General features: G+C 70.5%; 57 protein-coding genes, 1 tRNA gene and 1 pseudogene (1 of these 59 only partly in view). 25 read left to right on the forward strand and 34 right to left on the reverse strand.

The features are described from left to right. Window positions 1-68: 68 nt before the first annotated feature. A complete protein-coding gene (locus BOSE127_RS12185) occupies window positions 69-1,010 on the reverse strand; it encodes an EamA family transporter (RefSeq protein ID WP_159557380.1) in 942 nt (313 codons plus the stop codon). Between the two features lie 36 nt (window positions 1,011-1,046). On the opposite strand from BOSE127_RS12185, the gene BOSE127_RS12190 reads away from it, so the two are divergent. The 6 genes from BOSE127_RS12190 to BOSE127_RS12215 all read left to right on the forward strand — a co-directional run bounded on the left by BOSE127_RS12190 (window position 1,047) and on the right by BOSE127_RS12215 (window position 7,241). Continuing rightward, window positions 1,047-2,195, forward strand: coding sequence for a CPBP family intramembrane glutamic endopeptidase (locus BOSE127_RS12190; protein ID WP_159557382.1), 1,149 nt, complete (start codon window positions 1,047-1,049; stop codon window positions 2,193-2,195). A gap of 9 nt (window positions 2,196-2,204) precedes the next feature. Then, window positions 2,205-4,073, forward strand: coding sequence for a DNA helicase RecQ (recQ, locus tag BOSE127_RS12195; protein ID WP_159557384.1), 1,869 nt, complete (start codon window positions 2,205-2,207; stop codon window positions 4,071-4,073). Between the two features lie 87 nt (window positions 4,074-4,160). After that, entirely contained in the window at window positions 4,161-4,907 is a 747-nt protein-coding gene (locus BOSE127_RS12200; RefSeq protein WP_017886202.1) for a lysophospholipid acyltransferase family protein, read from the forward strand. Window positions 4,908-5,040: 133 nt separating this feature from the next. Further along, on the forward strand, window positions 5,041-5,385 hold the full coding sequence (locus BOSE127_RS12205) for a hypothetical protein (protein WP_159557386.1): 345 nt from the start codon (window positions 5,041-5,043) through the stop codon (window positions 5,383-5,385). 286 nt (window positions 5,386-5,671) lie between these two features. After that, the gene (locus BOSE127_RS12210) at window positions 5,672-6,331 is read left to right on the forward strand and encodes a M23 family metallopeptidase (RefSeq protein ID WP_052481682.1); all 660 of its coding nucleotides are present in this window, start codon (window positions 5,672-5,674) and stop codon (window positions 6,329-6,331) included. Between the two features lie 73 nt (window positions 6,332-6,404). Next, window positions 6,405-7,241, forward strand: a complete 837-nt coding sequence (locus BOSE127_RS12215; protein ID WP_056069767.1) for an NAD(P)-dependent oxidoreductase — start codon at window positions 6,405-6,407, stop codon at window positions 7,239-7,241. A gap of 48 nt (window positions 7,242-7,289) precedes the next feature. Here BOSE127_RS12215 and BOSE127_RS12220 read toward each other — a convergent pair whose 3' ends face one another. Further along, a complete protein-coding gene (locus tag BOSE127_RS12220; protein WP_159557388.1) occupies window positions 7,290-7,493 on the reverse strand; it encodes a hypothetical protein in 204 nt (67 codons plus the stop codon). Between the two features lie 10 nt (window positions 7,494-7,503). Further along, window positions 7,504-8,022 carry a MarR family winged helix-turn-helix transcriptional regulator gene (locus tag BOSE127_RS12225; RefSeq protein ID WP_159557390.1) on the reverse strand — a complete coding sequence of 173 codons (519 nt, stop codon included), beginning with the start codon at window positions 8,020-8,022 and terminating at the stop codon, window positions 7,504-7,506. 131 nt (window positions 8,023-8,153) lie between these two features. Between BOSE127_RS12225 and BOSE127_RS12230 the strand changes: the two genes are divergently transcribed. Beyond that, entirely contained in the window at window positions 8,154-9,047 is an 894-nt protein-coding gene (locus tag BOSE127_RS12230) for an alpha-E domain-containing protein (protein ID WP_052481681.1), read from the forward strand. 176 nt (window positions 9,048-9,223) lie between these two features. On the opposite strand, the gene BOSE127_RS12235 is transcribed toward BOSE127_RS12230, so the two are convergent. The 5 genes from BOSE127_RS12235 to BOSE127_RS12255 all read right to left on the reverse strand — a co-directional run bounded on the left by BOSE127_RS12235 (window position 9,224) and on the right by BOSE127_RS12255 (window position 13,558). Then, entirely contained in the window at window positions 9,224-10,561 is a 1,338-nt protein-coding gene (locus BOSE127_RS12235) for an MFS transporter (protein ID WP_017886195.1), read from the reverse strand. Further along, on the reverse strand, window positions 10,558-10,968 hold the full coding sequence (locus BOSE127_RS12240) for a MarR family winged helix-turn-helix transcriptional regulator (RefSeq protein WP_159557392.1): 411 nt from the start codon (window positions 10,966-10,968) through the stop codon (window positions 10,558-10,560). Before BOSE127_RS12240 ends, BOSE127_RS12235 begins: the two co-directional genes overlap by 4 nt. Before the next feature lie 60 nt (window positions 10,969-11,028). Further along, window positions 11,029-11,970, reverse strand: a complete 942-nt coding sequence (locus BOSE127_RS12245) for an acetamidase/formamidase family protein (protein WP_159557394.1) — start codon at window positions 11,968-11,970, stop codon at window positions 11,029-11,031. A 146-nt stretch (window positions 11,971-12,116) separates the two neighbouring features. Then, the gene (locus BOSE127_RS12250; protein WP_017886192.1) at window positions 12,117-12,386 is read right to left on the reverse strand and encodes a hypothetical protein; all 270 of its coding nucleotides are present in this window, start codon (window positions 12,384-12,386) and stop codon (window positions 12,117-12,119) included. A gap of 11 nt (window positions 12,387-12,397) precedes the next feature. Next, a complete protein-coding gene (locus BOSE127_RS12255; RefSeq protein ID WP_056069266.1) occupies window positions 12,398-13,558 on the reverse strand; it encodes an inorganic phosphate transporter in 1,161 nt (386 codons plus the stop codon). A gap of 106 nt (window positions 13,559-13,664) precedes the next feature. Between BOSE127_RS12255 and BOSE127_RS12260 the strand changes: the two genes are divergently transcribed. Both BOSE127_RS12260 and BOSE127_RS12265 read left to right on the forward strand, forming a co-directional pair. Next, window positions 13,665-14,534, forward strand: a complete 870-nt coding sequence (locus BOSE127_RS12260; protein WP_159557396.1) for an alpha/beta hydrolase — start codon at window positions 13,665-13,667, stop codon at window positions 14,532-14,534. A gap of 131 nt (window positions 14,535-14,665) precedes the next feature. Then, on the forward strand, window positions 14,666-15,715 hold the full coding sequence (locus BOSE127_RS12265) for a lipoate--protein ligase family protein (RefSeq protein ID WP_159557398.1): 1,050 nt from the start codon (window positions 14,666-14,668) through the stop codon (window positions 15,713-15,715). Window positions 15,716-15,718: 3 nt separating this feature from the next. On the opposite strand, the gene BOSE127_RS12270 is transcribed toward BOSE127_RS12265, so the two are convergent. Then, on the reverse strand, window positions 15,719-17,314 hold the full coding sequence (locus BOSE127_RS12270) for an AAA family ATPase (RefSeq protein ID WP_017886187.1): 1,596 nt from the start codon (window positions 17,312-17,314) through the stop codon (window positions 15,719-15,721). A gap of 176 nt (window positions 17,315-17,490) precedes the next feature. On the opposite strand from BOSE127_RS12270, the gene BOSE127_RS12275 reads away from it, so the two are divergent. Further along, window positions 17,491-17,820: a hypothetical protein gene (locus tag BOSE127_RS12275; protein ID WP_017886186.1), complete on the forward strand. Its 330-nt coding sequence runs from the start codon at window positions 17,491-17,493 to the stop codon at window positions 17,818-17,820. Window positions 17,821-17,844: 24 nt separating this feature from the next. Here BOSE127_RS12275 and BOSE127_RS12280 read toward each other — a convergent pair whose 3' ends face one another. Next, window positions 17,845-18,135: a GNAT family N-acetyltransferase gene (locus tag BOSE127_RS12280; RefSeq protein WP_017886185.1), complete on the reverse strand. Its 291-nt coding sequence runs from the start codon at window positions 18,133-18,135 to the stop codon at window positions 17,845-17,847. Between the two features lie 93 nt (window positions 18,136-18,228). Between BOSE127_RS12280 and BOSE127_RS12285 the strand changes: the two genes are divergently transcribed. Beyond that, window positions 18,229-19,119 carry a DNA-methyltransferase gene (locus BOSE127_RS12285; protein ID WP_031259284.1) on the forward strand — a complete coding sequence of 297 codons (891 nt, stop codon included), beginning with the start codon at window positions 18,229-18,231 and terminating at the stop codon, window positions 19,117-19,119. Between the two features lie 115 nt (window positions 19,120-19,234). On the opposite strand, the gene BOSE127_RS12290 is transcribed toward BOSE127_RS12285, so the two are convergent. From BOSE127_RS12290 to BOSE127_RS12340, 11 genes are all read right to left on the reverse strand, one after another. Beyond that, window positions 19,235-21,646 carry an MDR family MFS transporter gene (locus BOSE127_RS12290; RefSeq protein ID WP_159557400.1) on the reverse strand — a complete coding sequence of 804 codons (2,412 nt, stop codon included), beginning with the start codon at window positions 21,644-21,646 and terminating at the stop codon, window positions 19,235-19,237. A 222-nt stretch (window positions 21,647-21,868) separates the two neighbouring features. Then, window positions 21,869-23,488, reverse strand: a complete 1,620-nt coding sequence (gene pgm / locus BOSE127_RS12295) for a phosphoglucomutase (alpha-D-glucose-1,6-bisphosphate-dependent) (RefSeq protein ID WP_159557402.1) — start codon at window positions 23,486-23,488, stop codon at window positions 21,869-21,871. Between the two features lie 146 nt (window positions 23,489-23,634). Beyond that, window positions 23,635-23,880, reverse strand: a complete 246-nt coding sequence (locus BOSE127_RS12300) for a hypothetical protein (protein WP_071251544.1) — start codon at window positions 23,878-23,880, stop codon at window positions 23,635-23,637. A 122-nt stretch (window positions 23,881-24,002) separates the two neighbouring features. Further along, the gene (locus BOSE127_RS12305) at window positions 24,003-24,599 is read right to left on the reverse strand and encodes a response regulator transcription factor (RefSeq protein ID WP_071251545.1); all 597 of its coding nucleotides are present in this window, start codon (window positions 24,597-24,599) and stop codon (window positions 24,003-24,005) included. After that, window positions 24,596-25,777 carry a sensor histidine kinase gene (locus BOSE127_RS12310; RefSeq protein ID WP_159557404.1) on the reverse strand — a complete coding sequence of 394 codons (1,182 nt, stop codon included), beginning with the start codon at window positions 25,775-25,777 and terminating at the stop codon, window positions 24,596-24,598. Before BOSE127_RS12310 ends, BOSE127_RS12305 begins: the two co-directional genes overlap by 4 nt. Further along, complete coding sequence (locus BOSE127_RS12315) at window positions 25,774-26,760, reverse strand: alpha/beta hydrolase (protein WP_159557406.1); 987 nt, start codon at window positions 26,758-26,760, stop codon at window positions 25,774-25,776. The genes BOSE127_RS12310 and BOSE127_RS12315 overlap by 4 nt, the downstream gene beginning before the upstream one ends. A 101-nt stretch (window positions 26,761-26,861) precedes the next feature. Further along, entirely contained in the window at window positions 26,862-27,524 is a 663-nt protein-coding gene (locus BOSE127_RS12320) for a class I SAM-dependent methyltransferase (protein WP_159557408.1), read from the reverse strand. Continuing rightward, complete coding sequence (locus tag BOSE127_RS12325; RefSeq protein WP_159557410.1) at window positions 27,521-28,186, reverse strand: TIGR04282 family arsenosugar biosynthesis glycosyltransferase; 666 nt, start codon at window positions 28,184-28,186, stop codon at window positions 27,521-27,523. Before BOSE127_RS12325 ends, BOSE127_RS12320 begins: the two co-directional genes overlap by 4 nt. Then, the gene (locus BOSE127_RS12330; protein WP_017886175.1) at window positions 28,183-28,932 is read right to left on the reverse strand and encodes a glycosyltransferase family 2 protein; all 750 of its coding nucleotides are present in this window, start codon (window positions 28,930-28,932) and stop codon (window positions 28,183-28,185) included. The genes BOSE127_RS12325 and BOSE127_RS12330 overlap by 4 nt, the downstream gene beginning before the upstream one ends. A 384-nt stretch (window positions 28,933-29,316) precedes the next feature. Continuing rightward, the gene (locus BOSE127_RS12335; protein ID WP_017886174.1) at window positions 29,317-30,387 is read right to left on the reverse strand and encodes an NAD-dependent epimerase/dehydratase family protein; all 1,071 of its coding nucleotides are present in this window, start codon (window positions 30,385-30,387) and stop codon (window positions 29,317-29,319) included. After that, window positions 30,384-31,343 (reverse strand): MTAP family purine nucleoside phosphorylase, encoded by a 960-nt coding sequence (locus BOSE127_RS12340; protein WP_159557412.1) that lies wholly within the window; start codon window positions 31,341-31,343, stop codon window positions 30,384-30,386. Before BOSE127_RS12340 ends, BOSE127_RS12335 begins: the two co-directional genes overlap by 4 nt. A gap of 106 nt (window positions 31,344-31,449) precedes the next feature. Between BOSE127_RS12340 and BOSE127_RS12345 the strand changes: the two genes are divergently transcribed. From BOSE127_RS12345 to BOSE127_RS12375, 8 genes and pseudogenes are all read left to right on the forward strand, one after another. After that, window positions 31,450-32,718, forward strand: coding sequence for a molybdopterin molybdotransferase MoeA (locus BOSE127_RS12345; RefSeq protein WP_236559542.1), 1,269 nt, complete (start codon window positions 31,450-31,452; stop codon window positions 32,716-32,718). After that, a complete protein-coding gene (gene moaC, locus BOSE127_RS12350) occupies window positions 32,715-33,242 on the forward strand; it encodes a cyclic pyranopterin monophosphate synthase MoaC (protein ID WP_194590307.1) in 528 nt (175 codons plus the stop codon). Before BOSE127_RS12345 ends, moaC begins: the two co-directional genes overlap by 4 nt. Next, entirely contained in the window at window positions 33,239-33,751 is a 513-nt protein-coding gene (locus BOSE127_RS12355) for a MogA/MoaB family molybdenum cofactor biosynthesis protein (protein WP_159557416.1), read from the forward strand. The genes moaC and BOSE127_RS12355 overlap by 4 nt, the downstream gene beginning before the upstream one ends. Beyond that, entirely contained in the window at window positions 33,748-34,188 is a 441-nt protein-coding gene (locus BOSE127_RS12360; RefSeq protein ID WP_017886169.1) for a molybdenum cofactor biosynthesis protein MoaE, read from the forward strand. The genes BOSE127_RS12355 and BOSE127_RS12360 overlap by 4 nt, the downstream gene beginning before the upstream one ends. Window positions 34,189-34,223: 35 nt before the next feature. After that, window positions 34,224-34,862 (forward strand): hypothetical protein, encoded by a 639-nt coding sequence (locus BOSE127_RS12365; RefSeq protein ID WP_159557418.1) that lies wholly within the window; start codon window positions 34,224-34,226, stop codon window positions 34,860-34,862. Then, complete coding sequence (locus BOSE127_RS12370) at window positions 34,859-35,257, forward strand: PLDc N-terminal domain-containing protein (RefSeq protein ID WP_017886167.1); 399 nt, start codon at window positions 34,859-34,861, stop codon at window positions 35,255-35,257. Before BOSE127_RS12365 ends, BOSE127_RS12370 begins: the two co-directional genes overlap by 4 nt. A 212-nt stretch (window positions 35,258-35,469) precedes the next feature. After that, a pseudogene (locus BOSE127_RS17500) lies at window positions 35,470-35,938 on the forward strand (ATP-binding cassette domain-containing protein); the annotation flags it as partial. After that, window positions 35,926-37,317 carry an ABC-F family ATP-binding cassette domain-containing protein gene (locus BOSE127_RS12375; protein ID WP_439099527.1) on the forward strand — a complete coding sequence of 464 codons (1,392 nt, stop codon included), beginning with the start codon at window positions 35,926-35,928 and terminating at the stop codon, window positions 37,315-37,317. The pseudogene BOSE127_RS17500 and the gene BOSE127_RS12375, both read left to right, overlap by 13 nt. Window positions 37,318-37,323: 6 nt before the next feature. Here the strand turns inward: BOSE127_RS12375 and BOSE127_RS12380 are convergent, their stop codons facing one another. Together BOSE127_RS12380 and BOSE127_RS12385 are read right to left on the reverse strand one after the other, a co-directional pair. Then, the gene (locus BOSE127_RS12380) at window positions 37,324-37,800 is read right to left on the reverse strand and encodes a VOC family protein (RefSeq protein ID WP_156463782.1); all 477 of its coding nucleotides are present in this window, start codon (window positions 37,798-37,800) and stop codon (window positions 37,324-37,326) included. Between the two features lie 47 nt (window positions 37,801-37,847). Beyond that, entirely contained in the window at window positions 37,848-38,342 is a 495-nt protein-coding gene (locus BOSE127_RS12385; protein WP_017886164.1) for a MarR family winged helix-turn-helix transcriptional regulator, read from the reverse strand. Window positions 38,343-38,421: 79 nt separating this feature from the next. Between BOSE127_RS12385 and BOSE127_RS12390 the strand changes: the two genes are divergently transcribed. Then, window positions 38,422-38,493 (forward strand) — tRNA-Gln (locus BOSE127_RS12390). A 605-nt stretch (window positions 38,494-39,098) separates the two neighbouring features. On the opposite strand, the gene BOSE127_RS12395 is transcribed toward BOSE127_RS12390, so the two are convergent. After that, window positions 39,099-40,097 (reverse strand): restriction endonuclease, encoded by a 999-nt coding sequence (locus tag BOSE127_RS12395; protein ID WP_268892437.1) that lies wholly within the window; start codon window positions 40,095-40,097, stop codon window positions 39,099-39,101. Between the two features lie 478 nt (window positions 40,098-40,575). Here BOSE127_RS12395 and BOSE127_RS12400 point away from each other — a divergent pair, with 478 nt between their 5' ends. After that, a complete protein-coding gene (locus BOSE127_RS12400) occupies window positions 40,576-41,493 on the forward strand; it encodes a hypothetical protein (RefSeq protein WP_159557422.1) in 918 nt (305 codons plus the stop codon). 404 nt (window positions 41,494-41,897) lie between these two features. On the opposite strand, the gene BOSE127_RS12405 is transcribed toward BOSE127_RS12400, so the two are convergent. Continuing rightward, on the reverse strand, window positions 41,898-43,055 hold the full coding sequence (locus tag BOSE127_RS12405; RefSeq protein ID WP_159557424.1) for a UvrD-helicase domain-containing protein: 1,158 nt from the start codon (window positions 43,053-43,055) through the stop codon (window positions 41,898-41,900). Further along, window positions 43,045-44,637 (reverse strand): ATP-dependent nuclease, encoded by a 1,593-nt coding sequence (locus BOSE127_RS12410; RefSeq protein WP_201300450.1) that lies wholly within the window; start codon window positions 44,635-44,637, stop codon window positions 43,045-43,047. The genes BOSE127_RS12405 and BOSE127_RS12410 overlap by 11 nt, the downstream gene beginning before the upstream one ends. A 782-nt stretch (window positions 44,638-45,419) precedes the next feature. Here BOSE127_RS12410 and BOSE127_RS12415 point away from each other — a divergent pair. Continuing rightward, complete coding sequence (locus BOSE127_RS12415; protein WP_159557428.1) at window positions 45,420-46,409, forward strand: hypothetical protein; 990 nt, start codon at window positions 45,420-45,422, stop codon at window positions 46,407-46,409. 316 nt (window positions 46,410-46,725) lie between these two features. Here BOSE127_RS12415 and BOSE127_RS12420 read toward each other — a convergent pair whose 3' ends face one another. The 4 genes from BOSE127_RS12420 to BOSE127_RS12435 form a co-directional block, all read right to left on the reverse strand. Then, window positions 46,726-48,192, reverse strand: a complete 1,467-nt coding sequence (locus BOSE127_RS12420; RefSeq protein ID WP_017886157.1) for an SDR family oxidoreductase — start codon at window positions 48,190-48,192, stop codon at window positions 46,726-46,728. Window positions 48,193-48,222: 30 nt separating this feature from the next. Next, complete coding sequence (locus BOSE127_RS12425; RefSeq protein ID WP_236559543.1) at window positions 48,223-48,678, reverse strand: GNAT family N-acetyltransferase; 456 nt, start codon at window positions 48,676-48,678, stop codon at window positions 48,223-48,225. A gap of 62 nt (window positions 48,679-48,740) precedes the next feature. Beyond that, window positions 48,741-49,718: an SDR family NAD(P)-dependent oxidoreductase gene (locus BOSE127_RS12430; RefSeq protein ID WP_159557432.1), complete on the reverse strand. Its 978-nt coding sequence runs from the start codon at window positions 49,716-49,718 to the stop codon at window positions 48,741-48,743. Next, complete coding sequence (locus BOSE127_RS12435; protein WP_236559544.1) at window positions 49,715-50,641, reverse strand: alpha/beta hydrolase family protein; 927 nt, start codon at window positions 50,639-50,641, stop codon at window positions 49,715-49,717. Before BOSE127_RS12435 ends, BOSE127_RS12430 begins: the two co-directional genes overlap by 4 nt. Window positions 50,642-50,795: 154 nt before the next feature. On the opposite strand from BOSE127_RS12435, the gene BOSE127_RS12440 reads away from it, so the two are divergent. Next, window positions 50,796-51,398 (forward strand): TetR/AcrR family transcriptional regulator, encoded by a 603-nt coding sequence (locus BOSE127_RS12440; protein WP_159557434.1) that lies wholly within the window; start codon window positions 50,796-50,798, stop codon window positions 51,396-51,398. Between the two features lie 121 nt (window positions 51,399-51,519). Here the strand turns inward: BOSE127_RS12440 and BOSE127_RS12445 are convergent, their stop codons facing one another. The 4 genes from BOSE127_RS12445 to BOSE127_RS12460 form a co-directional block, all read right to left on the reverse strand. After that, window positions 51,520-51,711 carry a hypothetical protein gene (locus BOSE127_RS12445; RefSeq protein WP_017886152.1) on the reverse strand — a complete coding sequence of 64 codons (192 nt, stop codon included), beginning with the start codon at window positions 51,709-51,711 and terminating at the stop codon, window positions 51,520-51,522. Next, entirely contained in the window at window positions 51,708-52,730 is a 1,023-nt protein-coding gene (locus BOSE127_RS12450; protein WP_159557436.1) for an arsenic resistance protein, read from the reverse strand. Before BOSE127_RS12450 ends, BOSE127_RS12445 begins: the two co-directional genes overlap by 4 nt. Beyond that, window positions 52,730-53,857, reverse strand: a complete 1,128-nt coding sequence (locus BOSE127_RS12455; protein WP_236559545.1) for an NAD(P)/FAD-dependent oxidoreductase — start codon at window positions 53,855-53,857, stop codon at window positions 52,730-52,732. The genes BOSE127_RS12450 and BOSE127_RS12455 overlap by 1 nt, the downstream gene beginning before the upstream one ends. 107 nt (window positions 53,858-53,964) lie before the next feature. Beyond that, entirely contained in the window at window positions 53,965-54,297 is a 333-nt protein-coding gene (locus BOSE127_RS12460; protein WP_056069193.1) for a hypothetical protein, read from the reverse strand. Between the two features lie 65 nt (window positions 54,298-54,362). Here BOSE127_RS12460 and BOSE127_RS12465 point away from each other — a divergent pair, with 65 nt between their 5' ends. After that, the gene (locus tag BOSE127_RS12465) at window positions 54,363-55,301 is read left to right on the forward strand and encodes a serine hydrolase domain-containing protein (protein ID WP_159557438.1); all 939 of its coding nucleotides are present in this window, start codon (window positions 54,363-54,365) and stop codon (window positions 55,299-55,301) included. 57 nt (window positions 55,302-55,358) lie between these two features. After that, window positions 55,359-55,683: the start of a 5'-methylthioadenosine/S-adenosylhomocysteine nucleosidase gene (gene mtnN, locus BOSE127_RS12470; RefSeq protein ID WP_082509451.1), read on the forward strand. 383 nt of this gene lie beyond the right edge of the window; 325 of the gene's 708 nt are visible here — the first part of the coding sequence; its start codon is at window positions 55,359-55,361; its stop codon lies beyond the right edge, outside the window.

The raw sequence follows: 55,683 nt of genomic DNA on the forward strand, positions 1-55,683 counted from the left end.
GTGCTGGCGTTCGTCGCGTCGGTGGCGCTGGCGCTGGCGTAGCGCCCGGCCCCGCCGCGACCCGCGCGCTACGCCAGCGCCAGCGCCACCGACGCGACGAACGCCAGCACGATGCCGATCCACTGCTGCGCGGTCAACCGCTCCCGCAGTACGACCCCGGCCAGCACCACCGTGCCGATCGGGTAGAGCGCGTTCAGCACGCTCACGACGGGCAGGGTCGCCGGGTCGTCGCTGCTGTGCAGCCCGGCTTGGATGAACACGTTCGCCATCGCGTCGAAGACGCCGCAGGCGGCCACGGTGACGAGCAGCCGTGGACCCCATGCGCGACCCGGTCTACGCCCGGGGGCCGCGGCAGCCCCGTCGGGGCGGGCCGACGTCGGAGCGGGCACCGGGCCTCCCGGCGGCGGCACGACGACCGTCCGGAGCACGACGATGATCGCCGCCGCACCCAGCAGCACTGCCTGCAGCACCCGCGCGACCACGAGGGGTGCGACGCCCGAGTCGGACGGCGTCATGTCGTAGGCCAGCACGATCCCGCCGAAGCCGCACCCGGCGACGGCGGCGGCGACCACCCCGCGGGCGGTCAGCCGCGCGCCCGAGGCGTCCCGCACCACCGCGACCAGGACCACCGCGACGACCGCGACCACGAGCGCGCCGGTGGCCACGGGCGCCAGCACCGTGCCGCGCAGCACCGCGACGAGCACCGGCACGACGGCCGCGAAGACGGCGGTGACGGGGGAGAGCACGCTCATCGGCCCGATCGCGAGTGCCGCGTACAGCAGGAGCACGCCGACGCCGCCGGAGAGCCCCGCGACCGCACCCCAGGCCACGGCCGGCCACGAGAACACGCCTCCGACGACGACCAGCCCGACGAGCAGCGGGAGGATCCCGATCGCGGCGGCCACCGCCGTGACGACGACCGGGCGGACCCGGCGCGAGGCGAGTCCGCCCAGGAAGTCGGCGAACCCGTAGACGACCGCGCCGGACAGGCCGAACAGGACAGTGAGCACGGTTCCCATCCTGCCTGGCCCGGTAGCCTGCGGGACGTGAGTGTTCCCTACCAGCGCCTGCCCCGGATCGACGGACGGTGGAGGTGGTGGCGGCCACTCGTCGCCCTCGCGTTCCTGGTGGGGTGGTACGTCGTGTCGCAGATCGTCATCGCGGTCGCGTACTTCGTCCCGATCGGCGCGACGCAGGGGCCGCAGGCCCTGATCGACCTGCAGGACGACCTGGCCGGTGGCGCGCTCGACCCCACCGACCCGCTGATCCTGTCCCTGTCGCTCGTCTCGCTCGTGGTCCTGCTGCCGGGCATCCTGCTCGCGGTGAAGATCGCGCGGATCGGACCGGCCGGCATCCTGTCGTCGACCCGGTTCCGGGTCCGGTGGGCCTGGACGGCGTGGTGCCTGCTGCCGACGCTCGTCATCGCCGCGGCGATGTTCGTCCTGCAGACCGGTCTGTTCTGGGACGGCGGGATGATCACGACCGACGGCGGCTTCGCCTGGAACCACGACGCCATCGGGCAGTCGACGGTCTCGCTCGGCACCCTCACCCTGACGATCGTGCTCGTCGTCCTGCTCGTCCCGTTCCAGGGCGCCGCCGAGGAGTACATCTTCCGCGGCTTCCTCATGCAGACGATCGCGTCGTGGATCCCGCGTCGTGTCGGCACGGTCATCGCCGTGGCGGTCTCGACAGCCGTGTTCGCGCTGCTGCACATCCCGAACGGCTACAACGTCTGGGGCATCCTCGACGTCGGCTCGTTCGGCCTGATCGCGGCGATCATCGTCCTGCGGACCGGCGGGCTCGAGGCCACGGTCCTGCAGCACGCCTGCAACAACATCATGATCTTCGTGCTGCAGGCGCCAGGCTGGTCGGGGATCGACCTGACCTCGTCCGACGCGAACGGCACCTGGCAGGGCACGCTCACCACGCTCGTCACGTCGCTCGCGTTCTGGGCCATGGTCGAGTTCCTGGCGTGGTGGCGTGGACTGGACCGCCGGTTCGCCGGGCGGCAGGCGCCCCGGTTCCGCGGTGTGGCCCCGGCCTGGGCGGGCGGCGTCCGCTGGACCCGGCCTGGAGGCACGGGCTGGGCGACCACGCCGGCCCGCGCCGACGACGTGGCCGGTACCGACCACCGTGGCGAGTCCGGCACGGACGGTGCTGTGGACAGTGCGGTGGCTGTCGCCGGTCGCCCGTAGGCTCGTGGCATGAGCACCACGCCCGCGCCCGCTGCCGTGCCTGCTCCCGCTGCCGGTTCCGCACCCCGTGCCGCCGCGCTCGACGTGCTGCACCGTGTGTGGGGCTACGACGACTTCCGCGGCGAGCAGGCCGCCATCATCGACCAGGTGGTGACCGGTGGTGACGCCCTGGTGCTCATGCCGACCGGTGGTGGCAAGTCCCTCTGCTACCAGGTGCCATCGCTCGTCCGCGACGGCGTCGGGGTCGTGGTGTCGCCGCTGATCGCCCTGATGCAGGACCAGGTCGACGCCCTGGCGGCCAACGGCGTCCGGGCCGCGTTCCTCAACTCCACGCAGGGCCCCGACGAACGGTCCCGGGTCGAGCGTGCCGTGGTGCAGGGCGAGGTCGACATGCTCTATCTGGCGCCCGAGCGGCTCCGGCTCGAGTCCACCCGTGCGCTCCTCGACCGCGCGCGCGTCTCGCTGTTCGCCATCGACGAAGCACACTGCGTCGCCCAGTGGGGGCACGACTTCCGCCCGGACTACCTCGAGCTGAGCGTCCTGCACGAGCGGTGGCCGACGGTGCCGCGCATCGCCCTGACCGCCACCGCGACGCCGCAGACCCACCGCGAGATCTCCGCACGGCTCGGCCTCGACGACGCGGCACACTTCGTCGCCGACTTCGACCGGCCGAACATCCAGTACCGCATCGAACCGAAGACCGGCGCGCTGCAGCAGCTGCTCACCTTCATCCGCACGGAGCACAGCGGCGACGCCGGCATCGTGTACTGCCTGTCCCGCAACTCGGTGGAGCGCACCGCGACCGCCCTGGCCGAGCAGGGTATCAACGCCCTGCCCTACCACGCGGGCCTCGACGCCCGGGTGCGCGCCCGCAACCAGTCGACGTTCCTGCGCGAGGACGGCGTCGTCATGGTGGCGACGATCGCGTTCGGCATGGGCATCGACAAGCCCGACGTCCGGTTCGTGGCGCACCTCGACCTGCCGAAGTCGGTCGAGGGCTACTACCAGGAGACCGGCCGTGCGGGTCGTGACGGGCTGCCGGCCACCGCGTGGCTCGCGTACGGCCTGAACGACGTCGTGCAGCAGCGGCGGATGATCGACCAGTCCGAGGGCGACGCCGCACACCGCCGGCAGCTCAGCGCCCACCTCGACGCCATGCTCAGCCTGTGCGAGACGATCGAGTGCCGCCGGGTGCGGCTGCTCGCGTACTTCGGGCAGGAGAGCACGGCGTGCGGCAACTGCGACACGTGCATCGCGCCGCCGGAGTCGTGGGACGGCACCGTCCCCGCGCAGAAGCTGCTGTCCACCGTGGTGCGGCTCGAGCGTGAGCGCCGCCAGCGGTACGGCGTCTCGCACCTCGTCGACATCCTGATCGGCAAGCGGTCGCCCCGCGTGCAGGAACTCCAACACGACACGCTGGCGACCTTCGGCATCGGTGCCGACCTGTCCGAGGGCGAGTGGCGTGCCGTCGCACGGCAGGTGCTGGCCCAGGGCTACGCCGCGGTGTCGGGCGACGGCTTCGGCACGGTCGTCCTCAGCCCCACCAGCGCCGACGTCCTGACCGGCAAGGTGCAGGTGCGCATGCGTCGCGACCCGGTCAAGGCGCCGCGGGCCGGCCGCAGCAGCCGACGGACGGTCGTCACCGACATGCCGCAGGAAGCCGTCGGCCTGTTCGAGGCCCTGCGTGCCTGGCGCGCAGCCCAGGCCCGCGAGCAGGGCGTCCCAGCGTACGTGGTGTTCAACGACGCGACGCTCCGGGGCATCTCCGCCGTTCGTCCGGCCGACATCGATCAGCTCGGCGAGATCTCCGGGGTCGGTGCGGCGAAGCTCGAACGGTACGGGCGCGCGGTCCTCGACGTCGTCGCCGCGGCCGACTGAGCCCCTTCCGCCACTGCATGCCGTTCCGGGCATGTGCCTGCCGTGCGCCTCATTACACTCGGTAGCTCGTCACCACGAGGAGGTCCGGTGTCCGGTTCGACGAAGTTCGCCACCGTGCTCAGCCGTGCGGTCGTGACCCCGCTCGCCCGGATGCTGTGGCGCCCGAAGATCATCGGTCGTCGGAACGTCCCGAAGCGCGGTGCGGTGATCCTGGCGAGCAACCACCGCTCCTTCATCGATTCGCCGGCGATCACGTTGATGGCGCCGCGCAAGGTGTCGTTCCTGGCGAAGCAGGAGTACTTCACGGGGACCGGCCTCAAGGGAGCGGTGTCCCGGGCGTTCTTCGGCGGCATCGGCGCCATCGGGGTGGAGCGCGGTGCGGGCGCGGCGGCCCAGCAGGCTCTCGACCTCGGCCTCGCACGGCTGCAGGAGGGCGAGGCGTTCGCGATCTACCCCGAGGGCACGCGGTCGCTCGACGGCCGGATCTACAAGGGCCGCACGGGGGTCGCGTGGCTGGCGTTGACGAGCGGTGCCCCTGTGGTGCCGGTCGCGCTGCGTGGCACCGAGGACGTGCAGCCGGTCGGGTCACGGTTGCCGAAGCTCGCCCGGGTGACGATCGAGTTCGGCCGACCGATCGACCTGTCGTCCTTCGGCGAGGCATCGTCCGGTCGTGCCCGGCGTCATGCGACCGATGCGGTGATGGCGGCGATCCAGGAGCTCAGTGGCCAGGAACCGGCGAACGCCTACAACAACCCGCCCGCGACGATCGTCGAGCGGGTCCGACGAGCACTCCAGCCCGACGACCCGACCGCGGCCGCCGTCGATCCCGACTGAGCGCTTCGACTGTCCGGTCACTATTGCACATCTGAAATATCGATGGTTGAATGGGGGCGTGCCGCTCGGCACGTCCCCATCGCCGGTCGCCCGAGAACGACCAGCCACGAGAACAGATCGGACCGTCCGCAGCATGTCCTCCACCCCGCTCTTCGACTCCATCGCCCAGCGTCGCGATCAGGCCGACGTTCCGCCCACCACTCCTGTACCGGCGCGCGCCGTCGTGACCCCGGTGCCGACCTCGCCGTTGTCCGCGCCCGTCCGTCCGGGTGACTCCACCCTGGTCCCGGCGGCACTCGTCGCCGCGATCGACGAGATCCCGGTGCGGGTGGCGTCGGCCCTGGTGACCGAGGTCACGATCCGCCCTGAGCACCTCGTCCTGGTCGAGACCGTCGCCGACGCGATCACCCGTGCGGTCGTCGACGCCGTCGTGTGCGAGCTGGACCGCATCGCCCGCGACGGCGTCGTCCGCGTCTGACCGGGGCGGCCCCCGCGCGATGACGACCCTCGACGACGGCCTGCCCGGTCGTCCCCGCGGTGCCGAGCGTCGCGCCGCAGCCCGACCGACGGTGTCCCCACGGCGCCGTGCACGACACGGTGCCCACCGGGGCACCCTCCGAGCCGCCGGGGTGGCGGTGTCCCCTCCCGTCACCCCGGCTTCCACCCGAAGAACCCAGAACACCCGAAGAACCCAGAACACCCGAAGAACCCAGAACACCCAGCCCGCCCCGACCGCTGCTCCTGCCCGTCGTCTTCGCAGCCTCGTGTCCATCCGGGTCCGCGCCCGACGGACCCTGCCCGCCGGGGCGGTGACCGCCGTCACGTGCTTGTTCGTGGCGGTCGGCTCGCCGCAGATCGCCGTCGCCGCTCCGGCCCCGTCGGCAGCGACGTCGGCGGTGGTCGGCATGCAGCACTTCGTCGCCGACGGCACCGCTGGTCCGGCGGCCGACCGCGACGACTTCTCGGTCGGCCGTGCTGCCGCGGCGCTCCGGGTGCCGGGTGGACCGGACTCCACCGGCGGTGCCGTCCGTCCCACGATCGGTTCGGTCCCGGACGCGGGCGGCTTCGGCCCCCGCTGGGTCGCCGGTTGCGCGGCCTGCTCGTCGAACCACCAGGGTGTCGACTTCGCCGCGCCCATCGGTACCCCGGTCGTCGCCGCACTGCCCGGCCGGGTCGTCTCCGCGGGGGCCCTCGGCGGCTACGGCAACCAGGTCCTCCTGCAGCACGCCGACGGCACGGCGACACGGTACGGGCACCTGTCGGCGATCGACGTCCGACCCGGCCAGGTCCTCGGCGCGGGGGACCGCCTCGGGGCCGTCGGCAACACGGGTGTCTCGACCGGCGCCCACCTGCACTTCGAGGTCATCGTGGCCGGCATCCCCATCGACCCCGCCGCCTGGCTGCAGGCTCGCGGGCTCCTCTGACGGCGTCGGGCGTAGCGTCGGGACGGTCGCGGCACGGTGTCGCGCCAGGACGGAGACGCGCGTGCGAGTGACGGTGTTGGGGACGGGTGCGATGGGTGCCGGCGTGGCGGGATCGCTGTTGCGCGAGGGTCACGAGGTCACGGTCTGGAACCGGAGCGCCGACAAGGCCGCACCCCTCGGTGCCCACGGCGCGACGGTGGCGACCGACCCGGGCAGTGCCGTCGAGCACGCCGAGGTCGTCCTGCTCACCCTGTTCGACACCGATGCCGTCGTCGACGTCCTCGAGCAGGCCGCCGGCGAGGCCCCGACCGACGCCGTGTGGGTGCAGGCCTCGACGATCGGGGTCGACGGCACCGCGACGGTCGTGCAGCTGGGGGAGAAGTACGGCATCACCCTGGTCGAGGCGATGATGCTCGGCACGAAGGCCCCCGCCGAGCAGGGCAAGCTGACGATGCTCGCGGCCGGCCCGGCGGACCTGCTCGACCGTGTCGACCCCGTGCTCGACGCGATCGGTGCGAAGACCGTCCGCGCTGGCGACCACGTGGGCGACGGCACCGCGCTCAAGCTCGCCGCGAACGCCTGGATCGCCTCGATCACCGCGGCGACCGGGCAGTCCCTGGCCCTGGCGGCTGCCCTGGGCCTCGACCCTGCGCTCTTCCTGCAGGCCATCGAGGGCAGCGCGAGCGACTCCGCCTACGCCCACACCAAGGGCGCCGCGATGATCGCTCGGGAGTTCCCCGCGCAGTTCGCTCTCGACGGGCTGCGGAAGGACATCGGACTCATCACCGACGCCGCCCGGACCGCAGGGGTGTCGACGACGCTGCTCGAGGCGCTCGGGCGCGTGTACGCCGACGCCAGTGCGGCCGGGCACGGGGGTGACGACATCGCCGCGGTCGGCACCGCGTTCTGAGGCACAGACGCGCGCAGGTGGAACGACCGATCGGTCAGCCGGCGAGGATCAACCCCGCCGGAACAACTGCCGCACACGTTTCGTGATCCGCCCCACGGCCTCGTCGTTCATGGTGTTGGCGAGGTCGAAGGCTTCGCGTGCCGGATCGGAGCCGGCCTGGATCCGCCGGAGTGCGGCGTCGGCACGGGCGCGCGAGTCGAGCTCGGCGAACGGCATGTCGTCCTCGGGGTGGTGCTCGCCACGAGGGTCCATGCGGTCCAGGCTACGCGCGACGGGAGTGGTCGGGCGTGACGTCGAGCTCGTCCACGACGCGGACCATCTCGTCGAGGAAGTCCACGACGACGGCCATCTCGTTGCTCGGCAGGTGCTCGGTGACCTCGAGCGCGCGGGCGTCGAGCTCCTCGATGACGCGCAGCGCGTGCCGCATCGAGCTGCCGGTGGCGGTGAGGATCACGCCGCGGCGGTCGTTCGGGTCGGCGTGCCGTTCGACGTGACCGCTGCGGACGAGCCGGTCGACGAGCGCTGACGTCGACGCCGCGGTGATCTCGAGCCGCTCGGCGAGGTCCTTCGCGTTGACCGTGCGGCCGTCGTGCTCGGCGTCGATCAGGAACCGGATCGCCAGCAGCGCGTTCTCGCCGATCCCGAGTGCTTCACGCGCACGGCGCTGCGCTGCGCTCTCGGACGTCCGGTACCGCCGCAGGGCGTTGAGGACGTCCACGGCGGAGACCGCGGAGTCCTCGTACCAGTACCCCGCGGTGCTGGTCATCACCTCGGACGTCATGCACCAATGCTAGACGCTCTAGTTAGATTGTCTAGCGAGCGCGGAGAGGGGACACCTGCAACACCCGTGACGCGGTTCCGTAACACCCCGGCAACGCCGGCTCGTTAGGTTCTCGACATGCAGGAGCAGCCGTGCTGAGCCGCCTCGCGGGGAACGTCTTCCACGTGGGGAGCGCGGTGGAGCGCACCGACGTCGTCGCACGGTTGCTCGACGTCTACGTCGCCCGCCGGGAACCAGGCACCCTCGACGACGACCGGCTCGTGTCCACCGAGCTCCGCAGCATCATCGGCACCACGGGCCCCGCGAACGACCCGGACCGCGCCGCCACCGTCGACGCCCTGGCACTCGACCGGCACGAACCCGCGTCCATCGCCGCCGCCGTCGCCGTCGCCCGCGACCACGCACGCCGTGCCCGCGAGGTCGTCTCGAGCGAGCTCTGGGACTGCCTCGACGTCACGCGGTCGCGGATGCCCCGGAAGATCGCCCCCGACCGCGCGCACGAGTTCCTGGGCTGGGTGCGGGAGCGCAGTGCCCTGGCCATCGGGGTCGTCGAGGGGGATGCCAGCCGGGATGAGGTGTGGGAGTTCTTCACCCTCGGTCGGTCACTGACCCGCTGCGCCTCCACGGCACGGCTCCTGGCGTCCCGGCTGCTCGAACCGGACTCAGTCACCTCGTGGACGGCGGCGCTCCGGGCGTGCGGTGCGGGCGAAGCGTTCCTGCGCGGCCGTGACCACGCGCCGGTGCCGTCCGACGCCGCAGCCTTCCTGCTCCTCGACGTGCACAGCCCGCGGTCGTTGCGCTTCACGGTGCACCGCGCGGCCGAGTGCCTGGCCGACGTCGCCCCGTCCTGCGTCGCGGACGAGGTCGCCGCGTTCGACGAGGTCCGCGCGCTGCTCGACGCGATCCCCGAGGAGTCCGCGCTCGCCGTGGCGGGGGACGTCGGGGAACGCCTGGCGGCGGCGGCCGACCGCGTCGCCGCGGCACTCGACGAGCGCGTGTTCGCGTCGTCCGCGCCCGTGCTCTGACCCGACCGGGCGCGCGCGACGGAACGGGGCCGGTCAGTGCGTCGCGACCGCGACCGCGGCCGTGGACGTGGGACGCGTCGGACGGGAGGCCCGTGGCGGCGCCGGCACGGGCCTCCCGTCCGACGGTCGGTGGCGTCGCGGACCGCTGGCCGACGCGCAGGTCGTCAGCCGGTCCGTCAGACGGCGCTGGAGCGGTCGGCGAGCGTCTCGTCGCGTTCCAGCTCGCGGCGGAGCGCGGCACGCGAGCCGACCACCGGCACGGCGTGCGTGATCGCCAGGTGCAGCCGCGAGTCGGCGTCGTAGCGCAACCGGACCCGCTGGTACCGGACGAGCCACACGAGTGCGATCGCGAGCGCCACGAAGCCCGATGCCGCGCCCACCACGATCGCCCAGCGGGGCCCGAAGGCGTCGGCGACGGCACCGACGAGCGGGGCGCCGATGGGGGTGCCGCCCGCGAAGATCGCCATGTACAGGGCCATCACGCGGCCGCGCATCGCGGGCTTCGTCGTGGTCTGCACCAGGGCGTTCGCGGTCGTCATGAAGGTCAGCGACGCGAGCCCGACGAACATCAGCACGATCGCGAAGGTCCAGTACGTCGGTGCGAGGGCGGCACCGGTGCACGCGAGCCCGAACCCGCCGGCGGCGAGCACGAGGGTGCGCATCCGCGGCTTGTCCCGGCGGGCGGACAGCAGCGCGCCGAGCACCGAGCCGACAGCCATCACCGAGTTGAGCAGCCCGAACTCGCCGGCGCCCTGGTGGAACTCGACCCGCGCCATGGTCGAGGTGAAGATCGGGAAGTTCACGCCGAACGTGCCGACGACGAAGATCATGCAGAGCACCACGACGATGTCCGGCCGGGTGCGGACGTACCGGAAGCCGGCGACGATCTGTCCCTTCCCACGGCCGGCTCGGACCCGTTCGGCGAGCTGTGCGGGATCGACGAAGCGGAGCGCGACGAGGACGGCCAGGAACGACCCGGCGTTGATGACGAACACCCAGCCGGAGCCGATCGCCGCGATGAGCACACCGGCGACCGCGGGGCCGATCAGGCGTGCGGCGTTGAACGACGCGGAGTTCAGGGCGACGGCGTTCGAGACGTCCTCGCCCTGCACGACGTCGGAGACGAAGGCCTGCCGGATCGGGGCGTCGAACGCGGCGACGATGCCGAGGGCCAGTGCGAAGCCGTACAGCGCGAGCAGGGTGGCGGTGTGCGTGAGCACCATGACGCCGAGCCCCAGCCCGAGCAGCCCCATCAGGCCCTGGGTGAGCATGAGCATCTTCCGGCGATCGAACCGGTCGGCGGCGAGGCCGGTGAGGGGCAGGAGCAGCAGCTGCGGGCCGAACTGCAGGGCCATCGTGATGCCCACCGCGACGGCGTTGTTGTCGGAGAGCTGGGTCAGCACGATCCAGTCCTGGGCGGTGCGTTGCATCCAGGTGCCGACGTTCGACACCAGGGCCCCGGCGAACCAGATGCGGTAGTTGCGTCCGGCGAGGGAGCGGAACATGGCGGTCACTGCTGGGCCAGCCTCCTCATGATCTCGGTGGCGTCGGCGAGGGTGGTCCGCTCGTCGGCGGTGAGTGCTGCGAGTCGCGGGGTGAGCCAGCCGTCGCGACGACGTCGGGTCTCCTCGACGAAGGACGCTCCGGCGGGCGTCGCACCGAGCAGCACCTTGCGGCGGTCGTCGCCGTGCCCGTCCTTCGACACCAGCCCCCGGTCGACCAGCACCGCGATGGTCTTGGTCATCGAAGGTGGGGTCACGCCGTCCTGCCGGCTGAGGTCGGCCAGGGTCATAGCGCCGTCGCGGTGCAGGCGGGCGAGGGCGGAGAACTGCGCGTCGGTGACGCTCGAGTCGGCCTTCTGAGCACGGAGCGTGCGGGACAGCCGGTTCACCGCGATGCGGAGGTCGGTGGCGTCGGTCATCGGTCGTTAGCCTAGCTCATTAGTTCAGCGAACGAACTGGTTCTCGGGCGTACCCGGCCTTCAGCGCCGTGCGTCCGTCAGGATCGCGTCGTGCGGGAGCAGCGCGTGCACGCCCCAGGTGCGGTTCGCGACCTGCGTGATGCGCATGCTCACCGCGACGCTCGCCATCGCGAGCGCCTGGGCGCGGCCGATCCCGTGCAGCCCGGCGATCCAGCCGACCATGTGGTCGAGCGCCGTGGCGGTGGCGACGTTCAGGTCGGCGTCGAAGCCGAAGGTGATGCGTCCCGCGGGGGTGTCGGCGTGCACACCCTCGACCGGGGCAACATCGAGGAGCGTCAGGGTCATCGTCGTCGTCATGCCGCACTCGACCGCCGTTCCGGAGACCTCGCCGTCGCCCTGGGCCGCGTGCCCGTCGCCGACCTGGAGCAGAGCGTCCGGCACCGTGACGGGCAGGTACAGGGTCGAGCCGGCGATCAGCTCACGGCAGTCGACGTTGCCGCCGCCGACCGTGCGGGGCGGGATCGTCGAGTGCTCGCCGGTGGCCTCGGGCGGGACCCCGACGACGCCGAGGAACGGTGCCGTCCGAACCCCGAGGCCGAGCTGGTTCACGGCGACGCCAGCGGCGGCATCGATGTCCCAGAGCAGCGGGCCGCGCGACCCCGGGTCGGTCAGGCCGAGCGTGCGGTTGACGGGGGAGTCGACCCCGCCCGAGGCCGTGTACCCCCAGTCGTCGGGGACCAGCTCGTCGAAGCGCACGGCCAGGACCATCCCCGGACGCGCTCCTGCGACGGCGATCGGCCCGACCAGGCAGTGCCCCCGGCGCGGGTCGATCAGGGTCGGGGCGTCGAGGCCCGGGCCCGGCTGACGTTCCGTGTAGCCCGCGGCGCTGAGGGTACGGACGGTCACCGTGTCGCCCGGTTCCACGGTCAGGACCGGCTGGCGTTCGGCGGTGAAGACGTCGACGGCGGAGTCGACCGTGGCGTCGAGGCGGTGGCTGGTCACCGCTCGATCATCCCAGGTGGTGCGGGCGCTGGGCGGGGCGGGCAGTTCCGGGCGTCCCTGGTCGGATCGGGCGTACCTGGTCGGGAGTTCTGACCAGGTACGCCCGGTTCCACCAGTCATCGCGGGTGTTCTGGGAAGGAACGTCCTCAGTGGAACTGGGGGATCGTGAGCCAGATGCCCGCCAGCACGGCGGCGATGCACAGCGCGAAGCACAGCACGGCACCGGCCAGTGCCGCCGGCGGGGTGTGCCCGGAGCGGGGGCTCTCGTCGGAGTACTGCGTGCGCTCGCCGCCGGCGTCGTCCGGCTGCCCGGTGCCGAGCAGCCGCAGGCCGAGCGTGTACACGAGCACCAGGCCCACGGCGGCCACGAAGCCGACGCCGGCGACCGTGCCGATCGCGGTGAAGTCGATGTCCATCGTCGTTCCCCTCAGTTCGCCGCGCCGGTCGGCTGCGGCTCGGGCTGCTCGGTCGGCCCGGCTGCGTCGGCGGTGATGTCCTCGTGCGAGACCGGCTTGCGCTTCGCCAGCACGTAGAAGGTGAGCCCAGCAGCCAGGGCGAGGACCGCGACGAGCACCAGCCCGAACGCCGAGGTCGACGCGAGCCAGGTCGCGAGGGCCCCGACCACCGCGGCGGCGGGCAGCGTGATGACCCAAGCCGCGACGATGCGTCCGACGACCGACCAGTGCACGTCGGCGAGCTTCTTGCCGAGGCCCGACCCGACGACCGCGCCGCTCGTCACGTGGGTCGTCGAGAGCGCGAAGCCCAGGTGCGAGGAGATGAGGATCGTCGCGGCGGAACTCGTCTCGGCGGCGAAGCCCTGCGGCGACTGCACGTCGGAGATCTTCTTGCCGACGGTCTGCATGATGCGCCAGCCGCCCATGTAGGTTCCGAGACCGATCGCGAGTCCGCAGGCCAGGATCACCCAGAGCGCCGGACCGGTGCCCGCGGCCTGGTAGTTCGCGGCGATGAGCGTCAGCGTGATGACGCCCATCGTCTTCTGCGCGTCGTTCGTGCCGTGCGCGAGCGACACCAGCGACGCCGAGATCGTCTGCCCGTGCCGGAAGCCGGTCGCCGCACCGTGGGTCGTCGCGTTCTTCGTGAGCACGTAGGCCAGGTAGGTCGCGACCAGGGCGATCACCGCGGCGATGAGCGGGGAGAGGAGCGCCGGCAGCACGACCTTCGACACCACCGTCGCCCAGCTGATCGAGTTGAGCCCGGCGCCGATGATCGAGGCACCGATGAGGCCGCCGAACAGCGCGTGCGTGGAGGACGACGGCAGCCCGACGTACCAGGTCGCCAGGTTCCAGAGCACCGCGCCGACCAGCCCCGCGAAGATCATCGTGGGGGAGATGTGGATGCCGTCCTGCCCCTCGCGGATGATCCCCTGCGAGACGGTCTTGGCGACCTCGGTGGACAGGAACGCGCCGACCACGTTGAGCACGGCGGAGATGATCACCGCCGTCCGGGGCTTGAGCGCGCCGGTAGCGACCGAGGTGGCCATGGCGTTCGCGGTGTCGTGGAAGCCGTTCGTGAAGTCGAACACGAGGGCCACGACGATCACGAGCGTGACGATGACGATGACGTCCATGCGCAGGACGCTAGGCCACACCTCGAACCCCCTGCGTGAACGCCGGGTGAACAGGTCCGGGACGCAGCGCGTCTGCGAGGATGGCAGTGTCTGAAAGGATGCGAGTGTGCCCACCTTCTCCGCCGCTCGCGGCGACGCCTCGTTCACCGACGCCCACGGCGTCGAGATCGTCTACTCGACCTGGCGTGCGGCGCGGCCGAAGGGGATCGTGCAGATCGCGCACGGGGTCGGGGAGCACGGGCTCCGGTACGAACCGCTCGCGCAGGACCTGGTGCGCGCCGGCTACACCGTGCACGCGAACGACCACCGCGGGCACGGACGCACCGGCCTGACCCAGTGGGACGGCGACCACGCCAAGCTCGGTCGGCTCGGCCCCGGCGGCCTGCGTGCGGCGATCGCCGCAGTGGAGCAGATGAGCGCGGTCGCGCGGGCCGACGAACCCGGGCTGCCGCTCGTGCTGCTCGGGCACTCGTGGGGGTCGCTCATGGCGCAGCGGATCGTGAACACCTCGTCGGACCGCTACGACGGCGTCGTCCTGTCCGCGAGCGCCTACCGGCTGCCCGGCTGGATGAACAGCGGCGACCTCAACGCACGGCACGCGGGGTCGGGACCCACCAAGTACGAGTGGCTCACCCGCGACCGGAAGGTCATCGACGCGATGGCGCTCGACCCCCTGGCGGTCGAGGCCGACGTCATCGGGCTGTTCGGGCTCGCCGACACCCTCCGGCTGCTCGGGGTGCCGCGGCGGGGGATCCCGCACGACCTGCCGATGCTGCTGCAGGTCGGCTCCGACGACACCCTCGGGGGTCCGCGCTCGATCGAGCGCTTGGCGCAGGCCTACCGCCGACGCGGCCGACTGTCCGACGTGACCGTGCAGGTGTACGAGGGCGCACGCCACGAGGTCTACAACGAGACGAACCGCGCAGAGGTCATCGGCGACCTGGTCGCGTGGCTCGACCGGGTGACGGCGCGCTGACGGCGCTCGCCGGGTCCTGCGACGCGACCGGCGACGGACTGGAGGCCCGTGGCGGCGCCGCCACGCGCCTCCAGGCCGTCACCAGGCAGGCCCACTGCCGGGCCGTCGGCCGTCCGGAATAGGGTTGCGGCATGCACGGTGAGTACAAGGTCCCCGGAGGCAAGCTGGTCGTCGTCGACCTCGAGGTCGTCGACGGCACGATCCAGCAGTTCCGCCTGGCGGGTGACTTCTTCCTGGAACCCGACGACGCGCTGCCGCTCATCGACGCGGCCGTGGACGGGCTCCCCGTCACCACCGACGCCGCGGGCATCGCCGCAGCCGTGCGGGCGGCCCTGCCGACCGATGCGGTGCTGCTCGGCTTCACGCCCGAGTCCGTCGGTGTCGCGGTGCGCCGTGCGCTCTCGCGGGCCTCGACCTGGCGCGACCACGACTGGCAGATCGTGCACGAGGGGCCGATCAGCCCGAACGAGCACCTCGCGCTCGACCAGGTGCTCACGGAAGAGGTCGGCGCCGGACGCCGTGGCCCGACCCTGCGCATCTGGGAGTGGGACCAGCCGGCCGTCGTGATCGGCTCGTTCCAGTCGCTGAAGAACGAGGTCGACCCGGCCGGCGCCGAGAAGTACGGCGTGCAGGTGGTCCGACGCATCTCCGGCGGCGGCGCGATGTTCATGGACGCCGGTGCGGTCATCTCGTACTCGCTCTACGTGCCGTCCGACCTGGTGCAGGGCATGACCTTCGCCGACTCGTACGCGTTCCTCGACGAATGGGTGATCGAGGCGCTCAAGTCGCTCGGCATCGAGGCGTACTACCAGCCCCTCAACGACATCACCTCGACCAAGGGCAAGATCGGCGGGGCCGCTCAGAAGCGTCTCGGCACCGGGTCGCTGCTGCACCACGCCACCATGAGCTACGACATGGACGGCGAGAAGATGGTGCAGGTGCTGCGGATCGGGCGCGAGAAGATGAGCGACAAGGGCACCACCAGTGCCGCCAAGCGCGTCGACCCGCTGCGGTCACAGACCGGGCTGTCCCGCGCCGAGATCATCGAACGGTTGATCGGCACCTTCACCCGGCTGTACGGGGCGACCGAGGGACACGTGACCGAGGCCGAGCGCGAGCGGGCGCAGGAGCTGGTGCGGACGAAGTTCGCGACGAAGGAGTGGCTCGAGCGGGTGCCGTGAGCCTCAGCGCTCGTCGTCCTCGTCGTCGGACCGCAGTGTGAGGTCGACTCGGCCGTCGACCGGTCCCGGGCGGAAGCTGTGGCGGGCGAGCGGGGCGTAGGCCACCCATCGGCCGGCGCCGGCGGAGCCTGCGTCGTCGTCGTCGTCCGGATCGCCAGCCTCGTCGTCATCCGCTTCGTCATCCGCCTCGTCGTCGTCCGCGTCGTGGTCGTCCGCTTCGTGGTCGTCCGCTTCGCCTCGGACGCCGAGCAGCTTCCGGGTGAGTGCCGACCGTTCGGTCAGGAGCGAGTCGAGCGCGGCGACCAGGTCGCCGTCCTCCGGTTCGGCTCCGCGCAGGGCCGCGCCGAGGACGCTCCGACGCATGAGCTCCTTCGCGAACGAGCCGGTCGTCCCCTCGGCGCGCTCGGCGGCACCGGCCAGGGCCTCGTCCGAGAACGGCAGCGCGCCGGCGTACCGACGGAACAGCCGCCGGCGCTCGGGCAGACCCGGCAGGGGGATCTCCACGGCGAGGTCGACACGTCCGGGCCGGTCGGCCAGGGCACGTTCGAGGACGGACACGCGGTTGGTGGTCATGACGAAGGCGACGTCGGCATCCCCGTCCAGGCCGTCGAGCGCGTCGAGCACCTCGAACAAGAGCGGTTGCGGCGACGCGTGCCGTTCCATCGCGACCAGGTCGATGTCCTCGAGCACGACGATCGACGGTTGGAAGGTCCGCGCGATCTCCGCCGCCGCCCCGATCGCCGCGATGCTCGAACCGGTGAGCAGGACCGCCGTCACGCCCTCGGTCCGGGTGAGCAGGTGTCGGATCGTCAGGGTCTTGCCGGTACCGGGCGGGCCGTACAGCAGGACACCACGCTTGAGGTGCTGCCCGGCAGCGAGGAGCGCCTCGCGCTGGTCGCCGATCCCGACGACGTGGTCGACCACCTCGTCCAGGACGCCGTCGGCCAGCACGACGTCGTCGGCGGCGATGTCGGGGCGCCGCAGGAACGTCGCGCCGGCGTCGGCGCCGTACTCGGAGCGCACGAACGACAGGACCTGGCCGCGGAGGACACTGCGCTCGATCATGAGTGCGCGGAGGCGCCGCAGGAACGCCGCGGCGGCGTCCTGGTCGGCCGCGATGACCTCGAGGGTCGCACGTGCCCGGCCGTACTCCGGGTTGGCCGCACGCTGGACGACCGCCACGGGTGATCCGTCGAAGACGAGCATGCGGAGGCCCAGGGACACCACTCGGCGCGTGGTGTCCGGGCCGGTGGCGCGGTCGGTGTAGCTGACCGGCCCCGGTGCCCACTGCATGTGCTGGTTCGCGAGGAACTCGCTGACGGAGCTGTGGAACCGGGAGTCGTCGCCCGCGATGCCGATCAGCGCATCCGGGCGCGCGCCGGTGAGGGCTTCGAGCGCGATGTCCGCGTCGACCAGGCGGTGGTCGGGGAGTTCCTCGGTGACCACCGGGATCGACTGCGGATCGACACCCAGGTGGTCGCGGACCCGTTCGCCGATCGGCGTCAGGACCGCACGTTGCTCAGTCCCCGCGAGTTCGTTCGCGTGGTCGATGTAACGGGCGAACGCCCGCATGAGGTCCCGGTCTGCGTCGTCGAGCACGGCGTCATCATGGCACGCCGATGTGTCCGGTGACGCGGCGGCCGGAGCTGAGGGGGGACGTCCCGGCCGCCGCTGCCTCGAGTGTGCGCCTCGATCTCATGAACCAGACGTGTGGATGATGGGAATCCCCCGCGCGGCTGATCCGCTCGTCGCCCGGCCCACGTAGCGTCGCTGCCGTGAACTGGTTGATCTTCATGGGGGCGGTGGCCGCTGTGGCCGTCGTGGTGTGGATCGCCGATCGCTTGGGGTGGATCGACCTGTCGAACAAATCTCAGCGGAGCGGCGGATCCGGAGGCATGGTCGGGATGCTGGACGAGGTGTTCGCACCGACCCGGCACGAGACGCAAGCCGAGTACGAACGGCAGGCGCGCCTGCCGAAACAGGCACCGTCACCGGCGGACGATGACCACGACCTGCTCAGCGGCAACGTGCTCATCCGGGTGCCGACGGTGCGGAGCGCCGGGCGACACGAGGCACGCGCGGGGACGCACGACCGGTCGTACTGAGCTTCTGCGCGTCGTGCTGCTCGCTCAGCGAGTGGTGAGCTCCTGGTAGTCCGGGTGCCGCTCGATCCACGCGTGCACGTAGCTGCACTGCGCGACGACACGTCGCGACGACCCGGAACGCACGTCGTCGAGCGCGTGCTGCACCAGGATCGACGCGTGCCCGCCGCCGCGGTGCTCGGGATCGACCTCGGTGTGCACGAAGCGGATCTCGTCCCCGTCGATCTCGTACGCGGCGAAGCCGATGACCTCGCCGTCCTCGACCAGGGAGTACTGCTGCTTGTCGGTGTCGTTGCGGACCTCGGGTGCTGCTGCCATGCAGTCGACCGTACGCCGCGGCCTGGGCGTGCGCTCTGTGCTGGAGGCCTGCGCCGCGCGCCGCGTGCCTGCTCGGTGCGCGACAATGGGTCCGTGCGCAGGGGAGACGACCGAGGCCCGGACCGCGTCGTCCTCGGCGACGCCCTCGATGTGGTCCCCGCGTACCCGGACGGCTCCTTCACGCTGGTGTACCTCGACCCGCCGTTCAACACCGGCCGGTACCAGCGCCGGCACGCGACGTCCGCCGTGCCGAAGGCCGACGGCCCCGTGATGGGGTTCCACGGCCGGACCTACGAACGGGTGCGCGGCGACCTGATGCGCTTCGACGACCGGTTCGAGGACTACTGGTCGTTCCTCGAACCCCGCCTCATCGAGGCCTGGCGCCTGCTCGCCGCCGACGGCACGCTGTACCTGCACCTCGACTACCGCGAGTCGCACTACGCCAAGGTGCTGCTCGACGCGCTCTTCGGCCGCGAATCGTTCCTGAACGAGATCGTCTGGGCCTACGACTTCGGCGCCAAGTCCAAGACGCGGTGGCCCACGAAGCACGACACGATCCTGGTCTACGTGAAGGACCCGGCACGGTACTGGTTCGACTCCGAGGCCGTCGACCGCGAGCCGTACATGGCACCGGGGCTCGTCACGCCCGAGAAACGCGAGCGCGGCAAGCTCCCCACCGACGTCTGGTGGCACACGATCGTCTCGCCGACGGGCCGTGAGAAGACCGGCTACCCGACGCAGAAGCCCGAGGGGGTGCTGCGGCGGATCGTGCAGGCGTCCTCACGCGAGGGCGACTGGGTCCTCGACTTCTTCGCAGGCAGCGGGACCACGGGTGCGGTGGCACAGGCGCTCGGGCGGCGGTACGTGCTGGTGGACGACAACCCGTCGGCGATCGACGTGATGCGGAAGCGGTTGCCGGGGGCCTCGTTCGAGGTTGCCGGAGCACCGGCGGCAGCGGCGGGGGACGCGGCGCCGGCGGTCTGAGGCGACGGAGTCGCTCTCGCGGCCGCGACGGGTGCATCCGCGCAGATGCGACGAGGTCGCCGTCGTGCGACAGCGACCTCGTCGTTCGGCATCAGCGGGCGGGCGCCCGCGCCGACTACTCGGCCGAGTGCCGCCCGTGTGCGTGCACGTCGTCAGCGTCCGGCCGGGAGGCCCGGCTCGCTTCCGCCGCATCGGCTGCGGCCCCGGGGGCGCCCGGCTCCACGGCCGTCGCCGCGTGCGCAGCCCGGGTCCGGATGGCACCGGTCGTCGTCGGGGGCTCGTCGACCGGCGCAGCCGCCGAGTGGGCACCGTGCGTCGTGGCGTTCGGCAGCGGCGCGCGGGTGTCGTCCGCACCGTCGGGTGCTCCGGCTGCTCCGGGCGCCCGAGCGGACCGGGGCTGCGGTGTCACGTCCGGTGAGGTCGGCACGTCGCGCGAGGACGCACCCGGCACCGTCGGCTCCGGCCCGGCGCCCGGAGCAGCAGCCGCGGCGTCGGCGGTCCGTGCCGCGTCGGCCTGCTCCTGCAACGCCGAGGTCTTGCGGAGCGGCGGCACCCGGAAGAACCACGTCAGCACGAACGCGAGCAGGATCACCGCGAGTCCGACGTAGTACACGCGGACGGCCGAGTCGCTGAACCCGACCAGGAACGGACGGCTGAGACGGGGGTCGGCCCCGTTCAGGAACGACGTGTCGCTCGTCGCCGAGTCGGTGGAGGAGTTCGCGGCCGAGTCGCCGCTCTTGAGCTGCTTGACGAGCGTCGGCGCGACCTGGTCGACGACGTTCTCCCGCTGCGCCCGGTCGGAGTAGTCGATCTGCAGCTTCCCGTCGACGACCGAGGCGTTCGCCTTCGTGGCGGCGGTCTCGAGCGCCTGCTGCTCGGCGGCGGGCTGCGCGTCGTCGACCTGCTGGGCGATGATCGTGTCCGCGGCGGCTGCGGGGACGGTGCCCGCGGCGACCTGCCGCTGCACGGCTGCGGTCACCTGCTTCGTCACGGCGGCGTCGGCTGCCTGCTTCGCCTGCGCGGCGCCCTGGTCGAGGCCGTCCTGCACGTTCTGCTGCACCGGGTCGACGATCTTCGTCCAGATCTCGTCCATCACGCCCTGGTTCTTCGAGGCGTTCGCGACCGAGGGGGTCATCGCGGCGTTGAGCGCGCTCTTCAGGTCCGACTCGTTCTGCATGGCGGCGCTGATGTTGGTCGGCATCAGGGTGAACAGCACGGAGAGCAGGACGGCGGTGCCCATGGTGCCGCCGATCTGGCGGAAGAACGTCGCGGCGCTCGTGGCGACACCGATGTCCCGGGGGGAGACCGAGTTCTGCGCGGCGAGGGTCAGCGTCTGCATGAGCTGCCCGAGCCCGAGGCCGATCAGGAACATGCCGAGCATCAGGAACCAGAGCGGCCGGTCGGCGGTCAGGAACGTCAGGACGGTGAAGCCGACGGCCGTGAACGCGGTGCCGGTGACGGGGAACACCTGGTAGTTGCCGGTCTTCGAGATGATCTGGCCGGAGGCGATCGACGAGATCATCAGTCCGAGCACCATCGGCAGCATCGCGAACCCGGACTCCGTCGGGGTCACGCCCTTCACGATCTGCAGGTAGAGCGGGATCGTCAGCATCGCGCCGAACATGCCGAAGCCGACCAGCACCGACAGGATCGCGGACATCGAGAAGACCCGTGACCCGAACAGCTTCATCGGCAGGATCGCGTCGTCGCCCATGGCCCGCTCGACGATGATGAACGCGATCAGGCCGAGGGCACCTATGGCGTAGCAGGCGAACGCGGCGGGGGAGTCCCAGCCCCACTCGCGGCCCTGCTCGGCGATGAGCAGCAGTGGCACGAGGGTGACGATGACGAGCGTCGCGCCCCACCAGTCGATGCGCGGCTTGCCGCGGTTGCCGAACTTCGGCAGGTGCAGGAACGTCAGCACCATGAACAGCGCGATGACGCCGATCGGCACGTTGATCAGGAAGACCCAGCGCCAGCCGGCGATGAACAGCAGCTGGTCGGCGCCGGCGAAGACACCACCGACGAGCGGCCCGATGACCGACGAGATGCCGAAGACCGCCAGGAAGTAGCCCTGGTACTTCGCCCGCTCGCGTGGGGCGAGCATGTCGCCCATGATCGCCAGCGGCAGGGACATCAGGCCACCGGCACCCAGGCCCTGCAGCGCGCGGAACCCGGCGAGCATGAGCATCGAGTCCGAGAACGACGCGGCGAACGAGCCGACGATGAAGATGCCGATCGCGGTGATGAAGAGCGGCCGGCGACCGAAGATGTCGGAGAGCTTGCCGTAGATCGGGGTCGTCACCGTCGAGGCGATGAGGTACCCGGTGGTGACCCAGGCCTGCTGGTCGAGGCCGTGCAGGTCGTCGCCGATGGTGCGGATCGCGGTGCCGACGATGGTCTGGTCGAGGGCGCCGAGGAACATGCCGGCCATCAGGCCGTAGATCACCAACAGGATCTGTCGGTGCGTCATCACGACGTTGGACGCCGTGGTGGGGGCCGCGGGTGCGGTCGCCGTCTGGGTCATGAGCAGGGTCTCCCGGGTACCGATGCGCTGGCAGAACGATTTTTGCGCTGCCTGCAAAGTTACAACTGCCGCAAGTGCTCGGTCACACCGAGACCGCTTCCTGAGTGGATCGGCAGTCACGGTACGCCCGGTTCACCCCTGCGGCGCACGGCCTGGAGGCCCGGTTCGGTTCCGGCGGTCGGGCTGCGGGAACCGAGTCCCGCAGCCCGACCGACGAGGGCGTCAGGCGCCCAGTGCCGCGTCGACGATCTCCTTGGCTTCGCGCTGCACCTGCTCGAGGTGCTCCTGCCCGACGAAGCTCTCGGCGTAGATCTTGTAGACGTCCTCGGTGCCCGACGGCCGCGCGGCGAACCAGGCCTTGTCGGTGACGACCTTCACGCCGCCGACGGCCGCGTCGTTGCCCGGGGCCTTCGACAGCTTCGCGGTGATCCGGTCGCCGGCCAGGGTGTCCGCGGTGATGGCGTCGCCGTCGAGCTTGCCGAGGCGGGCCTTCTGCTCCTTCGAGGCCGCGGCGTCGACGCGCTGGTAGACCGGGGCGCCGAAGCGTTCGGTCAGCTCGGCGTAGAGCTGCGACGGGGTCTTGCCGGTGACGGCGACGATCTCGGACGCCAGGAGCGCCAGGATGATGCCGTCCTTGTCCGTCGTCCACGCGGTGCCGTCGGTGCGCAGGAAGGACGCACCTGCGGACTCTTCGCCGCCGAAGGCCACGGAGCCGTCGATCAGGCCGGGGACGAACCACTTGAAGCCGACCGGGACCTCCCACAGGCGACGGCCCAGGGACTCGGCGACGCGGTCGATGATGCTCGACGACACCAGCGTCTTGCCGATCGCGGCGTCGTCGCGCCACTCGGGTCGGTGCGCGTAGAGGTACTCGATCGCGACCGCGAGGTAGTGGTTCGGGTTCATCAGCCCGCCGTCGGGCGTGACGATGCCGTGCCGGTCGGAGTCGGCATCGTTGCCGGTGAGCACGTCGAAGTCGTCCTTGCGGGCGAGCACCGAGGCCATCGCCGAGGGGCTCGACGGGTCCATCCGGATCTTGCCGTCCCAGTCGAGGGTCATGAACGCCCACGTGGGGTCGACCTCGGGGTTCACGACGGTCAGGTCGAGGCCGTAGTGGTCGCGGATGGCGTTCCAGTACGGCAGCGAGGCGCCACCGAGCGGGTCGGCGCCGATCTTCACGCCGGCCTGCTTGATCGCTGCGATGTCGATGATGTTCTCGAGGTCGGCCACGTACGTGTTGAGGAAGTCGTAGCGCTGGGGCTCGGCGTCCTCGGTGCGCTGCACCTCGGCGTTGCCGCCCTCGATGATCGCGTTCGCCCGGTTCGCGATCCAGCTCGTGGCGTCGCTGTCCGCGGGGCCACCGTGCGGCGGGTTGTACTTGAAGCCGCCGTCGCGGGGCGGGTTGTGGCTCGGCGTGATGACGATGCCGTCCGCCGTGTCCGGGTTGCCGGCGCGGTTGTAGCGGATGATCGCGTGGCTCAGCGCGGGCGTCGGCACGAAGCCGTCCGCGCTGTCGGCGAGCACGCGCACGCCGTTGGCGGCCAGGACCTGCAGAGCGGTCTGCTCGGCGGGGGCGGAGAGCGCGTGGGTGTCGCGGCCGATGAAGAGCGGGCCGTCGGTGCCCTGCTCGCGGCGGTACTCGACGATCGCCTGCGTGATGGCGGCGATGTGGGTGTCGTTGAAGGCGGTGTCGAGCGACGACCCGCGGTGTCCGGACGTGCCGAACACGACCTTCTGCTCGGGGATCGAGACGTCGGGCACTCGGTCGTGGTAGGCGGCGAGGAGCTCGTCCAGGTCGACGAGGTCGTCTGCGGTCGCTGGGGTGCCGGCGCGGTCGTTCATGCGTCCATCCTGGCATCGGCGGCCCTGACGCGTTCGGGGGAAGTGCGCGAGACTCCGGCGAGGACGCGAGCGAGCGGCCGCCCCACCCGGGTTGAGGGGGGACCCCCGGGGTGGACGACCGCTCGCAGTCTGTGGAGGCAGGTGCCTCAGGCGGTGCGGAACGAACCCGTCGCCGTGCGGAACGAGCCGGTCACGGTGCGCGACGAGGACGTCGCGGTGCCGGGACGGCGGAACTGCGTGTCGACGAAGCGGCCGAGTGCGCGGCCGATGCCGGTGCCGGTGTAGCTGCCGACGGGGCTGCGGGTCGCGTCGCCGGTGAAGGCGCCGAGCTCGGCGCGGGACTCGAGGCCGGTCACGTAGGCGCCGCCCAGGGGGTTCTGACGGTTCTGCATGGGTGCTCCTCGTCGTCGTGCCGAGGTCCGCGGGTCACCGAGCCGGCGACCGCGACGCCGTCGGCTGGATGACCACCACTCTACCCACTTGTCTTGCATGATGCAAAAGAAGGGCGGATCGGTCAGATCCACCCTCGGTCCCAGGCCGCGGCTGCCGCTGCGAGGCGGTTGTCGACGTGCAGCTTCGCGATCGCCGACGACAGGTGGTTGCGGACCGTGCCGTGCGCGAGCGAGAGCTCCCGGGCGATCTGCTTCGTCGCGAGTCCGTCGTGGGTGCAGCGCAGGACGTCGGCCTCGCGCGGCGTGAGCGGGCTCTCGTCCTCGCTGAGCGCAGCCGCCGCGAGACCGGCGTCGATGTACCGCTCGCCTGCCGCCACGTCGCGGATGATCTCGGCCAGCCGGGCGGCCGGCGTGGACTTCGGGACGAAGCCGCGGACCCCGGCGGACAGGGCACGTCGGAGGGTTCCCGGCCGCGCGTGGCGGGTGACGATCACCGTGGGCATCGTGTCCGACAGCGCACGAGCGGCCTCGATGCCGTCGAGGACGGGCATCTCGAGGTCGAGCAGGACGACGTCCGGCAGGTGTCTCCGGGCTGCGGCCACCGCTGCGGCACCGTCGGGGACGTCGGCGACGACCTCGAGGTCGGGTTCCAGGCCGAGCAGAGCGACGAGTGCGCCGCGGATGAGCTCCTCGTCATCGGCGATCACGATCCTGATCACGTGGACACCACCGCTCGTGCGGGGGCCGGGATGCGGACCACCAGGGTGAAGCGGTCCGCACGCCGGTCGACGTGGACCGTCCCACCGTGTGGCGTGACGCGCTGCCGGAGCCCGTCGATGCCCGTCCCGGTCCCGGTCCCGGTCCCCGTGCCCGGCCGTTCGGACGACCGCGGCGCGTCGTTCGCCACCGTGAGGGCCCAGGCGTCGCCGTCGCGCAGCAGCTCGATCGACGCGGTGCTGGCGTGGCTGTGCCGGATGGTGTTCGTCGCGGCCTCGCGGATCGCGACGGCGAACAGGGCGCCGACCGCGTCGGGCATGCCGGCGGTCTCGAGCCGCACGCGGCAGTCGACCCCCGCCGACCGCAGGACAGCTGCGGCGTTCCGGGCCTCGACCGCCACCGTCGCGGTGCGGTAACCGCCGACGAGCGCCCGGGTGTCCTCGAGCGCTTCCCGCGCCACGGTCCGGATGTCGGACAGCTCACCCCGGGCACGCTCGGGGTCGGCGTCGAGCAGCCGTTCGGCGAGCTCGCTCTTCAGCGCGATGACCTGCAGGTGGTGGCCCTGGATGTCGTGCAGGTCGGTGGCGAAGCGGAGTCGTTCCTCGGCGACGGCGAGGTCGGAGGCGGTGCGACGTGCGGCTTCGAGCCGGAGCACGACACGGTGGATCCAGACGACGCTGAGCGGCATCAGGGCGAAGAGCGCGAGGGTCCCGACCAGGACGAGTTCGGCGGGCTCGGCGCGGGCGTCGGCTGCCCCGACCAGCAGGACGACGGTGCCGGCGAGCACGGTGACCCGGGCCCACCCCCGCAGCAGGCAGCCGACCGTGCCGCCCGCGATCGCCAGGGTGAACGACCACGCGGAGCCGGTCGCCGACGGGACGAGCGAGACCACCCACGTGGCGACCGCGAGCACCAGCAGGGCGAGCACTGCCGGGTGCCGCGCAGACGCCGCACCGGCGGGACGGAGCAGCAGCGGGATCGATGCGAGCGCCGCCACCGTCGCGGCGACGGTGAGCACGACGAGCACGGGGGTCCGCGCTGTCGGCGGACCGTCTGTGCCGATCAGGACCTGCGCGCCGCCGCCCACCAGCACCACGAGCCACAGCGACGCGACCGAGGACCAGCGGACGACCCGGACGTCGGCTTCGGCGCGGGGCCGCTCCTGCCCGGGTTGCGTCACGCGCCCAGGGTAGCGAGGGTCGCGTCGGTGTCCCTGGCGATCCGTTCCGACAGTGTGTGGTGCAGGTAGTGGTCGCCGACCAGTCCGATGACCCGGCCGTGTTCCACGCTCGCGGCCTGACGTTCGTGCAGCCGGACCCAGTTCGGCACGTCGTCGTCGTTGGTCCGCACGAACAACAGCACCGGCAGGTCGGTGGGGAACCGCGAGTCCTCGACGGACCGGAAGTTCTCCGGCGCGTGCCGCATCTCGTCGATGATCGTCGGGGCGGCACCGTTCTTCGCCGAGAGCAGCTGCATCTGGCGCTTCGTCCCGTCGTCGTAGGCGTCGCCGTACGTGTCCGACGACGCTCCGCCGAGTGCGCGCAGCAGGCCGAGCCGATCGAGGGCGACGATCGTGCCGGTCGGGATCGGCTCGTCCCAGCTCGACTGCCGCGGCACACTGCTGTCGATGCCGACGAAGGCGGTCACCTCGTCGCGGTACCGCTCCGTGTAGGGCAGGGCGTAGATGCCCGCGACCGAGTGGCCCATCAGCACGTACCGGTGGACGTGCAGGTGCTGCAGGGCCTCGTGGACCTCGCGGGTGATGTTCGCCGCGGTCCGCGGGACGTCGGTCTGGTCGCTCAGCCCGGTGCCGAAGGGTTCGACGGCGACGACCCGGTGCGAGCGGGCGAGCTGGTCGATGAGCGGCCCGAAGTCGAGCCCGGGGGCGGCGGTGCCGAGCCCCGGCAGGAGCACGATCGTCCCCGTGTCGGACGTGGTGCCGGCGCCGCGGACGACGACGTTCATCTGCTTGCCGTCGACGGGCACGCGCTCGCCGTAGTCGTCGATCTCGGATGCCTCGACGTGGGTCGCGACGACGTTGACGACCGTCGTCGTCGCCAGGGCGAGGACCGGGACCGCCACCAGTGCGCCGAGGGTGATCAGGGTGATGCGTAGGGACTTCCGCACGGAGCTCGTCTCGATCGGGCCGCGCGGGGTCAGCACGGCGGGTCCGATCAGTCAAACGGCGCGGGGCGCGGAGCGGATGTGCCCCGGTGTCACGATCGACCGTGACGGATGTCACGGTCGATCGTGCCACGGTCCGGTCAGGCGAGCAGCTCGCAGAAGTTCCGGCCCTCGGCCGTCCAGCTCTGCCGCGCGACCAGTCCGGCTTCGGCTGCGTGCCGGTGCAGGGCGTCGAGCCCGACCTCGGCCCACGGGAACCCGGCGCTCTCGTTGCCGTCGGCGTCGACCACCCGGGCGGTGTACACGCGGTCGGCCGCGACCTCGGGGTTCGTCTCGACGATGACCCGGCCGCCGGCGCGCACGATCGCACGGCAACGGGCGAGCAGGGCCGTGGGGTCGCCCCCGATGCCGATGTTGCCGTCGATCACGAGCGCGGTGTCCCAGTGGCCCTCGTCGGGTACGGCGTCGAACACGGAGCCCTGCAGGGCGGTGCCGCCGGAGCGCTGCGCTATGGCGACGGCCTCGGCGGAGACGTCCACGCCGAGCGCCGGGATGCCCCGGGACCGTGCGGCGACGAGCATCCGGCCCGGACCGCAGCCGATGTCGATGACCCCGCCGTCGACGTCGTCGAGCAGCGAGCGGTCGACGCGGTCGGCGGCGGCGCTCCAGCGGCCGACGTCCATCGTGGTGACGGCGTCGGGACGGTCGGCGTCGGTGAGGCGCAGGTGGCCGTCGGTGCGCAGGGCACGGGCGTACGGCTCGCCGCCGCCGGCACCGAACGAGACGGGTGCGTGCATGGTCATCGGGTGCTCCCCACGGTCTCGGCACGGAGTGCCCGGGTGAAGTCGGAGTCGGGTGCGAGGTCGGCGACCCGCTCGGCGTCCGGCATGGTGTCGACGTCGAGCAGCTCGCCGAGCACGCCCACGTCGAGGCCGGCGTCGGTCAGTCGTGCCAGCTGCACGGCTCCGGTGTCGTCGCGCGACATCGGCACGCCGCGCAGCAGGTCGCCGGTGGGCTGTCGCAGGTACAGCGACCAGAAGCCGCCGTCCTCGGCCGGGCCGAACCAGGCATCGCGGGCAGCATCGTCGAACACGGGCGCGAGGTCCGCGGTGGACACCTGCGGGGTGTCCATGCCGACGAGCAGCAGCGGGCCGTCGACGGCGTCGAAGAGGAACCCGAGGCGCTCGTCCAGACCGCCACCGGGCTGGTGCAGCACCTCGAAGCCGTCGGCCGACGCCGGCACGACGTCGCCGTCGAAGAACAGGACACGACGCGCCGCGGGCAGGGCCCGGACGGTCGCCAGCGTGTCGCCGAGGCTCGCGGACGCGACACGTGCGGCGCCCTCGGGGGAGAGCGCCGGGGTCAGCCGGGTCTTCACCTTGCCGGGCAGGCACTCCTTCGCCACGACGGCGACGGTCACGTCGGCGCGCGCAGCGTCGGTGCCGTGGGCGTCGGCGGCGGTCACGAGCGGGCCTCCTCGGCCACGGGGGCGGACTCGGCCGCCTGCCGGAGCGGTCCCGGTGCGACGACCCGGACACGGGCCTCCCGGCGGTACGCACGGAGCAGGCGGGACATGTCCCGCACCGCGTTGACGGTGCCGCGGAGCGTGCCGGTCACCTTGCTGTCGCCGATGCGCTGCGCGTACCCGATGTCGGACTCGTCGACGCGCCAGCCGGCCGCGTGGGCGGCCAGGACCATCTCGAGCGGGTAGCCGCTGCGACGGTCGCGCAGGTCGAGGGAGACGAGGTCCTCGCGGCGCATCACGCGCATCGGGCCGAGGTCGCGCAGGCGGTAACCGGTCGCGCGGTGCATGAGGACGGCGAGGACGCGGTTCGCGAAGCGTGCGTGCGGAGCCCACGCACCGCGGCCCGTCGGGACGCGGCGGCCGAGTGCCAGGTCGACGCGGCCGCTGGCCACGCGGTCGACCAGGGGCGGGAGTTCGGCGGGGTCCATCGAGGCGTCGGCGTCGCAGAACGCGACGAAGTCGGCGGTCGCCGCGGCGACGCCGGCGGCGCAGGCCGAACCGAACCCCTTGACGGGTTCGGTCACGACGAGGGCCCCGTGGGCGCGGGCGACGTCGGCCGATCCGTCTGTCGATCCGTTGTCGACGACGATGGCCCGGTAGCCCGTGGGGAGTCGTGCGATGACCTTCGGCAGGGCGTCCGCCTCGTCGAGGCACGGCAGGATCACGTCGACAGTCATGTCCGTCATTCGGTGCGGTCGGTCGGATCGACGGGTCTGTCCTGGCATGTCCTCGACACAACACGACGATGCGCCGCGGGGTACAGGAAACTGCCGGGTCCTGGTCGTTCCGCGCGTTCGGTGCCGGCCGGGTCCCCAGTACGGGGGACAGGGTGCGTTCGTGTCGCGGGTGCGGGTGCCGGAAGACGCCGTCGTGTCGTCGAGACGCCGCCGAATGCGGCGGCGTCTCGCGCGCCAGGGGGCGTGTTGCCGACACGACGGCGTCCTGCGTGGCCGTGGTGGTGGGGACTGCGGACGGGAGGAGCGGGGCGGGGCCGCCACGGGCCTCCCGTCCGACGGCTGCTCGCGCTCTCAGGCGCCGCTCGCGGCGCGCGACCCGCTCGCGTGTTCCGGCTAGCGGACGGCGCTGCGGAGCGGAGCCGTCGCGAACTCGCGCATGCCTGCTTCGAAGTCCACCTCGGCGTGCCAGCCGAGCTCGGCGGCGATGCGTGCCGAACTCGCCGTGACGTGGCGGACGTCGCCCAGTCGGTACTCGCCGGTGACGACCGGCTGCGGGCCGTCGGGTCCGGCGATCGCCGCGGCCATGTCGCCGATGGTGTGCACGGTGCCCGAGCCGACGTTGTACGCGCGGAAGGTGTCCGACGGCAGGTCGGCGGTCGCCGCGATCGAGGCGGCGTTCGCGCCGGCGACGTCGTCGACGTGCACGAAGTCGCGTCGCTGGGCGCCGTCCTCGAAGACCCGGGGGGCCTCGCCGCGGGCCAGCGCCGAGCGGAACAGGGACGCGACACCGGCGTAGGGGGTGTTCGCTGGCATGCCCGGTCCGTAGACGTTGTGGTACCGGAGCGCGATCGCGCGGCCGCCCGTGGCACGCGCCCAGCTCGAGGCGAGGTGCTCCTGCGCGACCTTCGTCTGCGCGTACACGTTGCGGGGGTCGAGCGCGGCGGACTCGTCGATCAGGCCGGGCAGCAGGGGCTGAGCGTCGGGCCCGATCGGGTCGAAGCGGCCGGCGTCGAGGTCCTCGCGGCGGCGGGCCGGCGGACGGGTGGGTTCGCCGGACGCGGTGGTGTACGCACCCTCGCCGTAGACGACCATCGAGCTGGCGACGACGAGCCGGCCGATGTCGTGCCGGTCCATGCCGGCGAGGACGTGGGCGGTGCCGGCGTCGTTCGACGAGACGTAGTCGGGGGCGTCCTGGAAGTCCACGCCGAGGCCGACCTTGGCGGCCTGGTGGCACACGACGTCGATGCCGTCGAGTGCAGCGTCGAGTGCGATCCGGTCGCGGACGTCGCCGTGCACGAACACGATGCCCTGCTGCTGGTGGGCGCGGATGACCTCGGCGGGGTCGCCGTGCACGTCGTCGCGCAGGGAGTCGAGGACGCGGACCTCGTGGCCGTCGGCCAGGGCACGACGGACGATCGCGGAGCCGATGAAGCCGGCGCCGCCGGTGACGAGGAGGCGGCTCATGCGGTCGCGCCTGTGGTGGCGGTGGCGGCGGGCTGGGCCTGCGTGGGTGTCGCACCCGTGGGCTGGGTCTGCATGATGCTGGCGCTCGCGCTGGTGGGGACGAGTTCACGCGGGGTGAAGTCGTCGGGGATCGCGGCGACGATCTGACCGATGGCGCGGACGATGACCTCGTTGGCGCGGGCGAGGCGTTCCATGACGAGGGCGTGGGTGACGACGGCTCCGGCGTCGTCGACGTCGGAGCCGCTGGCTGCGGCTGCCGCGTCGGCTGCAGCTGCCGCGTCGGCTGCGGCTTCGTCCTCGGTCGGGGCCAGGCCGGCGTCCGCGTCGGTCACGAACGACAGGTTCACGGTCGCGATGCCGAGTTCTGCGGCGAGCGGCACCTCGGGCGTCATCGTCATGTTGATGGTGTGGCCGCCGGCCTGGCGGAGCCAGACGGACTCGGCGCGGGTGGAGAACCGGGGACCCTGGATCACGACGCACGTGCCGGTCGGGCGGAACGGCACGTCGAGTCCGGCGACGGCGTCGATAGCCGCACGGCGGAGCGTCGGGTCGAACGGGTCCGCGAAGGACAGGTGCTGCACGTCGTCCTCGAAGAACGTGTCGGCGCGGCCCCAGGTGCGGTCGATGAGCTGGTCGGTCACGACGAAGGTGCCCGGGGCGTAGTCGGGGTGCAGGCCGCCGACGGCGCTCGAGGACACGATCGCGCGGACGCCGAGCGAGCGGAGCGCCCAGACGTTCGCACGGTGGTTGATGCGGTGCGGGGCGACGGAGTGCTCACGGCCGTGGCGGGTCAGGAAGGCGACCCGTCGTCCGGACATCGTGCCGATGCTGATCGGGCTCGAGGTCGGGCCGAACGGGGTCGGGACGTCGAGCTCGTCGGCGGTGCCCTCCTCGAACAGCTGGTAGAGGCCGGAGCCTCCGATGACACCGATCGTCACGGCTTCGTCGTTCTCCACAGGTCCTCCGGTTGGTCGTCGGCGCGGGCTGCGCGCTGGATACGCTACTGACGGCGCCACCGGGCGAACCGGGAGCGGCGCCACCAACCCCTGTTCGGAGGCACCTGTGCGAACGATCGGTCAGCACCGCGACGACCTGGCGGCGTTGCTCGCGCCGGTGGTGGCGGGCCTCGGAGCAGAAGAACTGCCGCTCGACGAACTTGCCGGTGCGGGCGCGGGCGCCGGTGCGGGTGCTGGGTTCGCACACCGCGTGCTCGCGGCGGCCGTCCAGTCGCCCGTTCCGCTGCCGCCGTTCGACAACAGTCAGATGGACGGGTTCGCCGTGCGGGTCGCCGACGCCGGGCAGCAGGTCCGGGTCGTCGCCCCGATCCCGGCCGGCGTGGTGCCCGAGCCGCTCGAACCCGGCACGGCCGCGCCGATCATGACCGGAGCGCGGATCCCGACCGGTGCCGACGCGGTGTTCCCGGTCGAGGCGATCGAGCCCGGCGCGTTCCCGGCGGCGCTCGAGCTGCCCCGGGTGACGGTGCCCGCCGACCTGACCGCCGGCACCTTCGTGCGGGGCACCGGCAGCGATCTGCCCGCCGGCGCCGAGCTGGCTCCGGCCGGTTCTCCGATCACGCCGGCGTTGCTCGGGGCACTGGCTGCTGCCGGGGTGACGACCGTCTCGGTTCGCAGAGCGCTGCGGGTCCTCGTCGTGTCGACCGGGTCCGAGCTGCAGGGTGCCGATGCCGACGCGGCGACCATCGGTGACGCGAACGGCATCGCGCTGCGGGCCGCCCTGGCCCAGGTCGGAGCGGACTCCCGGGCCGTCCGGGTGCCCGACCACGTCGCTGCCTTCGACCAGGCACTCGATGCGGCCGTGGGGGACTGGGCCGACCTCGTGCTGACCACCGGGGGCATCAGCGCCGGGGCGTACGAGGTCGTGCGACAGGCGCTCGAACCCCGCGGGCTCGCGGTGACGCCGGTCGCGATGCAGCCCGGTGGGCCGCAGGCGTTCGGCAGCGTCGTGTTCGGTGCGGGCGGGGGCGTCGACGCTCTTGCTGGTCGTGCCGTTCCGGTCGTGTCCTTCCCCGGCAACCCGGTGTCGGCGCTCGTCTCGTTCGAGGTGTTCCTGCGCCCCCTGCTCGCCGCGGCCGTCGGGCTCACGGCGGACCGGCCCACGCAGGTCCTGCCCGCAGCGTCCGCTGCCGGGTCACCCGCAGGCAAGCACCAGGTCCGTCGCGGCCGGGTGCAGGACGGGGCCGTGCACTTCGTCGGTGGGCCGAGTTCACACCTGCTCGTCCACTACGCCGCCGCCACCCACCTGGTGCACGTCCCCGTCGGCGTCGACACCGTCGAGGTCGGCGACCCCCTGACCGTCTGGAGCCTCCGATGACCGAGCAGTCCCTGTCCGACCCCGGCTCGTCCCGAGCCCAGGCCGACGCCGAGTCCGACGACCTGTCGCACGTCCGCGCCGACGGCAGTGCGCACATGGTCGACGTCTCCGCGAAGGACGTCACCGACCGATCGGCCACCGCCACCGCCACCGTCGTCACCCGCCCAGACGTCGTCGCACGCATCCTCGACGGCTCGCTGCCCAAGGGCGAGGTCGTCGGCACCGCCCGCATCGCGGCGATCATGGCGGTGAAGAAGACCTCCGACCTCATCCCGCTGTGCCACCCGCTGCCCATCGCCGGCGTGCAGGTCGACATCACCGGCTCCGACGACCGCGTGCTGATCGAGGTGTCGGTCCGAACGACCTCCCGCACCGGCGTCGAGATGGAGGCCCTGACTGGGGCGAGCGTCGCCGCGCTGACGGTGTACGACATGGTGAAGGCCGTCGACCGAGCGGCCGTGATCACGGACGTGCGCGTGCTCGAGAAGCACGGCGGACGCTCCGGGGACTGGAGCAACCGATGACCGCCGAGCCGACCAGGGGCCGGGCCGCCGTCGTCGTGGTGTCCACGCAGGCCGCCGCCGACCCCGAACTCGACCGCACCGGACCCGTCATCGCCGACTGGCTGCGCGAGCACGGGTTCACCACGAGCGAACCGATCATCGTCCCCGACGGCGGCGCGATCACCGAGACCGTCACCGCCGAACTCCTGGCCGACGCCCGGGTCGTCATCACCACCGGCGGCACCGGGGTCACCCCCACCGACCGGACCCCCGAGGCCGTGGCGAGCCTGATCGACCTCGAACTGCCCGGCATCACCGAGGAGATCCGTCGACGCGGGCTCACGGGTGCCGGCCCGACCGCGCTGCTCACCCGCGGGGTCGCCGGGGTCACGAACGCCGGCTGCCTGCTCGTCACCCTGCCCGGATCGCGCGGTGGGGTGTCCGACGGGCTCGCCGTGCTCGACGGAGTACTCGACCACGTGGTCGCCCAGGTGCACGGCGAAGGCCACGCCCCGCGGAGCGCCTCGTGAGCACCACCGAGTCCGCCGCACGGGTCATGCTCGCCGACGTCGTCGACCGCGACATCAGCGTCGACGAGGTCGCAGCCGTGGTGGCCACCGAGCAGGACGGCGCCGTGGTGACCTTCGCCGGCATCGTCCGAGACCACGACGGTGGCAAGGGCGTCACCGCACTCGACTACGAGCGGCACCCCAGTGCCGACGAGGTCATCACCGCGGTCGCCCGGACCATCGCCGAGGACAACCCCGACGTCCGGATCGCCGTCCTGCACCGGGTCGGGGCGCTCGGCATCGGGGACGTCGCGCTCGCCGCAGCGGTGTCGTCGTCGCACCGGGCGCAGGCGTTCGCGGCGTGCGGTGCCCTGGTCGACCTGGTGAAGGAGCGGGTGCCGATCTGGAAGCACCAGCGGTTCACCGACGGGACGGACGAGTGGGTCGCGGCGCTGTGACATCTGCCGAACGGCCGAACGCCGGACTGACAGCGGTGGAACGCCGGTGGGTCGAGTCCGAAGAACGCGCTCGCGCCGTCTCGGCGAAGTCCCCGGGTGCTGTCCTGCAGGTCCGTTGGTTCGTCCTGGCGACCGTGCTGGTGTTGGTGGTGCTCGGCGTCGGGGCGACCGTCCTGCCCACCGGCTCCGGCGCGCGCTTCGCACTCTCGGCGGCGGTCGCCGCACTGGGTTTCGTGGCCGGTATCAGTGAGGCCGTGCAGGTCGGCATCCGCCGGAGACGGAACGGGGTGGCAGCTCGTCCTGCGCCGGTGCTCGCGCCGTTGCAGCAACGCGAACAGCGCGCGGTGACCGCGGCTGCAACCGGGCGGCGCGCTGTCCCCGCCGACCGGTTGATGATCGTGCGGGCTCGAGCCGTCGAACTGGCCGACGGCACCGGCCTCCAGCTGACCGTGGGACTCGTCGCCGTGTGGGCGGCGTTCGCGTTCTCCGGCGTCACGTTCTGGCCCGTCTACCTGGCGGGTGGCATCGCCGCCGCGGGGCAGTTCGCATGGACGGCACGGTCCGCGGTGCTCGCACGCCGGTACCTCGACGCTGACCCTGTGCACCTTCGCAACCACGACGCTCGTTCGGGGAATGGTGAGACTCCAAGCGGATCCATAGAATCGCGAACATGAGCGTCTTGCTGCCCGGGATCACCGTCATCCTGCTGGTCTTCGCCCTGATCGACATCCTGACGAAGACGGATGACCAGATCCGCGGCCTTCCGAAGATCGCGTGGGTGATCCTCGTGATCCTGGTCCCCGTCGTCGGCAGCATCGTCTGGTTCGCCATCGGCCACGACTGGGCTCCGGGCGAACGGAACCACGGTCGCTACATCGAGCCGACCCGCCACGAGGACCGCTACGCAACCCTCGGCGACGCCCGCAGTGCCCACGGCACGAAGCGCGTGACCGGCACCGAGCAGGAGCTCGCAGAGCTCGAGCGCGAGATCGAGTACTGGGAGGCGCAGGCCCGCCTGAAGCGTGCGAAGGAAGCCGCGGGCGAGGGCGACACCGCCCCCGCGAGCTGACCCGGGCCTCGAGGCCGACGCGCCGCCGCACCGTGCGGGGGTCCGTCGACTGGTGCGAGGTTGCGCGCCCCGTGCGCCGCTACAAGCTCGCACCGAGCGGGCAACCTCGCACCAGTCGAACACGCGCGCACCGAGCGACGAGTCGGCCCCAACCAACCGGTCCAACCGCCGCCCCGCACCCACCACCCCGCTGCGCCACCTACCCTTGACGCGTGGCACATCTCCTCGGCGCCGAGAACCTGCATCTCGAGTTCCCCACCAAGGTCGTCTTCGACAACGTCACCCTCGGCATCGACGAGGGTGACCGGATCGGCGTCGTCGGCCGGAACGGCGACGGCAAGTCGACCCTCCTCGCACTGCTGTCCCAGCGCCTCGAGCCGGACGGCGGCCGCGTCACGCACCGCCGCGGGCTGACCATCGGCTACCTGGACCAGCGCGACATCCTGCCCGAGGGTGCGACCGTCGGCAGCACCGTCGTCGGCGACCTCGAGGAGCACGAGTGGGCCGGTGACCCGAAGATCCGCGACATCATCGGTGGTCTGGTCTCGGACATCCCGTGGGACGTCAGCGTCGACGAGCTGTCCGGCGGGCAGCGTCGCCGGGTGGCACTCGCGCGGCTGCTGGTCGGCGACTGGGACGTGTTGTTCCTGGACGAGCCGACGAACCACTTGGACGTCGAGGGCATCGAATGGCTCGCCGGGCACATCAACCGCCGCTGGTCGTCGAACCAGGGCGGCATGGTCGTCGTGACGCACGACCGGTGGTTCCTCGACGCCGTGTCGACCGACACGTGGGAGGTCCACGACGGCGTCGTCGACCCCTTCGAAGGCGGCTACGCCGCGTACATCCTGCAGCGCGTCGAGCGTGACCGGCAGGCCGCCACGATCGAGCAGCGTCGCCAGAACCTGGCCCGCAAGGAGCTCGCGTGGCTCCGCCGCGGCGCCCCGGCCCGCACGAGCAAGCCGAAGTTCCGCATCGACGCGGCGAACGCCCTGATCGACGACGTCCCGCCGATCCGCGACACCGTCGCCCTGTCCCGCACCGCGACCGCGCGCCTCGGCAAGGACGTCGTCGACCTGCTCGACGTGAGCGTCTCGTTCGACGGCACGCAGATCCTCGATCGCATCGAGTGGCGCATCGCTCCGGGGGAGCGGACCGGCATCCTCGGCCCGAACGGCGCCGGCAAGTCGACGCTGCTCAACCTGGTCTCCGGTCGGCTGCAGCCGACGAGCGGGCGGGTGAAGACCGGCAAGACGGTGCAGGTCGCGGTGCTCGACCAGCAGCTCGCCGACCTGCAGCAGTTCGCCGACGATCGCGTGCGCGAGGTCGTGGCCCGCAAGAAGACGAGCTACGTCGCCGACGGCAAGGAGATGACGCCGTCGCAGCTGCTCGAGCGGCTCGGCTTCACCTCGGAGCAGCTCTCCACGCCCGTCAAGGACCTGTCCGGTGGGCAGAAGCGGCGCTTGCAGCTCATGCTCATCCTGCTCGACGAGCCGAACGTGCTCATCCTCGACGAGCCCACGAACGACCTCGACACCGACATGCTCGCCGCCATGGAGGACCTGCTCGACACCTGGCCCGGCACCCTGCTGGTCGTCAGCCACGACCGGTATCTGCTCGAGCGCGTCACCGACCAGCAGTACGCCGTGCTCGGCGGGCACCTGCGCCACCTGCCCGGCGGCGTCGACGAGTACATGCGTCTGCGCGAGGCCGGCACCGGTGGCGGGACCGCCTCTGCGGCTGCCGCCGCGTCTGCCGGGAGGCCCGACACCGTCGGCGGGACCGGTTCGGCCGGTGCCGTGGCCGGGTCCACTGCCGCTGGTGCGTCCGCCCTGTCGGGCGCGGACCGGCGAACGGCCGAGAAGGAGATGTCGGCGCTCGACCGGAAGATCGCGAAGGTCGGCGCGGACCGCAAGAAGCTGCTCGACCAGTTCGCGACGCACGACCAGTCCGACTACGCCGGGCTCGGCGAACTGCAGTCGAAGCTCGGTGCGCTCGAGGCCGAGGTCGAGCAGCTCGAGGAGCGCTGGCTCGAGGTCGCGGAGCTGCTCGGGGTCTGAGCCGGGCTACTCGACGGACGCGGGGTCGACCGCGTCCTGGCTTGCGTCCGTCGGTGTCGCGTCCTCGGGCGCCCCACCGCCGGGGTTCGCCACGACCTCCCACAGGTGCCCGTCCGGGTCCTGGAAGAAGCCAGACCACATGCCCCACGGTCGCGTGTACGGCGGCTCGAGCATCGTGGCGCCGGCTGCCTGCGCCCGCTCGAGGAACGCCTCGGCCTCGGCCTGACTGCTCGTGAAGTGGCCGATCGTGCTGCTCGGTGCCGTGGCCAGCTGGACACCGGAGTCCTTCGTCATGTCGTCTCGGCCGTAGACGCTGACGATCAGCCCGTCGTCGAGGGTGAACATCGCCGTGGTGCCGCCGGCCTGCGTCTCGGTGGCGGGGTACTCGGTACCGATGACGCCACTGCCCTCGATGCCGAGCAGCGCGCGGTAGAACTCGGCCGATCGTGCAACGTCGGCGACGGCGAGGGTGATCGCGTGCATGCGCCGCACGCTACGCCGGGTCCGCTCGGCCCGCGTCCCGCTTTCGGTCAGTCCCCGAGACCCAGGATGAGTCGGCGGAGCAGCCCGGCCAACTGACCCTGCTCGTCGGCGGAGACCCCGGACAGGATGTCGCGCTCGGCGGCCAGCAGGTCTGCGATCGCCGCGTCCACCGCCACCCGGCCCTGGCTCGTCAGCGAGACGAGGATGCCGCGGCCGTCCTTCGGGTCGGTCCGTCGGCCCACGAACCCCCGTGCCGCCAGACGGTCCACCCGGTTCGTCATCGTGCCGCTCGACACCAGGGTCTGCTGCAGCAGGGTCTTCGGGCTCAGTTCATACGGCTCACCCGCCCGCCGCAGGGCCGACAGGACGTCGAACTCCCACGGCTCCATGTCGCTCGCGTCGAACGCGGTCCGCCGGGCGCGGTCCAGGTGCCGGGCGAGCCGGTCCACGCGGGACAGCACCTCGAGCGGGCCGAAGTCGAGGTCGGCACGCTCACGACCCCACGCCGCGACGATGCGATCGACCTCGTCCTCATGCGGCATCCCTCCATCTTGGCCGAACCCGGAGCGGACAGCCAGCCTCGTGGGTCGTGGGAAGATGGAGGAGCACCTTCGGGTGCGTTCCGCCTTGGTGTAATGGCAGCACGACGGCCTTTGGTGCCGTTAGGTCCGGGTTCGAATCCTGGAGGCGGAGCTGCGACCGTGCCGATCACATTGCTCACCTCATGAAGACGCAGGCTCGAAGCCGTGAGATTCGGGTTCGAATCCATATTGAGCGTTATCAGCGATGGAACTGACGAGTTGGTCGACCGCAAAGGGAAGCGCAGATGCTGCGCTCACTAGCGGCGCCTCGATGCCTGAGTCGATGGCGGATATCAAGAAGCTGCTCAAGCAAATGTTCGAAGTTGGCGGTGTTTCAGTGCGTAACGGTGGGTATACCGACTTCGTCTTTAGGCGAGTGTCAGGAGCAGGTTTCAGCACTCGGTACGAGTTTATCCGTCACGACGCCCTGACTCGGGCGTGGAATCGTCCGTGGCGCTGACTGTGCTACTGAGGCAGCTCGAGGCAAGGGGGAGGTCGGCTGCACGACCCCCACTCCGCGGTCGTGCTCGCGGCCAGAAGTAACCCAGCTGAACACTGCTTCCCGCTGCCATTGACGGCGCTAGAGTTGCACTTTGTCGGGCACGTGCGGTTTCGCCCGAAGCGCGGATCGTGAATTTCGCCCGGTCCAATGCGATACGACGATGCTTCCCTCTAGAACAGCGGCGATTAGGGGTGAGAACTGGGTAGGCCTCGCGTTTATGCTGCAGTGTTGACGCCCAGGGCCCGAAGCAGCTGGCGCAGAGAATCGTTACTTCTGGCAAGGCTAGGGACATCCGTGGTCCGCAGTCTTCGAATAACCTCATCCGGTGATGACTGCCGGAGCCATTTTCGGGCCTCCCAGGGGACGTCTGGACTGGACAGTCCCAGAGCAACTTCCAGCTCTGGCTCAACCCAGATCAGTTCGATAGCGGTACCGCGAGACTCAGCTTCGGTCTGGAGTGACCGCAACGCTTCATGTAGCGGCGAACTTTCTAGGTCCTGGTCAATCACGAGAACGATTGAGGGCGTTTCTCCCACGGTGAGTAGGCTTTGAACCAAGGAAGGCATAGCGGAAGGCCCACCGGCCGATACAATCCGCGGCGTCGCGGATGTGCCGAGGAGCGTCTGGACGGACTGAAGGTAGAGAACATCCGCCTGGCCCTCGGTGATTACGATTCGCCCTCCAGGAAGTGCCGGCGAGTCATGCACGATGCTACTCAATGGGAACGAAGGATTTCCGTACTCTCCCGCTTCGCGGAGTTTCCTTCGCAAAGCTTCGGAGGCCGTCAGTGTTGTATTTGCAAGGGTGCGAATGTCGTCACCATCTGCGAGTATTAGGTTCAACTCCTTCCCTGCTACGAGGGCATCGACCGAGTCCGGGCTGAACCCGTTCATGCTGATGAATAGGCCGAGCGTGCCTGAAAGCTTCCCGTCGACTTTTCCCTTGAACTGATAGATGCTAGAAGCTGGATGGAAGCCCTGCGTCCACTTCGCCTCAATGAGGATGGTGCGACCCTCGAACCAGATTGCCCCGTCAATTTCCTCACCCTTGGGGCGGTAGGACAGCCTTGGTTCCAGGCCGGCGTCTGCAAACATGGCACGAAGGATCCTTTCGAACTGCCGGCCGCGGTCTGCTTTTTGCGCGCGCGAAGCATGGTCGGGGAGGGCTTCAGCATCGCGGAAAGCCTCTCGCCAATCAAAGTTAGAATGGTTCACGGTCTCTTGATACCAAATTGCCTGCTCGCCCGTCGGGTCACCTGCGGCGAGTCACGAAAGTGTCGCATCTTCGGTCTGTTGAGGAACACCCGTCGCAAAATTGGCGTCGAATGTCGCTGCCGTGAATGCTGGATCGCTGTGTCCGCCGTCGGCGGCTGGTGGTGGGATGGAGATGAAGGGGTCGGCTCCGCGCGACACTTAGACACCCTCGTGACCGCATCGACGCGATCCGCGCTCATATCGAGGTCGTGCTCGATTCAGGCGGCGGTATGGCGGGCGGCTCGTGTTCGCTGATGGTGAAGGTCCTTGCTTCGAAGGTGGATCTTCCGGAGATGCTTCCGTCGGTTCCGTTCCATTGCTCGGCCTGCTCCCCAAGGGCGGCACAGACCACCACCCATGTCACTAGAAGGCGCGGACTGAAGTCCGCTTGACGGTGGCTTGTTCACGCCCACTGAAGCATGAGCAGTAGGCTGGCCGCATGAAGATTCCTCCGTTTGCGTCCGAGTATGGATCGGAAGCGTTGCTTCAGGTGTCTGGCGGCCCGATGCCGAACGCGCAGCTTGAAGCCCTTGTAGCCCAGCGTGCTCTTTGGGTCCGCGCAGAACGTGCCCAGCAGCTCGCCGTACTTGACGCCGTTCATGGGTTCTACCTTGCAAAGCGGTTCTCTGAAAATCTCGAGGGCTTTGACGGATGGACGAACCGGGTTGTGGAGCAAACCGTTGATGAGATGCGGTCGCGCCTATGGAAGCTCGCTGTAATCGAAGTCGCTGGTGTAAACGACACTACAAGTCTAACTAGGGGTGCTTCGTTACAATCCGTGCTCGTTTCCATGAAACAAGTACTCTCAAGCTCAACGGATCCAGACGCAGTCCCTGAACTGGATTTCGTGAATGACTTGTTGCATGCTACCAACGCCAATTCAGTGACCCCCCTAAGATACATCCGGCACGTGCGTAACAAGTGGGCGGGGCATCCATCGATGGATCGTGACTTCGACTCGTGGGCCGATGCTGACAAGTATTTGAACATCGTTCTAGTTGAGGAGGCGCTCGCTTTGCTGGTACGTTCTCATCAGGAAGCGGCCGAACTTGCACAAAAAAGCCCAATTCTTTCCCCTTTCTTCACGGTGCCGCCACCGCAGGAGCAGATAGTCACCGCAGGCGATGGCAGTACGATTCGAAGAATCGAGGTGACAGTTGCGTGGGAGAACGTCAGTTCACTCGCCGAAACGTTGCGTTTCCTCGCTGGGCGAGAAGCTTCCGCTTTGCTCGACCAGATGGTCTCTCCACCCGGTTACGGCGGCCCTTTGGATACTGACTGGCAAAGTGGCTCGGATCACGCACGCGCACGTGAAGCAATAAACGCGAAGCTCACTGAGCTTTCTGGTGGCAGTTGAAGAAAAGGTAGAGCAGGCGAGCTCGCTGTTGAGGTTCGACTTGGGCTCAGCGTGATTAGGCGATGTTCGTGTAGTAGTGACGTTACCCGTTCAGCGTGCGATAGCAACCGGTTAGCTGGGGGAGTGCGGCGGTCTGGACCCCCCGCTTGACATCGAGTTCGTACGTGAGCGCCCTTCAGCGCCGTGTTGTCAGCGGGCGCCTGTGTCGGGTCTTCGTCGGTTGAATCGCGTCTTTCAGCAACTGCCGCGTCCGTATGTAAGCGCCACCAGGCGTCAACGCTGGGCCCCCGATACCCGTTTTCCCGGTGTGGTGCGGTGACGGTTCGCTCAGTCGGACGTGCAGCACCTCTGCGGGATGTATCGCGTCTCTGCCGCGATATCGCGAGTTGTCGGGTCTGTTGCCGTTAGGTGAGAGCGCGCAAGTCGCCGGCCGACAGAACCGACGGCTCAACCTCGATAGCCGCGTTCAGCTCGTCATCAGGTCGCCAATACGGCAATGGAGAGATGCCGGGCTCGTCGAGGATAAACGCTACGCTTTGCCGCGCGCGTGTCACTGCGACGTATAGGCCCATCGCCGACGCCGCGGCGAGCGGCTTGCCCTTTTGGAGCAAGTCCCTGATGGGAGCGGTCGGGAACACGAGGACGCGGTGGCGGGACGAGCCCTTGGCGACACCGAAGTTCATAAACGGGAGGTGGTCATGATTCTTTCCTGAGGACTTCGACGAGCGGAGGGGTTGCGGTGCGAAGGCGGCGACGTAGGCGTCAACGTGCTCTCCGCGGACGAGGTAGAGGCCGTCGTGGTCGGTTACGGTCGTGTTCTTCGACTCGGTCGCGGCGTACCCGCGGTCGGCGTCAAAGAGATCATCGGCAAATGCCGCGATCTCCGGCCGGCACCGCCAGGTTTCGGCGCTGTGCTCGATACGCAACCGGTCGCCTTGCTCCTGTTCGCGAAACCAGTCGATGATGCGCTCTCCGCGGTAGCCCTTGTTTTTCGGTTCCTGCGGATTGGTGGACAGCGTGGCTTGGCGAGTGTCACCAACGAGCCGTACTTCGATGCGGGAGTCGAAGAGGAGCTTGAGTACCTCCAGGTCGTACCCGGTGAGGTCTTGCGCTTCGTCGATGTACATCACGTCGAAGATCCTCTCCAGTCTCGCGACCGGACGTCCGTTGGCTTTCGAGTTCAAGAGCACCGCTAGATGAGGCAGGTGCGCAGACCGGACGTCTCCCGTGTCCGTGAAGTATCGGCGTGCCTCTGTAATCTTCACCTTCTGCTGGTGCCCGGTCGCCGTTTCGAACCCGCCGACGCGGTGCCCCGGGAACAAGTACGGCGTGTAGGGGCGCACGAAGTGGTTGATGAGGAAAGCGAACCAACCCACGACCTCGACAGTGTGCCGATGCCCGGCGGTGGCAGCGAGCCTGGTGCGAAGCTCTTGCTGGTTCTGCGTCGTGTAGGTCAGCACCAAGATCCGCTCGCCATCATCCGCGGCGGCACATGCGTCGACGATCTGCTTCGTCTTCCCGGAGCCGGCGACAGCCAGCGTGAGGACGTTGTCACCCCTCATGGATGAACTGCATCGCGTTGACGAAGTAGGCGGGAGCGAACAGCATGGTGGTGCTGTCAGCGATTCGAATGGCGCCCTCTGTCTTGTTGTTCTTCATCCACGTCGCAAGGTCAAGGTGAGCGGCAACGCCGAGCGTTGCACGCACGACGGGTTCGCCGTTGGCATGCACGAGTTGCGGTTCGAGGGTGGGGCCGCCGGAGGCGTCGCCGAAGAACACGCGACGTCTGTCGTCGACGTAGTCGGCGAGGTTCGCCTCCAGATCGACAAGATCGCGGCCGTCGTTATCGGTCAACACCGCGCAGTGCTTCCCGAGCAGACGGGCGAGGGCGAGGAACCGTTTCAGTGACAGCCCTCCCATCGCAAACACCTCGATGCCAGCCTCGATGGGTCGCTTCTGGTACCTGTCCCGGAAGAAGCGCTCGAACAGAATCTCGTCCGACGGGCCCTCGACCAGGACGATCTTTTCTGCGAGCGCAATGCGGAGCGTGTCGAACCCAGGGAGCTTCCGGAAGTACGAGGTCGTCTTCGCGTCGAGTTCCGCGAAGCTGTGCACGTCATTCGCGGAGACGATCCGGAGATGATCCAGGCCCAGCCGGTTGAGAACGAACGAGCTGTGTGTCGCAACGAAAAGCTGCTGGTGCGAACCGGACAGTTCGGACATTCGGTGCAGGAGTCTGTTCAAGCTGGTGTGTGAAAGGTGATTCTCGGGTTCCTCGACCATCACGACGCCGGTGCCGGACGCGGCTTGCTGCATCGCGAGGACGATCTTGATGACCGCCTGCTGCCCGAGTCCGGCGAGCGCGAACGGCACGTCGGCGACGTGCGGAACGACCGCCGTGTCCCACGAACCGCGCGCTGACTGATCCATCGCGACCGAAAGGACGCGTCCCTCGAGGGTGCCGTCGACCGTACTGAGTCGGTCATTTACAGATCCGAAGTGGTCCGACGTCATGTCGTCCTTGACACGGCGGAAGGCGACCGAAACGGACGCTCGCTCCTTCGGATCAAGGTAGTCGTTCAGGATTTGGCGCAGGTGATAGTCCACACCAGTACCGGATCGGACCGTCCTCGCGTCGATCGTCGCTACCGCAAGCTGCTTCGGCCGCTGCACGAGCGTCGTCCCTTGGAAGGAGGTCCACTCGGTGCGGTAGTACTCGACGGGAAGGATCCCGGTCGAGGACGCTGCGACGTACTCTTCGAATTCATCGCCGTACTCCGGGTCCGGAATCACGTGGAACGTCACGCCTGGTACGTCCCGCGCCGGGGCATACGAGTTGTTCGCGCCGATAAGCTTTGCAAACTCGTCCCGGTCCTCTAACTCGACTTCGATGTGGATCTCGGGTGGGGCGATATGTTCGCCGGCGCGCCGTTTCTCAAAGAACTCGTTCTTATCCCGTTGGTTGAACGAGTGGGGATTCAGCTCTTCCGCCGCAGGTCGGCCATTCAAGCGCCCAGTGAGCGCAAGGGTCATCGCCTCGAGCAGGGTCGACTTCCCGGCCTCGTTGTCTCCGACAAGTACGTTGACTTCGGGGTGCGGCTCGAACTCAAGCCGTTGGTATGTGCGGTAGCCGGTGATAAGCACTCGCCGGATCATGTGGTTCGCTTCCTCACGTCACCCTCGTGACGTGTCGCTTGCGACAGTCCCATACACCGCGGACATCGCCGGGAGCGACTCGGACCGACTTCACGTGGTCAGACCCTCATCTAGTGGATCCGTGACGTCAGAAACCAGTGTCAGAGAGCCGAGCTGCGGCCGCGGGCACGACGGTCGGCTCTGGGAGAGGAATCCTCGTGCTGACAACCGCGGGCTTTGCGTCGCCCCTCGTCGCTTGCGGCCCGAGCGTTCCAGGGGATCTGACTCGCAGCCTTATGAGGCAAGCCCCGATGACCCGGGACTTGTAGCGCCCGACTTCTGGGCCATCGGATTGGACACGTCCTCGCGTGCCGGCGCGCTGCGCCTGCGTGCCGAGTGCTCCGGCCTCGCACAGTTCCGCCGCGAGGATGGCGTCTTCAGTGGAGCCGAAGCCAGGCGCCAACCATCCCGAGGCCTCCAGGAACAGCCAGGATCACGACGAGGCGAAGGGTCTCGTGCCATCCCGACGTCACGGCCGTCGTGATGGTCGACCACATCCCTGCTCGCTCAGACACTTCGTTCTTCCCGACCTTGTCGGCCACAGCTGCCACCTCCTTGACTCCTTCCAGCTTGATTGCTCCAGTGGCAATATTTAGGCACGAACTCGCTGGCTTATCCACTAGAGTGGTGCGACGCCCCAACCGGCCAGCGCAACCAGCTTCTGCAGCGTCGTGAGAAGGTTTCTGGCCGGATGAAACGTTCAGAACGGGCCGTCAAGGTTGGAGTTTCCGATGGCGATGACTTTCGACTTCACCCGCCGCCCCACCGCGAAAGAGCGGTTGCGCTTCGCCGCCAGGGTGCGTCGTCTCCGTAATCCGGAGCTCCCTGCGCGGCTCGAGCTGATCGAGGAGCAAGTCCCGCCTCCCGTGGGTGGAGGTCCGCTCCTCCTGCGGGACGGGTTCTCGTACCGTGCGGGTCGTGTCGATCCCGACGCTTCGGACAGGCGTGCTCCGAACGTTGAGTTTCGGCCGCCGGCAACGCGATTGCTGACGAGTAGAGGCGCGGCACTTCGCTTCGCAATCACGCTGGTGGCTCTTGCTCAGGGGCACCGACGACCCGGTCAGAAGGCGCGACTCGCCGAGCTGCATCTGCCCGTCGTCGGTGATTCTCGCGGTCTCGGCTGGTCAGACCTCATCCACACGGACGCGATCGACAGTCGAGCTGGGAAGGTTCTGGTTCGAGCGCGCGAGAAGCGGGCCCGAAGCGTTCGCAATGCGGTCCATTCTCTTGCAGTCGCGGGGCTCGTGGAGACGTCAGCTGATGCGACTGCGCTCCACGATTTCACGCTCCTCAACGAAGTGGGGTACGACGTGGTGCGAGGCCATGAGGAGTACAAAGTGCCAAAGCGGGAACCGGTCTTCGCGCTCCCGGATGGGTTCCTGAGCGCTGGTTGGCTGCATGTGCTCGAAGACTCCGAAATTGCGCTCGTGTTGATGATTGCTTGCGGCGTCGGAGGGCTCCAGGAAGAGCAACGCCTCGTCATGCCCAGCGCCACAAGACTCCTGCGCTACGGGATTCATCGTGACGCCTTTTCATCGGCGCGCAAGACGCTTGAGTGGTTCGGGTTGCTCGACGTCGAGGAGTACCGACGCCACGAGGACGGCCGGGCAGAGGATATTGACCTGAGAGTTCACCGGCTTGGCCTGCTGCCCGAGGGCTTCAAGATGCCAGCCCTCCCGACAGTGATCGACGCCCTTGAACAGCAGCTGGAGCGAGCGTGAGGCCCGCTATTGAAAGGACGAGCCTAGAACGGCCCTAGATTGATCGGGCAAGCGAGACCCAGCTTTGGGGTGGTCGTGGTCCATGCTCGCGCGGCCGTGGAACGGATTCCCGATACCCGTGGAACACCCGTCGATACTGCGATCGGCGATCCGTGCCACCACTGGCATCCGCGAATAAGCCGAACACCACTTATCGGCGTCGAAGCAGCCACGCGACGACGACGTGTGGCGCGACTTTCCGGTCCGTTTCGGGGAGGTGCTGCCGCCGGAGACGGCCCGTCGAAGCGCTGACGGTCCCGCCCCGGGACACTGTTCGTCACCACGAACTCGGCGCGTAGTCCTTCAAGAAGACGCCGAACACGTCCTCGCCCGCTTCGCCCCGGACGATCGGGTCGTAGACACGGGCTGCCCCGTCGACCAGGTCGAGCGGCGCGTGGAAGCCCTCTTCGGCGAGCCGGACCTTCGTGGGGTGCGGCCGTTCGTCGGTGATCCACCCGGTGTCGACGCTCGTCATCAGGATGTTGTCCGTCTCGAACATCTCCTGCGCACTCGTGCGGGTGAGCATGTTCACGGCGGCCTTCGCCATGTTCGTGTGCGGGTGTCCCGGCCCCTTGTAGGCGCGGCCGAACACCCCTTCCATGGCGCTGACGTTCACCACGTAGGTGCGGCGTCCCGTGCTCGCGGCCATCGCGGGGCGGAGCTTCGAGATCAGGATGAACGGCGCCGTGGTGTTGGCCAGCTGGACCTCGAGCATCTCGAGCGGGTCGACCTCGTCGACCTGCTGGGTCCACGAGTTCTCGTCGTGCAGGTCGGGGACCAGGCCACCGGCGTCGATGGCGGTGCCCAGGGCGAGCCGTTCGAGCGAGCTCGATCCCGGCGCCATCGCCTGCTCGGTCAGCTCGTCGGCGCGGGCTGCGGCGGCCGCGAGGATCGGGTGCGCGGCAACTGAACGGGCGAGCGCCAGCGGGTGCTGGTCGTTCGTGTGCCCGAAGGTCACGAGTTCGGGCAGCGGTCCGTCGGGCAGCGGCGCGAGTTCCGCGTCGACGAGCGGCTGGTAGGCGCCGGTCGACCGGCGCACGGTCTGCGTGGCGTTGTTGATCAGGATGTCGAGGGGGCCGGAGGCGGCCACGTCCTCGGCGAGCCCGATCACTTGGGCGGGGTCGCGCAGGTCGATGCCGACGACCTTCAGGCGGTCCATCCAGTCGGCGGAGTCGGGCAGGCTCGCGAACCGGCGCACCGCGTCGCGGGGGAACCGCGTGGTGATGGTGGTGTGGGCCCCGTCGCGCAGGAGCCGGAGCGCGATGTACATGCCGATCTTCGCGCGGCCACCGGTGAGCAGCGCCCGCTTGCCGGTCAGGTCCGTCCGGGCGTCGCGCTTCGCGTGGCTCATGCGGGCGCACGCCGGGCAGAGCTGGTGGTAGAACGCGTCGACGACCGTGTAGTGCTGCTTGCACATGTAGCAGGGGCGCGACTTCAGCAGCGTGCCCGCGGTCGTCGACGCGGTCGAGGCGCTGATCGGGACGCCGCGGGTCTCGTCGTCGATCCGGTCGGCGGCCCCGGTGGCGGTGGCGGCGATCACCCGGCGGTCGGCCTCGGCGATGACGCCGCGCTTCTCGAGCCGGTGCGCACGCTTGACGGCCTTGAACATCTTCGCGGTGGCCTGGCGCACCCGGATGAAGTCCGGGTGCGTCTCGTCGATCGACGGCAGCTGCTCGAGCACCCGGAGCGCGACGGTCAGGTCGTCGGGGTCGATGCCGCTGGGTTCGGGGTGCTCGGAGCTCACACGCGATCCTACGTCGGGAGGCAGCGTCGATCAGACGAGCTGCCGCTCCATGCACACGCTCGTCGGATCGTCGACGTACGGGCCGAACCGGGGGATGTCCGCGTACCCGGCCTTCCGGTACAGCGCGATCGCCGCGGCCTGCGGCAGACCGGTCTCGAGCCGGACGGTCCTGATGCCGACCGCGCGGGCCCGGTCGTGCAGGGCGTCGAGCAGCCGCGTCCCCACGCCGAGCCCACGCGCGGCGTCGCTCACGAACATGCGCTTGACCTCGCCGGTGCCGTCGCCGGCGTCGACGAGCGCCACCGTGCCGAGGGCGGTGCCGTCCTCGCGCGCCACCAGGAACGTGACGTCGGGCTGGTCCAGGTCGTCGACGTCGAGGGCGTGGTAGTTCTCGGCCGCGTAGAGGCTCAGCCCGTAGTCGTCGCCCTGCTGCAGCAGGTGCAGGACGTCGTCCTGTCGGGGGCTCTCGATCCGCACGGTCAGCACCGTCACACAGTAGCGAGGACGACGCGGACAGCGAGCAGACGGGAGCCCCCGGCCGACGGCGATCAGGCCAGGAGCCCTTCGCTGACCTCCCACAGCCGCCGCGCGTCGCCGGCGTCGAGCATGGCCGAGTTCGCGTCCGACGGGATCCGGTCCGCGGTGAGGGGCAGGACCCGGTCGTCGATCACGGCGACGTCGCTGTCCTTCAGGTAGACCCCGCCGACGCCGTCGAGCAGCGGGCTCGCGGCACCGAACACGAGCGTCGCTGCGCCCTGCTCGACGGTCTTCTTGCCGACCTCGGGGTCGATGACTGTCACCCCGTGGTCGTCGACCAGTCCCTGCTCCCGGTACGAAGCGGTCTGCGAGGCGTCGTGCGGGCCGGGTCCGATGATGACGCCCGGGTGCGCGGCGAAGGCACGGATGCCCTGGCCGGCGTACCGGCGGTCGAGCTCCACCGTGAACAGGACGTTGGCGCGCTTCGACTGGCCGTACGCGGTGACCGGGTCGTACCCGTGTGCGAACGTCAGGTCGTCCCACCGGATCTGCCCGAACCGCGCCGCGCCGGAGGTGACGGTCAGGACCCGCGCACCACGGGCCTCCAGGAGGGCGGGGAGGAGCGCCCGCGTGAGCTGGAAGTGCCCGAGGTGCGTCGTCGAGAACGCCAGTTCGTTGCCGCGGCCGTCGAGCCGGCGGTCCGGGGTGAAGAGCATCGCGGCACTGTTCACGAGCATGTGCAGTGGGCGGCCGGAGGCCGACCAGCGCGCGGCGAAGGCGTCGACCGACGACGGGGCCGTGAGGTCGAGGGCCTCGACGTGGATGCCCGGGATGTCGGCGACGGCTGCGGATGCCCAGTCGAGGTCGCGGGAGGCGACGGTGACGTCGGCGCCGGCCGCCGCGAGGGCGCGGCTGGTCTCGCGGCCGAGGCGGCTGTGGCCGCCGGTCACGACGACGTTCCGGCCGGTCAGGTCGACGCCGTGCAGGACGTCGGCGGCGGTGGACGCGGCGGTGAAGCCGCTGGGCAGGGGGTGCTGGTCGGTGATCACGAGTGGTGCTCCTTCGATTCGATGTGGCCGGCGGCGGTGGCAGGGCCGACGGCGTCGGCGATCGCCGACCACGCGTCGGGGTCGAGGCCGAGCGCGGTCCGGAGGAACGCCGTCGTGGTGTGGCGGACGAGGTCCACACGCTCGGGGCTCTCGTCGGTGGTGGCGGTCGACTCGTAGTCCTGGATCCCGCCGAGCAGGTGCTCGCCGCCGTGGAGTGTCACCAGGTGCCGCGCGCCGGGGCTCAGGTGGTAGACGTCGGTGAACCAGTCCGGGCCTCGCGTCGAGAGCTGGGACTGGTCGTGGTCGCCGGCGACGACGAGTGACGGGGTGTGCAGCTGGCTGAAGTCGGGGCTCATGAACGCGAAGTGCTCCTGCGCGAACGGCACGAGGTCGCCGCGCGCGATCCCGGTGGTGGACAGCAGGACCCCGGCGCGCACGCGGTGGTCGGTGCGGTCCTCGCCCGGCTGTCCGTCGGCGTCCAGGACGCGGGCCCCGAGCAGCATGCCCACGGACTGTCCGCCCCACGAGTGTCCGACCGCGGCGATGCGTGCGGTGTCGACGCGCCCGCTCAGGCCGGGGACCGCGTCGATGATCTGGTCGAGGTCGTCGAGCACGCGCTCGAGGTCGTCGACCCGCGTCCGCCAGATGGTCGGGTAGCGCGGGTCGTCGAGCGTCAGCCCGTAGGACTTCGCGTCGAGGAACGTCGGTTGGACGACGACGAAGCCGTTCGCGGTCCAGTGGTCGACCAGGGGGTCGCCGCCGGTCATGGACTGGCCGAAGCCGTGGGCGAAGACGATGACGGGCAGGTCCGTGCCGGTCGTCGGTGCCGTGATCCGGACCTCGAGGTCCTGACCGCGCGAGGGCGCGGGGAGTGTGACGGGGCGCACGCTGATGACCTGTGGTCGGGGTGCTGTGGGTGCCATGGGGGCCTTTCCGGGATGCGGTGTCGCCCGCGGACGGAGCGACTGTCGTCCGAAACGGAGCAGCGTTCCGGAACGATACGGAACAGCGATCCGGATTGCAAGGGGAAGTGGAGCACTGTTCCGCATCGCGTCGGTGTCGTGCGATGATCGAGGCATGAGCACCCCGTCGACCGACCCCGCGCCGCGTCGCCGTCGCGACGTGGAGCGCAACGAGCGCACGATCCTCGACGCCGCTGCCGGGGTCTTCGCCGCCTCGGGCGTCGGTGCACCGGTGCGCGAGGTCGCCACCGCCGCTGGGGTCGGAGTGGGCACGCTCTACCGGCACTTCCCGACCCGTTCGGACCTGGTCGTCGCCGTCTACCGGCACCAGATCGAGGCCCTGGTCGACGCGGGGCCCGCGCTGCTCGGCTCGGAGCCGACGTCGTTCGCCGCCCTGCTGCGCTGGGTGCACCAGTTCGTCGACTTCCTCGGCACCAAGCACGGTCTGGCGCGCGTCTGGGAGGGCGACGCCGACGGCTTCACGGCGCTGCACACCCTGTTCGTCGACGAGCTCGTGCCCGTGCTCGGCCGACTGCTCGACGCCGCGCGGGCGTCCGGTGAGGTGGCCGCGCCGACCCCGCCGTACCAGCTGCTCCGGGCCGTCGGCGACCTGGTGGCGTGGAGTCCCCAGGACCCCGACTACGACGTCCGGACGATCGTGACCCTCCTGGTCACCGGGCTGCGGCAGGCGCAGCCGACGGTGACCGACAGCGCGTAGCCGGCCACGTGCACCGGTCGCGACCGGCACCGGACCGGAGGCGCGGTGCGGGCCCGTCACGGGCCTCCCGTCCGGCATCGTGACCGTCTCGGGCCGCACCACCGCCGTCGGAGCGCCCCGCTCAGCGTCGGCCCGGCTCCGCGGGGTCGTGCTCGGTGTCCTCGTGCTCCGGCAGCACGTCGACGTCGGTGACCGTGTACCCGAGTGGCACCTGGCCCAGCGCGAGCAGGAGTGCCGTCCGTCGGTCGTCGTGCTCGGTCTCGATCACCCGCCGCTCGGTCGGCACGACGACGAGCCGGACCCGGTGCGTCACGGGTGCCCCCAAGCTGCGGTGCCGCGCAGGCGTCGCCCGGTGCGCTGACCACGTCGCCGACGCAGCAGCAGGTGCCGCACCGCGAGCAGGTGCGGGAACTCGACGAGCATGCCGACCACGATCGCCGTGGTGACCAGGGGCTGGTGGGGGAGCGCGGCGCTCGTCAGCCCGATCATCAGGGGCGCGTTGCGGGCCGCCGTCGTCATCGCGAGCAGTGCTGTCCTCGGGTACGACAGGGCGGCGAGGCGTGACGCGGACTCGGCGGCGACGTACATGACGGCGAAGAACACCACTGCGCACCCCAGCACGGCGACGAACACCGGCAGGTTCGCCAGCAGCAGCCGGATGTGCGAGGCGAAGAGGCCGGCGACCATCGCCCCGACGATCCACGGGATCGCCCGGCCGGGCAGCGCCGCGGCGCGGGCTCGAGTGCCGGTCGGCAGCAGTGCGATGCCGAGGCGGATCGCCACGGCGATCGCGACGGGCAGGACGAACCACTGCAGCAGGGTGCCGACGGTTCCCACGGCATCGATGCCGGCGTTGCCGCCGAGGACCGTGATCCACACCGGGAACAGGAGCAGCTGGGTGACCATGTTGATCGGCAGCAGGGTCGCGCCCACGGCGGTGTCGCCGTCGCTCAGGCGGGTGAACGCCAGGAACCAGTCGGTGCAGGGCGCCAGGAAGTACAGCATCACGCCGAGTTGGACGGCCGGGTGGCCGGGCAGGGCCACGCGGGTCAGCAGGAAGGCGACGAGCGGGGCGAGCAGGAAGTTCATGCTCCAGGCGATGCCGATGACCTTCCACGCGCCCGGCGTCCGGGGGAGGCGGTGGAGCGGGACGTCGACGAACAGGGCGACGACCAGGGTGATCACCAGCAGGTCCACCACGGAGCCCATGGCGTCACCGCTCGAGGGCGAGACGCCGCCGATCACCGACCCGAGCAGGATGGCACCGCCGACGATCGCGGGGGTGGCCCAGAGTCGTGCACCGGCGGGGCGGGCGGGCCGCCGTGCCGGCATCAGCACGCGCATTCGACACCGCAGCAGCTCAGGTCGTCGGTGAGCATCCCGGCGTCGTCCCACTCCTGCAGCGCACCGCAGTCACGTCCGGCCCGTTCGCCGATGACGCGGGCGACGTGGGCGAACCGCTGCCGGAACTTGTACACGAAGCACAACTGCAGCCCACCGTGCCGGAGCGCTGTGCCGGCCAGGAAGAGCCCGGGCGTGGTGGTCGACTCGTCGTCCTCGGTGAGCAGCGGCCACCCGTCCGCGCGGGTGTCGAACAGGCTCGCGGCCGGCCCGAGCCCCGGCCCGTACCCGGTGGCGAGGATCGGTGGTGCGTCCGCCACCAGGGCGGTCCGTCCGGCGACCCCGACGGAGAAACCGTCGCCGGACCGCTTGATGCCGGTGACCTGGCCGTCGTCGACCAGGGTGAGGCGTCCGCTGGCCCGCGCGACGGCGAGCCGCTGGCGGGTCCGCGGGGCGAGTCGGAACGACGGGTCCGATCCGCTGCCGGCGTCCCAGGGGTGGGACGGGTCGACGACCGTCACCGTCGCCCCCTGTTCGACGTGGTGGCACGCCAGGTCGATGCCGGACTCGAACCCGCCCACGACCACCACGTGCCCGGGCCGTGCCACCCAGGCTGTCTCGGCGGAGGCGTGCACCCCGAGCGACGTACCGGCGCAGCGGGGCAGGGTCGGGTCCGAGAACTCGCCGCCGGCCCAGACCACGTTCCGGGCGACGACGGGGCCGCGGCTGGTGGCCACGCGGAAGCCGTCGTCGTCCGGCTCGATGTGCTCGACCTCGGTGTCCGGCAGGGTCGGCAGGTGGAAGGCGGCGACGACGCCACGCAGGTACCGGGCGTACTCCGGCCCCGACGGGTAGTCCGTCGCCAGGCTGTAGGCGGGTGAGGTGCGCGGGTGGACCGCGTTGAGGTCGGTGGCCCCGAACCCGTTGCCGGTGAAGGACGGTGTCAGGAACCGCTGGTGCTCCGGCCATCGCTGGAACGTGTCCCCGACGACGCCGCGTTCGACGACGCCGAACAGCAGGCCGTCGACGGCGTGGAGCGCCAGGCCGGTGCCGATGCCGGCCGGTCCGGCTCCGACCACGAGGGCATCGAGGGTCTCGGTGGGGTGTGGTGCTGGCATGGGGTCGGTCTTCCCAGCAGCTGTGGCTGCGTCGGTGGAACGGCCACCGTGCTGTGACCGATGCGCACCATCTTAGTGAGAACCGTTATCAACATGCCATCGTGGCATCAGCCGACCGGCGACGAGTACAGCACCGCCAGGGTCGCCACCAGCCCGACGACCACGATGCCGAGGTCGAGGACGGCCAGGGTGACGAGTCGGGCCCGTTTCGGCCGGACGGCGGCTCGCACCACGACCATCGTCACGAACAACAGGGCCACGAGCACCAGGGCGGGCCAGCCGATCGCCGGCGCCCGGATCGCCATGAGCACCATCACGGCGGCGACGATCACGGCCGTGACGGCGCCCCACACGAGCCAGTTCGAGCCCGAGGCCGTGCGGAGCGCGGGCTGGTCGCCGACGCGGGTGGGATCGGGGCGGCGGGGCTGTTCGTCGGACACGAGCCGGACGGTACGCGGCGGACCCTGCCCGTGCCCGCAGCCGCTCGGACACGAGAGGATGGGGTGTGCACACCGCCGCGACCATCCTCGACGCCGTCGTCGCCCACGTCGACGCGACGGGGTTCGCCGCACACGGCATCCACGTGCGCACGCGGACCGGGGCGACGGACACCGACGACGTCGCCGAGCACCGCTGGACCCCCGACGTCCGACGCGAGGTCCACTCCGTCGCCAAGGGCGTCTGCGTCCTGGCCGCCGGCATCGCCGCCGACGACGGCCTGGTCGACGTCGACGAACCGATCGCCAGGTACCTGACCGGCACCGGCCTCGCCCTCGGCGACGGCGTCGACCGGGTCACCCTCCGCCACCTGCTCACCATGACCAGCGGGATCGACATGCCCTGGTCGGCGACCGAGCTGACGGACTGGCCGGACCTGGCTGCCGAGTTCCTGCGGAGACCGTCCCGCGGCCGGGTGTTCCAGTACGCGAACGCCAGCACCTACACCGCGATGCGCCTGCTCGAGACCCGGGTCGGCGACGTCGGTGCGTTCGTCTCCGAGCGGCTGTTCGCGCCGCTCGGCATCCAGGACGTCGATTGGCAACGCTGCCCGAACGGGTTCGTCGCCGGCGGTGAGGGGCTGGCGCTCCGCACCGAGGAACTCGCCCGCATCGGACGCCTGATCCGCGACGGCGGGATCATCGACGGACAGCGGATCGTCAGCGCGCGGTGGTGCGACGCGATGCACACCGACTGGGTCGAGCGCGAGGGCACCGGCCCCGGCTACGAGCGGTACGCCATGGCCGGGTGGGGTGGCCCCGGGCGGCTCTGGCGGCTGCACGGTGCGTACGGCCAGATGCTCCTGTTCGACCAGACCGAGGGCGACACCGGCACCGACACCGACACCGACACCGTCGTCACCGTCACCGCCGACGACCACCCCGGCGCCGACGCGCTCGCCGCCTTCGTCGCCGACGAGCTGTCCCGGCAGGCCTCCCGCCGCTAGCGGTTCCGACGACCCGACCTGCACGTCCGAGCTCGCCCGGCGTGGGAGGATCGGTCAGTGCAGCAGCAACCCGTCGCGATCATCATCGCGGCCATGAGCGAAGAGGTCTCGGCCTTCGCCGACCTCTTCGGCGGTGTCCCCGTGCTCGACGGCCCCGTCGGTGGCCACGACCCGCACCAGCTGCTCGACATCGGCGGCGCCACGGTCGTCGTGCGCCGCAGCGGCATCGGCTTCACGAACGCCACGGCCGCGGTCGCCCACGGCTTCCACGACTTCGGCCCGGGCATCCCGGTCATCAGCGTCGGGACCGCCGGCGGGCTCATGCACGGTGTCGCCATCGGTGACGTCCTGGTCGGCGACCGGTACGTCAACCTCAACGCCG

It is taken from the genome of Curtobacterium sp. 8I-2 (genome assembly GCF_902506155.1).
GTDB classification, from domain to species: Bacteria; Actinomycetota; Actinomycetes; order Actinomycetales; family Microbacteriaceae; genus Curtobacterium; species Curtobacterium poinsettiae.

Excerpts from the sequence above, each read along its gene's own strand:
- recQ (WP_159557384.1), top strand. The coding sequence starts at position 2,205 with ATGAGCACCACGCCCGCGCCCGCTGCCGTGCCTGCTCCCGCTGCCGGT.
- moaC (WP_194590307.1), top strand. The coding sequence starts at position 32,715 with ATGACCGAGCAGTCCCTGTCCGACCCCGGCTCGTCCCGAGCCCAGGCC.
- BOSE127_RS12240 (WP_159557392.1), bottom strand. The coding sequence starts at position 10,968 with ATGACCGACGCCACCGACCTCCGCATCGCGGTGAACCGGCTGTCCCGC.
- BOSE127_RS12355 (WP_159557416.1), top strand. The coding sequence starts at position 33,239 with ATGACCGCCGAGCCGACCAGGGGCCGGGCCGCCGTCGTCGTGGTGTCC.
- BOSE127_RS12330 (WP_017886175.1), bottom strand. The coding sequence starts at position 28,932 with ATGACGGACATGACTGTCGACGTGATCCTGCCGTGCCTCGACGAGGCG.
- BOSE127_RS12405 (WP_159557424.1), bottom strand. The coding sequence starts at position 43,055 with ATGAGGGGTGACAACGTCCTCACGCTGGCTGTCGCCGGCTCCGGGAAG.
- BOSE127_RS12250 (WP_017886192.1), bottom strand. The coding sequence starts at position 12,386 with ATGGACATCGACTTCACCGCGATCGGCACGGTCGCCGGCGTCGGCTTC.
- BOSE127_RS12370 (WP_017886167.1), top strand. The coding sequence starts at position 34,859 with ATGAGCGTCTTGCTGCCCGGGATCACCGTCATCCTGCTGGTCTTCGCC.
- BOSE127_RS12335 (WP_017886174.1), bottom strand. The coding sequence starts at position 30,387 with ATGAGCCGCCTCCTCGTCACCGGCGGCGCCGGCTTCATCGGCTCCGCG.
- BOSE127_RS12280 (WP_017886185.1), bottom strand. The coding sequence starts at position 18,135 with ATGGCAGCAGCACCCGAGGTCCGCAACGACACCGACAAGCAGCAGTAC.
- BOSE127_RS12440 (WP_159557434.1), top strand. The coding sequence starts at position 50,796 with ATGAGCACCCCGTCGACCGACCCCGCGCCGCGTCGCCGTCGCGACGTG.
- BOSE127_RS12385 (WP_017886164.1), bottom strand. The coding sequence starts at position 38,342 with ATGCCGCATGAGGACGAGGTCGATCGCATCGTCGCGGCGTGGGGTCGT.
- BOSE127_RS12380 (WP_156463782.1), bottom strand. The coding sequence starts at position 37,800 with ATGCACGCGATCACCCTCGCCGTCGCCGACGTTGCACGATCGGCCGAG.
- BOSE127_RS12265 (WP_159557398.1), top strand. The coding sequence starts at position 14,666 with ATGCACGGTGAGTACAAGGTCCCCGGAGGCAAGCTGGTCGTCGTCGAC.
- BOSE127_RS12290 (WP_159557400.1), bottom strand. The coding sequence starts at position 21,646 with ATGACCCAGACGGCGACCGCACCCGCGGCCCCCACCACGGCGTCCAAC.
- BOSE127_RS12415 (WP_159557428.1), top strand. The coding sequence starts at position 45,420 with ATGGCGATGACTTTCGACTTCACCCGCCGCCCCACCGCGAAAGAGCGG.
- BOSE127_RS12455 (WP_236559545.1), bottom strand. The coding sequence starts at position 53,857 with ATGCCAGCACCACACCCCACCGAGACCCTCGATGCCCTCGTGGTCGGA.
- BOSE127_RS12435 (WP_236559544.1), bottom strand. The coding sequence starts at position 50,641 with ATGGCACCCACAGCACCCCGACCACAGGTCATCAGCGTGCGCCCCGTC.
- BOSE127_RS12225 (WP_159557390.1), bottom strand. The coding sequence starts at position 8,022 with ATGACGTCCGAGGTGATGACCAGCACCGCGGGGTACTGGTACGAGGAC.
- BOSE127_RS12300 (WP_071251544.1), bottom strand. The coding sequence starts at position 23,880 with ATGCAGAACCGTCAGAACCCCCTGGGCGGCGCCTACGTGACCGGCCTC.
- BOSE127_RS12320 (WP_159557408.1), bottom strand. The coding sequence starts at position 27,524 with ATGACCATGCACGCACCCGTCTCGTTCGGTGCCGGCGGCGGCGAGCCG.
- BOSE127_RS12255 (WP_056069266.1), bottom strand. The coding sequence starts at position 13,558 with ATGGACGTCATCGTCATCGTCACGCTCGTGATCGTCGTGGCCCTCGTG.
- BOSE127_RS12220 (WP_159557388.1), bottom strand. The coding sequence starts at position 7,493 with ATGGACCCTCGTGGCGAGCACCACCCCGAGGACGACATGCCGTTCGCC.
- BOSE127_RS12205 (WP_159557386.1), top strand. The coding sequence starts at position 5,041 with ATGTCCTCCACCCCGCTCTTCGACTCCATCGCCCAGCGTCGCGATCAG.
- BOSE127_RS12400 (WP_159557422.1), top strand. The coding sequence starts at position 40,576 with ATGAAGATTCCTCCGTTTGCGTCCGAGTATGGATCGGAAGCGTTGCTT.
- pgm (WP_159557402.1), bottom strand. The coding sequence starts at position 23,488 with ATGAACGACCGCGCCGGCACCCCAGCGACCGCAGACGACCTCGTCGAC.
- BOSE127_RS12450 (WP_159557436.1), bottom strand. The coding sequence starts at position 52,730 with ATGCCGGCACGGCGGCCCGCCCGCCCCGCCGGTGCACGACTCTGGGCC.